General features: G+C 58.8%; 60 protein-coding genes and 1 pseudogene (2 of these 61 running past the window's edge). 32 read left to right on the top strand and 29 right to left on the bottom strand.

Annotated elements, in window-relative coordinates; genetic code table 11:
* Window positions 1–1,145, bottom strand: the 5' portion of a protein-coding gene (trpB, locus tag ACZRMH_RS02155; protein ID WP_464011943.1) for a tryptophan synthase subunit beta. The gene continues 91 nt to the left of window position 1, outside the view; only the first 1,145 of its 1,236 coding nucleotides appear in the window; it begins with the start codon at window positions 1,143–1,145; the stop codon falls past the left edge of the window.
* 113 nt (window positions 1,146–1,258) lie between these two features.
* Here trpB and ACZRMH_RS02150 point away from each other — a divergent pair, with 113 nt between their 5' ends.
* A complete protein-coding gene (locus ACZRMH_RS02150; protein WP_464011942.1) occupies window positions 1,259–2,155 on the top strand; it encodes a LysR family transcriptional regulator in 897 nt (298 codons plus the stop codon).
* On the opposite strand, the gene ACZRMH_RS02145 is transcribed toward ACZRMH_RS02150, so the two are convergent.
* A complete protein-coding gene (locus ACZRMH_RS02145) occupies window positions 2,152–2,478 on the bottom strand; it encodes an ElaB/YgaM/YqjD family protein (protein ID WP_464011941.1) in 327 nt (108 codons plus the stop codon). The genes ACZRMH_RS02150 and ACZRMH_RS02145 overlap by 4 nt on opposite strands.
* Before the next feature lie 155 nt (window positions 2,479–2,633).
* Between ACZRMH_RS02145 and ACZRMH_RS02140 the strand changes: the two genes are divergently transcribed.
* Window positions 2,634–2,849 (top strand): dodecin, encoded by a 216-nt coding sequence (locus tag ACZRMH_RS02140; protein WP_464011940.1) that lies wholly within the window; start codon window positions 2,634–2,636, stop codon window positions 2,847–2,849.
* A gap of 120 nt (window positions 2,850–2,969) precedes the next feature.
* Window positions 2,970–3,194 carry a DUF1161 domain-containing protein gene (locus ACZRMH_RS02135; RefSeq protein ID WP_464011939.1) on the top strand — a complete coding sequence of 75 codons (225 nt, stop codon included), beginning with the start codon at window positions 2,970–2,972 and terminating at the stop codon, window positions 3,192–3,194.
* Window positions 3,195–3,325: 131 nt separating this feature from the next.
* Here ACZRMH_RS02135 and ACZRMH_RS02130 read toward each other — a convergent pair whose 3' ends face one another.
* A complete protein-coding gene (locus ACZRMH_RS02130; protein WP_464011938.1) occupies window positions 3,326–4,330 on the bottom strand; it encodes an LLM class flavin-dependent oxidoreductase in 1,005 nt (334 codons plus the stop codon).
* 215 nt (window positions 4,331–4,545) lie between these two features.
* Here ACZRMH_RS02130 and ACZRMH_RS02125 point away from each other — a divergent pair, with 215 nt between their 5' ends.
* Both ACZRMH_RS02125 and ACZRMH_RS02120 read left to right on the top strand, forming a co-directional pair.
* Window positions 4,546–4,977, top strand: coding sequence for an OsmC family protein (locus ACZRMH_RS02125; protein WP_094999634.1), 432 nt, complete (start codon window positions 4,546–4,548; stop codon window positions 4,975–4,977).
* 146 nt (window positions 4,978–5,123) lie between these two features.
* Window positions 5,124–5,369 carry a DUF1161 domain-containing protein gene (locus tag ACZRMH_RS02120; RefSeq protein ID WP_464011937.1) on the top strand — a complete coding sequence of 82 codons (246 nt, stop codon included), beginning with the start codon at window positions 5,124–5,126 and terminating at the stop codon, window positions 5,367–5,369.
* Here the strand turns inward: ACZRMH_RS02120 and ACZRMH_RS02115 are convergent.
* On the bottom strand, window positions 5,361–5,777 hold the full coding sequence (locus ACZRMH_RS02115) for a PA0061/PA0062 family lipoprotein (RefSeq protein ID WP_464011936.1): 417 nt from the start codon (window positions 5,775–5,777) through the stop codon (window positions 5,361–5,363). The two genes, ACZRMH_RS02120 and ACZRMH_RS02115, sit on opposite strands and share 9 nt — an antisense overlap.
* 257 nt (window positions 5,778–6,034) lie before the next feature.
* Between ACZRMH_RS02115 and ACZRMH_RS02110 the strand changes: the two genes are divergently transcribed.
* Window positions 6,035–7,090 carry an aminopeptidase gene (locus ACZRMH_RS02110; protein ID WP_464011935.1) on the top strand — a complete coding sequence of 352 codons (1,056 nt, stop codon included), beginning with the start codon at window positions 6,035–6,037 and terminating at the stop codon, window positions 7,088–7,090.
* Here ACZRMH_RS02110 and ACZRMH_RS02105 read toward each other — a convergent pair.
* Window positions 7,077–7,712, bottom strand: coding sequence for a dual specificity protein phosphatase family protein (locus tag ACZRMH_RS02105; RefSeq protein ID WP_464011934.1), 636 nt, complete (start codon window positions 7,710–7,712; stop codon window positions 7,077–7,079). The two genes, ACZRMH_RS02110 and ACZRMH_RS02105, sit on opposite strands and share 14 nt — an antisense overlap.
* A 466-nt stretch (window positions 7,713–8,178) precedes the next feature.
* On the opposite strand from ACZRMH_RS02105, the gene ACZRMH_RS02100 reads away from it, so the two are divergent.
* From ACZRMH_RS02100 to ACZRMH_RS02090, 3 genes are read left to right on the top strand one after another with little or no spacing between them, the layout of a single operon-like run.
* Window positions 8,179–8,916, top strand: a complete 738-nt coding sequence (locus tag ACZRMH_RS02100; protein WP_464011933.1) for a gluconate 2-dehydrogenase subunit 3 family protein — start codon at window positions 8,179–8,181, stop codon at window positions 8,914–8,916.
* Between the two features lie 2 nt (window positions 8,917–8,918).
* Complete coding sequence (locus tag ACZRMH_RS02095; RefSeq protein ID WP_464011932.1) at window positions 8,919–10,703, top strand: GMC family oxidoreductase; 1,785 nt, start codon at window positions 8,919–8,921, stop codon at window positions 10,701–10,703.
* Between the two features lie 12 nt (window positions 10,704–10,715).
* The gene (locus ACZRMH_RS02090; protein ID WP_464011931.1) at window positions 10,716–11,972 is read left to right on the top strand and encodes a c-type cytochrome; all 1,257 of its coding nucleotides are present in this window, start codon (window positions 10,716–10,718) and stop codon (window positions 11,970–11,972) included.
* A gap of 118 nt (window positions 11,973–12,090) precedes the next feature.
* Here ACZRMH_RS02090 and ACZRMH_RS02085 read toward each other — a convergent pair whose 3' ends face one another.
* Window positions 12,091–12,732: a transporter substrate-binding domain-containing protein gene (locus ACZRMH_RS02085; RefSeq protein WP_464011930.1), complete on the bottom strand. Its 642-nt coding sequence runs from the start codon at window positions 12,730–12,732 to the stop codon at window positions 12,091–12,093.
* A 140-nt stretch (window positions 12,733–12,872) separates the two neighbouring features.
* Between ACZRMH_RS02085 and ACZRMH_RS02080 the strand changes: the two genes are divergently transcribed.
* The gene (locus tag ACZRMH_RS02080; protein ID WP_037032682.1) at window positions 12,873–13,310 is read left to right on the top strand and encodes a DUF4399 domain-containing protein; all 438 of its coding nucleotides are present in this window, start codon (window positions 12,873–12,875) and stop codon (window positions 13,308–13,310) included.
* 58 nt (window positions 13,311–13,368) lie between these two features.
* Here ACZRMH_RS02080 and serA read toward each other — a convergent pair whose 3' ends face one another.
* Window positions 13,369–14,598 (bottom strand): phosphoglycerate dehydrogenase, encoded by a 1,230-nt coding sequence (gene serA / locus ACZRMH_RS02075; RefSeq protein ID WP_271350796.1) that lies wholly within the window; start codon window positions 14,596–14,598, stop codon window positions 13,369–13,371.
* Between the two features lie 206 nt (window positions 14,599–14,804).
* On the opposite strand from serA, the gene ACZRMH_RS02070 reads away from it, so the two are divergent.
* The 7 genes from ACZRMH_RS02070 (at window position 14,805) to ACZRMH_RS02040 (ending at window position 21,655) form a co-directional block, all read left to right on the top strand.
* A complete protein-coding gene (locus ACZRMH_RS02070) occupies window positions 14,805–16,199 on the top strand; it encodes an FAD-binding oxidoreductase (RefSeq protein WP_464011929.1) in 1,395 nt (464 codons plus the stop codon).
* 32 nt (window positions 16,200–16,231) lie between these two features.
* Window positions 16,232–16,897, top strand: coding sequence for a fumarylacetoacetate hydrolase family protein (locus tag ACZRMH_RS02065; RefSeq protein ID WP_464011928.1), 666 nt, complete (start codon window positions 16,232–16,234; stop codon window positions 16,895–16,897).
* Between the two features lie 144 nt (window positions 16,898–17,041).
* Entirely contained in the window at window positions 17,042–18,082 is a 1,041-nt protein-coding gene (locus ACZRMH_RS02060; RefSeq protein ID WP_464011927.1) for a DUF5924 family protein, read from the top strand.
* A gap of 79 nt (window positions 18,083–18,161) precedes the next feature.
* Window positions 18,162–19,292, top strand: a complete 1,131-nt coding sequence (locus ACZRMH_RS02055; protein WP_464011926.1) for an MlaE family lipid ABC transporter permease subunit — start codon at window positions 18,162–18,164, stop codon at window positions 19,290–19,292.
* Between the two features lie 8 nt (window positions 19,293–19,300).
* Window positions 19,301–20,092 carry an ABC transporter ATP-binding protein gene (locus tag ACZRMH_RS02050; RefSeq protein ID WP_464011956.1) on the top strand — a complete coding sequence of 264 codons (792 nt, stop codon included), beginning with the start codon at window positions 19,301–19,303 and terminating at the stop codon, window positions 20,090–20,092.
* A 1-nt stretch (window position 20,093) separates the two neighbouring features.
* Window positions 20,094–21,032: an MlaD family protein gene (locus ACZRMH_RS02045; RefSeq protein WP_464011925.1), complete on the top strand. Its 939-nt coding sequence runs from the start codon at window positions 20,094–20,096 to the stop codon at window positions 21,030–21,032.
* A complete protein-coding gene (locus ACZRMH_RS02040; protein WP_464011924.1) occupies window positions 21,029–21,655 on the top strand; it encodes an ABC-type transport auxiliary lipoprotein family protein in 627 nt (208 codons plus the stop codon). The genes ACZRMH_RS02045 and ACZRMH_RS02040 overlap by 4 nt, the downstream gene beginning before the upstream one ends.
* A gap of 172 nt (window positions 21,656–21,827) precedes the next feature.
* Here ACZRMH_RS02040 and ACZRMH_RS02035 read toward each other — a convergent pair whose 3' ends face one another.
* The 4 genes from ACZRMH_RS02035 to ACZRMH_RS02020 form a co-directional block, all read right to left on the bottom strand.
* A complete protein-coding gene (locus ACZRMH_RS02035) occupies window positions 21,828–22,568 on the bottom strand; it encodes an SDR family oxidoreductase (protein WP_464011923.1) in 741 nt (246 codons plus the stop codon).
* A 267-nt stretch (window positions 22,569–22,835) separates the two neighbouring features.
* Complete coding sequence (locus ACZRMH_RS02030) at window positions 22,836–25,898, bottom strand: efflux RND transporter permease subunit (protein ID WP_464011922.1); 3,063 nt, start codon at window positions 25,896–25,898, stop codon at window positions 22,836–22,838.
* Window positions 25,895–26,962: an efflux RND transporter periplasmic adaptor subunit gene (locus tag ACZRMH_RS02025; RefSeq protein ID WP_464011921.1), complete on the bottom strand. Its 1,068-nt coding sequence runs from the start codon at window positions 26,960–26,962 to the stop codon at window positions 25,895–25,897. The genes ACZRMH_RS02030 and ACZRMH_RS02025 overlap by 4 nt, the downstream gene beginning before the upstream one ends.
* Window positions 26,959–28,050, bottom strand: coding sequence for an efflux RND transporter periplasmic adaptor subunit (locus tag ACZRMH_RS02020; RefSeq protein WP_464011920.1), 1,092 nt, complete (start codon window positions 28,048–28,050; stop codon window positions 26,959–26,961). The genes ACZRMH_RS02025 and ACZRMH_RS02020 overlap by 4 nt, the downstream gene beginning before the upstream one ends.
* A 214-nt stretch (window positions 28,051–28,264) precedes the next feature.
* Here ACZRMH_RS02020 and ACZRMH_RS02015 point away from each other — a divergent pair, with 214 nt between their 5' ends.
* Window positions 28,265–29,428, top strand: coding sequence for an AAA family ATPase (locus tag ACZRMH_RS02015; protein WP_464011919.1), 1,164 nt, complete (start codon window positions 28,265–28,267; stop codon window positions 29,426–29,428).
* A 51-nt stretch (window positions 29,429–29,479) separates the two neighbouring features.
* Here ACZRMH_RS02015 and ACZRMH_RS02010 read toward each other — a convergent pair whose 3' ends face one another.
* The 3 genes from ACZRMH_RS02010 to ACZRMH_RS02000 all read right to left on the bottom strand — a co-directional run bounded on the left by ACZRMH_RS02010 (window position 29,480) and on the right by ACZRMH_RS02000 (window position 31,936).
* Window positions 29,480–30,262, bottom strand: coding sequence for a MetQ/NlpA family ABC transporter substrate-binding protein (locus tag ACZRMH_RS02010; protein WP_464011918.1), 783 nt, complete (start codon window positions 30,260–30,262; stop codon window positions 29,480–29,482).
* 146 nt (window positions 30,263–30,408) lie between these two features.
* A complete protein-coding gene (locus ACZRMH_RS02005) occupies window positions 30,409–31,305 on the bottom strand; it encodes a sigma 54-interacting transcriptional regulator (RefSeq protein ID WP_464011917.1) in 897 nt (298 codons plus the stop codon).
* Between the two features lie 49 nt (window positions 31,306–31,354).
* Window positions 31,355–31,936 carry an alpha/beta hydrolase gene (locus ACZRMH_RS02000; RefSeq protein ID WP_464011916.1) on the bottom strand — a complete coding sequence of 194 codons (582 nt, stop codon included), beginning with the start codon at window positions 31,934–31,936 and terminating at the stop codon, window positions 31,355–31,357.
* Between the two features lie 121 nt (window positions 31,937–32,057).
* On the opposite strand from ACZRMH_RS02000, the gene ACZRMH_RS01995 reads away from it, so the two are divergent.
* Window positions 32,058–32,537 (top strand): Mpo1 family 2-hydroxy fatty acid dioxygenase, encoded by a 480-nt coding sequence (locus tag ACZRMH_RS01995; protein WP_464011915.1) that lies wholly within the window; start codon window positions 32,058–32,060, stop codon window positions 32,535–32,537.
* Between the two features lie 145 nt (window positions 32,538–32,682).
* Here ACZRMH_RS01995 and ACZRMH_RS01990 read toward each other — a convergent pair whose 3' ends face one another.
* Both ACZRMH_RS01990 and ACZRMH_RS01985 read right to left on the bottom strand, forming a co-directional pair.
* On the bottom strand, window positions 32,683–33,330 hold the full coding sequence (locus ACZRMH_RS01990; protein WP_464011914.1) for an HAD family hydrolase: 648 nt from the start codon (window positions 33,328–33,330) through the stop codon (window positions 32,683–32,685).
* 22 nt (window positions 33,331–33,352) lie between these two features.
* The gene (locus ACZRMH_RS01985; RefSeq protein ID WP_464011913.1) at window positions 33,353–33,901 is read right to left on the bottom strand and encodes a gamma carbonic anhydrase family protein; all 549 of its coding nucleotides are present in this window, start codon (window positions 33,899–33,901) and stop codon (window positions 33,353–33,355) included.
* 102 nt (window positions 33,902–34,003) lie between these two features.
* On the opposite strand from ACZRMH_RS01985, the gene prlC reads away from it, so the two are divergent.
* Both prlC and ACZRMH_RS01975 read left to right on the top strand, forming a co-directional pair.
* A complete protein-coding gene (gene prlC / locus ACZRMH_RS01980) occupies window positions 34,004–36,055 on the top strand; it encodes an oligopeptidase A (RefSeq protein WP_464011912.1) in 2,052 nt (683 codons plus the stop codon).
* Window positions 36,052–36,330, top strand: a complete 279-nt coding sequence (locus ACZRMH_RS01975) for a YheV family putative zinc ribbon protein (protein ID WP_095027602.1) — start codon at window positions 36,052–36,054, stop codon at window positions 36,328–36,330. Before prlC ends, ACZRMH_RS01975 begins: the two co-directional genes overlap by 4 nt.
* A 132-nt stretch (window positions 36,331–36,462) precedes the next feature.
* Here the strand turns inward: ACZRMH_RS01975 and ACZRMH_RS01970 are convergent, their stop codons facing one another.
* The 5 genes from ACZRMH_RS01970 to oscA form a co-directional block, all read right to left on the bottom strand.
* Complete coding sequence (locus tag ACZRMH_RS01970; protein WP_464011911.1) at window positions 36,463–37,443, bottom strand: sulfate/molybdate ABC transporter ATP-binding protein; 981 nt, start codon at window positions 37,441–37,443, stop codon at window positions 36,463–36,465.
* Between the two features lie 3 nt (window positions 37,444–37,446).
* The gene (gene cysW / locus ACZRMH_RS01965; RefSeq protein WP_464011910.1) at window positions 37,447–38,319 is read right to left on the bottom strand and encodes a sulfate ABC transporter permease subunit CysW; all 873 of its coding nucleotides are present in this window, start codon (window positions 38,317–38,319) and stop codon (window positions 37,447–37,449) included.
* A gap of 13 nt (window positions 38,320–38,332) precedes the next feature.
* The gene (gene cysT, locus ACZRMH_RS01960; protein WP_133075024.1) at window positions 38,333–39,151 is read right to left on the bottom strand and encodes a sulfate ABC transporter permease subunit CysT; all 819 of its coding nucleotides are present in this window, start codon (window positions 39,149–39,151) and stop codon (window positions 38,333–38,335) included.
* A 90-nt stretch (window positions 39,152–39,241) separates the two neighbouring features.
* Window positions 39,242–40,252: a sulfate ABC transporter substrate-binding protein gene (locus ACZRMH_RS01955; protein WP_464011909.1), complete on the bottom strand. Its 1,011-nt coding sequence runs from the start codon at window positions 40,250–40,252 to the stop codon at window positions 39,242–39,244.
* Window positions 40,253–40,317: 65 nt separating this feature from the next.
* Entirely contained in the window at window positions 40,318–40,500 is a 183-nt protein-coding gene (gene oscA / locus ACZRMH_RS01950; protein WP_464011908.1) for a sulfur starvation response protein OscA, read from the bottom strand.
* Between the two features lie 369 nt (window positions 40,501–40,869).
* On the opposite strand from oscA, the gene ACZRMH_RS01945 reads away from it, so the two are divergent.
* The gene (locus ACZRMH_RS01945; protein WP_094999754.1) at window positions 40,870–41,118 is read left to right on the top strand and encodes a TIGR02647 family protein; all 249 of its coding nucleotides are present in this window, start codon (window positions 40,870–40,872) and stop codon (window positions 41,116–41,118) included.
* A 36-nt stretch (window positions 41,119–41,154) separates the two neighbouring features.
* A pseudogene (locus ACZRMH_RS01940) lies at window positions 41,155–42,396 on the top strand (class I adenylate cyclase); the annotation flags it as partial.
* 23 nt (window positions 42,397–42,419) lie between these two features.
* Here ACZRMH_RS01940 and rnk read toward each other — a convergent pair.
* From rnk to cyaY, 3 genes are all read right to left on the bottom strand, one after another.
* Window positions 42,420–42,833 (bottom strand): nucleoside diphosphate kinase regulator, encoded by a 414-nt coding sequence (rnk, locus tag ACZRMH_RS01935; protein WP_019828269.1) that lies wholly within the window; start codon window positions 42,831–42,833, stop codon window positions 42,420–42,422.
* A gap of 287 nt (window positions 42,834–43,120) precedes the next feature.
* Entirely contained in the window at window positions 43,121–43,333 is a 213-nt protein-coding gene (locus ACZRMH_RS01930) for a DUF1289 domain-containing protein (RefSeq protein ID WP_464011955.1), read from the bottom strand.
* Window positions 43,330–43,662 (bottom strand): iron donor protein CyaY, encoded by a 333-nt coding sequence (cyaY, locus tag ACZRMH_RS01925; protein ID WP_464011907.1) that lies wholly within the window; start codon window positions 43,660–43,662, stop codon window positions 43,330–43,332. The genes ACZRMH_RS01930 and cyaY overlap by 4 nt, the downstream gene beginning before the upstream one ends.
* A gap of 203 nt (window positions 43,663–43,865) precedes the next feature.
* Here cyaY and lptM point away from each other — a divergent pair, with 203 nt between their 5' ends.
* The 6 genes from lptM to ACZRMH_RS01895 are packed head-to-tail and all read left to right on the top strand — an operon-like array spanning window position 43,866 to window position 48,429.
* Window positions 43,866–44,021 carry an LPS translocon maturation chaperone LptM gene (lptM, locus tag ACZRMH_RS01920; protein ID WP_016782657.1) on the top strand — a complete coding sequence of 52 codons (156 nt, stop codon included), beginning with the start codon at window positions 43,866–43,868 and terminating at the stop codon, window positions 44,019–44,021.
* 9 nt (window positions 44,022–44,030) lie between these two features.
* Complete coding sequence (gene lysA / locus ACZRMH_RS01915) at window positions 44,031–45,278, top strand: diaminopimelate decarboxylase (protein WP_464011906.1); 1,248 nt, start codon at window positions 44,031–44,033, stop codon at window positions 45,276–45,278.
* A 4-nt stretch (window positions 45,279–45,282) separates the two neighbouring features.
* Window positions 45,283–46,113, top strand: a complete 831-nt coding sequence (gene dapF / locus ACZRMH_RS01910) for a diaminopimelate epimerase (RefSeq protein WP_464011905.1) — start codon at window positions 45,283–45,285, stop codon at window positions 46,111–46,113.
* Window positions 46,114–46,126: 13 nt separating this feature from the next.
* Window positions 46,127–46,843, top strand: coding sequence for a DUF484 family protein (locus tag ACZRMH_RS01905; RefSeq protein ID WP_464011904.1), 717 nt, complete (start codon window positions 46,127–46,129; stop codon window positions 46,841–46,843).
* A complete protein-coding gene (xerC, locus tag ACZRMH_RS01900) occupies window positions 46,844–47,740 on the top strand; it encodes a tyrosine recombinase XerC (protein ID WP_464011903.1) in 897 nt (298 codons plus the stop codon).
* Entirely contained in the window at window positions 47,737–48,429 is a 693-nt protein-coding gene (locus ACZRMH_RS01895; RefSeq protein ID WP_464011902.1) for an HAD family hydrolase, read from the top strand. Before xerC ends, ACZRMH_RS01895 begins: the two co-directional genes overlap by 4 nt.
* A gap of 219 nt (window positions 48,430–48,648) precedes the next feature.
* Here the strand turns inward: ACZRMH_RS01895 and sutA are convergent, their stop codons facing one another.
* The 3 genes from sutA to glnK all read right to left on the bottom strand — a co-directional run bounded on the left by sutA (window position 48,649) and on the right by glnK (window position 51,167).
* Window positions 48,649–48,975 (bottom strand): transcriptional regulator SutA, encoded by a 327-nt coding sequence (sutA, locus tag ACZRMH_RS01890; protein WP_464011901.1) that lies wholly within the window; start codon window positions 48,973–48,975, stop codon window positions 48,649–48,651.
* 482 nt (window positions 48,976–49,457) lie between these two features.
* The gene (locus tag ACZRMH_RS01885) at window positions 49,458–50,795 is read right to left on the bottom strand and encodes an ammonium transporter (protein ID WP_464011900.1); all 1,338 of its coding nucleotides are present in this window, start codon (window positions 50,793–50,795) and stop codon (window positions 49,458–49,460) included.
* 33 nt (window positions 50,796–50,828) lie between these two features.
* A complete protein-coding gene (gene glnK / locus ACZRMH_RS01880; protein ID WP_002555808.1) occupies window positions 50,829–51,167 on the bottom strand; it encodes a P-II family nitrogen regulator in 339 nt (112 codons plus the stop codon).
* 416 nt (window positions 51,168–51,583) lie between these two features.
* Here glnK and ACZRMH_RS01875 point away from each other — a divergent pair, with 416 nt between their 5' ends.
* A complete protein-coding gene (locus ACZRMH_RS01875) occupies window positions 51,584–51,844 on the top strand; it encodes an accessory factor UbiK family protein (protein WP_095003968.1) in 261 nt (86 codons plus the stop codon).
* A gap of 46 nt (window positions 51,845–51,890) precedes the next feature.
* Window positions 51,891–52,319 carry a bleomycin resistance protein gene (locus ACZRMH_RS01870; RefSeq protein WP_464011899.1) on the top strand — a complete coding sequence of 143 codons (429 nt, stop codon included), beginning with the start codon at window positions 51,891–51,893 and terminating at the stop codon, window positions 52,317–52,319.
* Between the two features lies 1 nt (window position 52,320).
* Here ACZRMH_RS01870 and ACZRMH_RS01865 read toward each other — a convergent pair whose 3' ends face one another.
* Entirely contained in the window at window positions 52,321–52,626 is a 306-nt protein-coding gene (locus ACZRMH_RS01865) for a HigA family addiction module antitoxin (protein WP_464011898.1), read from the bottom strand.
* Between the two features lie 7 nt (window positions 52,627–52,633).
* Window positions 52,634–52,912 carry a type II toxin-antitoxin system RelE/ParE family toxin gene (locus ACZRMH_RS01860; RefSeq protein ID WP_464011897.1) on the bottom strand — a complete coding sequence of 93 codons (279 nt, stop codon included), beginning with the start codon at window positions 52,910–52,912 and terminating at the stop codon, window positions 52,634–52,636.
* A gap of 175 nt (window positions 52,913–53,087) precedes the next feature.
* Between ACZRMH_RS01860 and ACZRMH_RS01855 the strand changes: the two genes are divergently transcribed.
* On the top strand, window positions 53,088–54,073 hold the 5' portion of the coding sequence (locus ACZRMH_RS01855; RefSeq protein ID WP_464011896.1) for a YifB family Mg chelatase-like AAA ATPase. Its footprint extends 508 nt past the window's final position; only the first 986 of its 1,494 coding nucleotides appear in the window; it begins with the start codon at window positions 53,088–53,090; its stop codon lies off the right edge, out of view.

Here is a 54,073-nt window from a genome sequence, read left to right as displayed (position 1 = left end):
TTGACCACCATCAGGTGATCGGCCGGCAAGGTAGGGGCGCGCTTGAACACTTCGGCCAGCGCGTGGGCGCTTTCCAGGGCCGGGATGATGCCTTCAAGGCGGCAGCATTTGTGGAAGGCATCGAGGGCTTCGTCATCGGTCACAGAGGTGTATTCGACGCGGCCGATATCGTGCAACCAGGCGTGTTCCGGGCCAATGCCGGGGTAGTCCAGGCCCGCTGAGATCGAGTGGGCGTCGATGATCTGACCATCGTCGTCCTGCAGCAGGAAGGTGCGGTTGCCGTGCAGCACGCCGGGCTCACCGCCGTTGAGGCTGGCCGCGTGCTTGCCGGTTTCGATGCCGTAACCCGCAGCTTCCACGCCAATGATTTCGATGCTGGTGTCATCCAGGAACGGGTGGAACAGGCCCATGGCGTTGGAACCACCACCGATGCACGCCACCAGGCTGTCCGGCAGACGGCCTTCCTGGGCTTGCATCTGGTCGCGGGTTTCCTTGCCGATCACGGCCTGGAAGTCGCGCACCATCGCCGGATACGGGTGCGGGCCAGCCACGGTACCGATCAGGTAGAAGGTGCTGTCGACGTTGGTCACCCAGTCGCGCAGGGCTTCGTTCATCGCGTCTTTCAGGGTACCGGTGCCAGCAACTACCGGGATCACTTCAGCGCCCAGCAGCTTCATGCGGAACACGTTGGCCTGCTGGCGCTCGATATCGGTGGTGCCCATGTAGATTACGCACTGCAGGCCAAAGCGGGCCGCCACGGTGGCCGTGGCCACGCCGTGCATGCCGGCGCCGGTTTCGGCGATGATGCGTTTTTTGCCCATGCGCCGAGCCAGCAGGATCTGGCCGATGCAGTTGTTGATCTTGTGCGCGCCGGTGTGGTTCAGCTCTTCGCGCTTGAGGTAGATCTTGGCGCCGCCACAGAACTCGGTGAGCCGCTCGGCGAAGTACAGCGGGCTTGGACGGCCCACGTAGTCGCGCTGGAAGTAGGCCAGTTCCTTAATGAACTCAGGGTCTTTTTTGGCCAGCTCGTACTCGCGATCCAGATCAAGGATCAGCGGCATCAGGGTTTCGGCCACGTAACGGCCGCCGAATGAGCCGAACAGGCCATTGGCATCAGGGCCGGTACGCAAGGTGGATTGAGTCATGTGACGCTCCAGATAAAAAGTTGCGAAGGTCGATGGGCCTGACTTTACCCGCGACAGGCCGGGATGAAAACCGATAAGATCGCCGTAACCTGTCAGGAAAACTCACAGATATCATGAGCCGCGACCTCCCCCCCCTCAATGCCTTGCGTGCCTTTGAAGCCGCCGCCCGTCTGGGCAGTGTCAGCCAGGCGGCCGAGCAGTTGCACGTTACCCATGGTGCCGTTAGTCGCCAGATCAAAGTGCTGGAAGAGCATCTGGGGGTGAGCCTGTTCGTTAAGGAGGGGCGCGGCCTAAAGCTCACCGATGCCGGAATCCGCCTGCGCGATGCCAGCAGCGAAGCCTTCGACCGCTTGCGAAATCTATGCGCTGAGCTCACGCAAAGCCAGGTCAACGCACCTTTTGTGCTCGGCTGTTCGGGCAGTTTGCTGGCGCGCTGGTTTATTCCGCGCTTGGGGCGCTTGAATGCCGATTTGCCGGACTTGCGCCTGCACCTGTCAGCCGGTGAAGGCGACCTCGACCCGCGTCGCCCAGGGCTGGACGCCTTGCTGGTGTTTGCCGAGCCGCCGTGGCCTGCGGATATGCAGGTGTATGAGTTGGCCAGCGAGCGTATAGGTCCGGTGGTCAGCCCGCGTTATGCCCACTTTGAGCAGTTGCGCAACGCCCCTGCCAGTGCCTTGCTCGACGAGCCGTTACTGCACACCACATCGCGCCCCCAGGCCTGGCCAAGCTGGGCACAGCAGAACGCAATCGAAGCGAAGGATTTGAACTACGGGCAGGGGTTTGAGCACTTGTATTATTTGCTTGAAGCCGCAGTTGCCGGGCTGGGTGTGGCAATTGCCCCCGAGCCATTGGTGGCTCAAGACCTGCAGGCAGGACGCCTGGCTGCGCCCTGGGGCTTCAACGAAACCCCGGCGCAGCTGACGTTATGGTTGCCCAAGCGCGCCGCAGACGGGCGCGCCGGGCAACTGGCGCAATGGCTCAAGGCTGAGCTTGCGCGCAGCGCAGGTTAATTGCCGCGCTTGCACATCAGGAAGGCTGCCAGCAGGCCCAGTGCGCCGATGGCAACGCCAGCGGTGGCATACGGATGCTCTTGCGCGTATTCGCGGGTAGCGATAGCGGTTTCGCGGGTTTTGTCCTTCACTTCTTCGTAGGCATCGCTGAGCAGGTGACGCGAATGCTTGAGCGCGTTCTCGGCGTTGTTTTTAAGAATGCCAAGGGTCTTTTTGGACTCGTCAGAAGCGTCGTGCTTGAGGCTTTCCAGAGACTTGAGCAGGCTCTCGATCTCTGCTTCCATGCTTTGCAATGAGGCTTTACGTAAAGAGTTGCTAGCCATTAGGGCTCTCCTGCATTGATGAGTGAGGGTGCTTGTTAAGTCGGACTACAGGGGTTTCAGAAAGTGCAGTTGGCCTGAACTTTTCTTCTCAAATTGCCTACAAAGTATTTAGCACAATCGCTGCTAGGCTTTGATTTACGACAAAGGAGAACGTTATGTCTGACCATCACACCTACAAGAAAGTTGAACTGGTAGGCTCGTCCCCGAGCAGCATAGAAGACGCCATCAGTAATGCACTGGCCGAAGCCAACAAAAGCATCAAGCACATGGAATGGTTTGAGGTGGTCGACACCCGTGGCCACATCAAGGACGGCAAGGTGGCGCACTATCAGGTGACGCTCAAAGTCGGCTTCCGGATTGCCAGCAGTTGATTTGAGGCAAGGCTTTTGCCCCGTGGACTGGCCGTTTGCCATAAAGTCCGCTACACAGTCTGGGTGCAATGCGGCATGTGCGCATTGCACCCTTTTTGTTTTGACCGGGGAATGTGACCGATGAAAAAGCTTTTATTGGCTGTAGGTTTGCTGAGTCTGGCAGGAACGGCGTTCGCAGCGGGCAAGCCGTGCGAAGAATTGAAAAGCGAAATTGCGGCGAAGATTGAAGCCAATGGCGCCACGCATTATTCGCTGACCGCTGTGGACAAGGGCGCTGAGGCTGACGGCAAGGTAGTGGGTACCTGCGAAGGCGGGACCAAGGAAATCGTCTACAAGCGCGGGTAATTGGCTGTGATGTAATTCTTGTGGGAGCGAGCTTGCTCGCGATTCAGGCGGCGCGGTGTTTCAGTTGCGCCGCGTCGATGCCATCGCGAGCAAGTCGAGTCGTCGCACCGCCGCTCCCACATTTGTCTGTATCAGTGTTGTTTCATCACCTGCGACAGCAATTCATACGAGTGAATGCGGTCTGCATGCTCATACAAATCACAGGTGAAGATCAGTTCGTCCGCCTGGGTTTGCTCAATCAATACATCCAGTTTGGCGCGGATCTTCTGCGGGCTGCCGACCATGGCCAGGCCCAGGAAGCTCATCACCGCTTCTTTTTCGTGTGGCAGCCACAGGCCGTCCATCGTCTCCACCGGTGGGCGCTGCACCAGGCTTTGCCCGCGCATCAGCGCCAGAATTCGCTGCTGCACCGAGGTTGCCAGATATTCGGCCTGCTCATCGGTATCCGCCGCAACCAGCGGGATGCCTAGCATCACGTAGGGTTTGTCGAGGGTCGCTGAAGGCTTGAAGTGATTGCGGTAGACGCGAATCGCTTCATGCATCAAACGCGGTGCGAAATGCGAGGCAAAGGCGTAAGGCAAACCCAGCTCACCGGCCAGTTGCGCACTGAACAGGCTCGAACCCAGTAGCCAGACAGGGACATGGGTGCCCGTGCCCGGCATGGCGATGATCCGTTGATCCGGGGTGCGCGGGCCCAGGTAACGCATCAGCTCGGCGACATCCTGCGGGAAGTCGTCGGCGCTGCCCGAGCGCTCGCGGCGCAGGGCGCGGGCGGTCATCTGGTCGGAGCCCGGCGCACGGCCAAGACCCAGATCAATACGTCCCGGGTACAGGCTCTCGAGGGTGCCGAACTGCTCGGCGATCACCAGCGGTGCATGGTTGGGCAGCATCACCCCGCCCGAACCCACACGAATGGTCGAGGTGCCACCGGCCAGATAGCCGATCAACACCGAGGTCGCCGAACTGGCGATACCGTCCATATTGTGGTGTTCCGCTACCCAGAAACGGTTGTAGCCGAACTTTTCCACGTGCTGTGCCAGATCCAGCGAATTGCGCAACGACTGGGCTGCGCTGCCATTTTCGCGCACAGGTACCAGATCGAGGGTCGAGAATTTGATGTCAGACAGTCGTTTCATCAGCCGGCTACTCCAGGTGGGATGCAGGTCAAGGTGCTCGCAAAACCTGCCAGTGCTTACAGCAATATGGGCATATACCCGAGTTTCAATGGCAGACCGGGAATTGAGCTACTAAAAAAGACGATTGGTCCGATAGGGTGAACTTTGTAGAGCCGACTACCCTCACACATTCAGTCAGGGCGTGAAGTCTTCGCGCCGTTCTTCAGGAGGCACGCATGAGTATCAAAAAGAAAGCATCGGCTCATTGGGCAGGCGACCTTAAAACCGGCATCGGCTCCATCTCCACTGAAACCGGGGTACTGCGCGAAGCGCCGTATGGCTTCAAGGCGAGGTTCGAAGGCGGCAAGGGCACCAACCCCGAAGAGCTGATTGGCGCAGCCCATGCCGGTTGCTTCTCGATGGCCTTGTCGATGATTCTCGGTGATGCCGGCCTCAAGGCTGACAGTATCGACACCACCGCTGAAGTAACCCTGGATCAGGTGGATGGCGGCTTTGCCATTACGGCCGTGCATCTGGTGCTCAAGGCCAAGGTGCCCGGTGCAACCCAGGCGCAATTCGATGAACTGACCACCAAAGCCAAAGAAGGCTGCCCGGTGTCCAAGGTGCTGAACGCCAAAATCACCCTCGACGCTACGCTGGTGAGCTGACCACCTCCCTGTACCCCGTTTGCCACAAGCGGGGTACAGTGATGCCCGGCTGCGACAGATCAGTCTTGTGCTGCGCCAAATGTGATCGAATGATCGCCGCTCGCGTCAGATCATGACTTTGCGTTCTGCCTCAAGGGAGTCTCACCATGAAACGTTTTGCTTTAGCTGTAGTTTGCTGTGCCATGGCCACCTCGGCTCTGGCGGAACCCAAGCCGTGCGAAGAACTGAAAGCCGAAATCGAAGCCAAGATCCAGGCCAACAATGTGTCGTCGTACACACTCGAAATCGTGAGCAATGAAGAAGTTCATGACGAGAGCATGGTGGTGGGTTCGTGCGAGTACGGCACCAAGAAAATCATCTACCAGAACAACGACCGCCAGCCATCACGGTAAGCAGTTGACCAGCCTTTCCTCTGCCACCACCTTGCCCGATGCGTCGTACAGCCGGGCGTAGGCGTTGAAGCCCAGCGATCGGGCTTGCAGCCGATAACGCTGGCCTGCCTGAAAGTTATCGTAGTCAACGGTGACGTAGCACAGGCGTTCCTGCGGATCGCTAAACATGCCCATGCCGCCGACAAACACCTCGAAATCAAAGCGCACCATCAACTCATGGCTGCCCGGCGTGACTTGAAAATAGCGCCCGTCGGTCATGCGCTTGTTGTCCAGGCGCTCGGCCATGACCAGTTTGCCGGTTTGAGTTTCAAGGGCGACCCAGGCCATTTTCGGGTCCTGCTGGGGTAATGGCGTGCTGGCACAAGCGGTCAGCAGGCCGGCGGTCAGCAACAGCAAAAACGTGCGCATGGTGATTTCCACAGGGGTGTGAAGCACTAGCATAGCGTCTGTAGCTACTTTGTTACGCAGCTACACAAATCCGCGTAGCAGCTGCCGAGGAACGAAGGCTGCGTTCGAGGCGTAGCCTCGTAAGTCCGGTAAACGCAGTAGTTCTGAATTACCGTATTGAATATTTTTACGACTGCTGCGCAGCCGGACGCAGCCTCGTTCCTTCGGCAGCTGCCACATGGGGTAATCTTGCTCCACTCGCCCATCGGGATTGCTCTATGACGCCGCGTTTTCGCTGCCTGCTCGCCATTGCCCTGATACCGCTGCTCAATGGCTGTTCCAGTGCTGCGTATTACGCCCAATTGGCCGACGGCCAATGGCAATTGCTCAAGGCTCGCGAGCCGGTGGCCAAGGTAATTGCCGATCCGCAGCAGCCCACTGCCCTGCGTCAGCATCTGGCCAATGCCCAGGCTGCCCGCACCTTTGCCAGCGAGCATCTGCACCTGCCGGACAACCAGAGCTATCGCCTGTACGCAGACCTCAAGCGGCCCTATGTGGTGTGGAATGTATTTGCCACCCCGGAATTCTCGGTCAGCCCCGTGACCCATTGCTTTCCTGTAGCCGGGTGCGTGGCCTACCGGGGCTATTACTCCCAGGGCGCGGCTCGAGGTGAAGCAGCCCTGCAGCGCCAGCAAGGAAAGGACGTTTTTGTCAGCGGGGTCGAGGCTTATTCAACGCTGGGCTGGTTTGATGACCCGATCCTGAGCAGCATGCTCACCTGGGGTGACGAGCGCCTTGCTACCCTGATTTTTCACGAACTGGCCCATCAGCGTGTTTATGTGAGGAACGACACCGAGTTCAATGAATCGTTTGCCAGCTTTGTCGAGCGCGAGGGCACCCGCCAATGGCGTGACCACCAAGGGTTGCCGCCCTCAGGCCGCGAAGGCGTGCAGCAGCGCGAGCAATTTATCGAACTGGTACTCCATACCCGCAAACGCCTGCAAGCGCTCTACGAACAGCCGTTGCCTGCCGACCAGATGCGGCAGCGCAAAGAACAGGAATTTGAGCGAATGCGCAGCCAGTACCGTCAGCTACGTGCTCAGCAATGGGCAGGCAATAACCGCTTTGACGGGTGGATTAATGCGCCGATGAACAACGCCAAGCTGCTGCCCTTCGGTCTGTATGACCAGTGGGTACCCGCCTTTGCCGCGCTGTTTGAATCCGTTGGCGGCGACTGGCCGACGTTTTACCTTGCGGTTGAACAGTTGGGCAAACTGCCCCGCGAGCAGCGCAAGGCTGCCCTGGAACGATGGGCGTCGGCTAAGCGGACTTGAGCCAGCCCCTGATTGCGCAGGCGGCAAACGGGCTGGTGCTGCAGGCACCGCTGCTCAGGGCTTCACGCAACTTGGGAATATCGGCCTTCAGCATGTACTTCGCGCCATCCTTGTGGTGTGAGTTTTCGCCAAAGCCTCCTTGGGTCATTTCATTCAGGGCGTCTTCTTTGCTCCAGTCCTGCACCACCACGCGGTACATCGCCGCCATCAGCCCCGTACGGTCCGAGCCGTGTTTGCAGTGCATCAATACCGGACCTTTGCTTTGTGCCGTTTGAATGGCGCGCAGTGTGGCCAGCACATCGGCGTCGTCCACATGATTGGTGCGGTAAGGCAACTGGATCTGGGCAACGCCCGGGGTTTTGAGCCAGATGTCATCGCCTTGCGGTAAAAAGTTGATCACGGTGGTGATCTGCAGCTTTTCCAGCAACGGCTGCGCGGCACTGTCCGGCAAGGCACTGCGGTACAGGGTCGGGGACATTTGATGCAGGTTGTACTGCGTCGCAACGGGTTGAGCCCATTGGGTGGGGCGAGCCGGGGTTGTTTCGTCGGCCTGGGCCTGGGGCAGTGCAACAGTTGTCAGTAATGTCAGGCACAGGGCAGGGAAAAACCGGGCTTTTGGCATGTCTGTTTGACCACTTCAGCAGGGATTATCAGGAGGTGGCGGCAGATTGAGTGATTTGTGATCAAAACCCTGTGAGGCATTTGTAAAAATTTCGTGAAGGCGCAGAGGGCAGGTGCGGCAAAATTACGCATGAAACGATTCACCTGGGCGCGCGGCCTGTTAGTATTTGTAACCAAATTTTGCATGCGTGCTCTTTTTCCTTCGGTCGACTTCGACCCGTATCGCTGCCAAAACGAAAAGCTGCCCATGAGCGCAATGTTGTTCACTTAAGCGATTTCTAACTCTGTGGGAGCGGGCTTGCTCGCGATGGTCGTAAACGATGACGCGTATTTACTGAGTAAATGCGTCGCTCTGAAGACCATCGCGGGCAAGCCCGCTCCCACAATTGAGTAGCATTGCTCTTAAGTGAACAGCATTGGCCCATGAGCGGCTGTAATCCGTGACTGCCTGATGAGGTGCCCCCCGCATGTCTGAGCAAGACAACCCCCGGCGTGAGTTTTTGCGCAAAACCCTGACCTTGATTCCAGTGGTCACCGTCGCCAGCACCGGCCTGGGTGGCACTGTGATGATGGCCACGCCTGCGGCTGCCGCGCCGGAACCTGCCAAGCGCACGCCGACTCCCGCCACGGTGTATGAACCCACCTACTTCACGGCTGAAGAGTGGGCGTTTGTAAACGCCGCCGTTGCGCGCCTGATCCCGGCCGACGAACAAGGCCCCGGCGCTCTGGAAGCTGGCGTGCCGGAATATATCGACCGGCAGATGAACACCCCCTACGCCAGCGGCGCGCTGTGGTTTATGCAAGGTCCGTTCAATGCCGACGCAGCGCCGGAAATGGGCTGGCAGAGCAAGCTGGTGCCAAAACAGATCTATCGTCTGGGCATCGCTGCCACGGAGGAGCTCTGCAAAAAGACCTATAACTCAACATTTGCTGGGCTAGACAGCGCTACCCGAGACGAAGTGCTCAAACAACTGGAAGCGGGCACGCCTAAATTCGAGAGTGTCCCGGCCAAGATGTTTTTCAGCTTTTTGCTGCAAAACACCAAGGAAGGCTTCTTTTGCGACCCGATCCACGGTGGCAACAAAGGCATGGTCGGCTGGACCATGATCGGCTTCCCCGGCGCCCGCGCCGATTTTATGGATTGGGTTGAACGCAACGAGCAGTACCCCTTCCCGGCAGTTTCTATCCGCGGCGAGAGGGCTTGAGCATGTCGACCGTTATGAAAAAAGTTGATGCAGTAATCGTCGGTTTCGGCTGGACCGGCGCGATCATGGCCAAAGAGCTGACAGAAGCGGGCCTGAATGTGGTGGCCCTTGAACGTGGCCCCATGCAGGACACCTACCCGGACGGTAACTATCCCCAGGTGATCGACGAACTGACCTACAGCGTGCGCAAAAAGCTGTTTCAGGACGTCTCCAAAGAAACCGTCACCATTCGCCATAGCATCAAGGATGTGGCTCTGCCGAACCGTCAGTTGGGCGTGTTCTTGCCGGGCAACGGAGTCGGTGGCGCGGGCTTGCACTGGTCGGGCGTGCATTTTCGGGTCGACCCGATGGAACTGCGCATGCGCAGCCATTACGAAGAGCGCTACGGCAAAAACTTTATCCCCGAGGGCATGACCATTCAGGACTTCGGCGTCAGCTACGAAGAGCTGGAGCCATTCTTCGATTACGCCGAAAAAGTCTTCGGCACGTCGGGGCAAGCCTGGACCGTAAATGGCAAGCTGGTAGGCGAAGGCAAGGGCGGCAACCCCTATGCACCGGATCGCTCCGATAACTTCCCGCTGGTGTCCCAGAAGAACACCTACTCCGCACAGCTGTTTCAGAAAGCGGCCAATGATGTGGGCTATAAGCCCTACAACCTGCCATCGGCCAATACCTCGGGGCCTTACACCAACCCCTACGGCGCGCAGATGGGGCCGTGCAACTTCTGCGGTTTCTGCAGCGGTTATGTCTGCTACATGTATTCCAAGGCATCGCCAAACGTCAACATCCTGCCAGCGCTCAAGCCGCTGCCCAACTTTGAGCTGCGCCCTGACGCCCATGTAATCCGGGTCAACCTGGACAGCAGCAAAAGCAAGGCCACCGGCGTGACCTACATCGATGCACTGGGCCGCGAAATCGAGCAACCGGCCGATCTGGTGATCCTGGGCGCGTTCCAACTGCATAACGTGCGCTTGATGCTGTTGTCGGGGATTGGCAAGCCCTACGACCCGGTTACCAACGAAGGCGTGGTGGGCCGTAACTTCGCCTATCAGAACATGGGCACCATCAAGGCTTACTTCGATAAAGACGTGCACACCAACAATTTTATCGGCGCGGGCGGCAATGGCGTGGCGATTGACGATTTCAACGCGGACAACTTCGACCACGGGCCGCACGGCTTTGTCGGCGGTTCGCCGATGTGGGTCAACCAGGCAGGCAGCCGACCGATTGCCGGTACCTCGAATCCGCCGGGCACTCCGGCCTGGGGCAGTGCCTGGAAGCGTGCCACCGCCGATTACTACACCCACCAGGTGTCGATGGACTCCCACGGTGCGCATCAGTCCTACCGTTGCAACTACCTCGATCTGGACCCGGTGTATCGCGATGCCTACGGCCAGCCATTGCTGCGCATGACGTTCGACTGGCAAGAAAACGACATCAAAATGAACCGTTTCATGATGGAGAAAATGGGCAAGATCGCTGACGCGATGAACCCCAAAGCCATTGCCCGCATCGGCAAGCAAGTGGGCGATCACTTCAACACGGCCTCCTACCAGACCACTCACCTCAACGGTGGCGCGATCATGGGCACCAACCCGAAAACCAGTGCCCTCAACCGCTACCTGCAGAGCTGGGACGTGCACAACGTGTTTGTACCGGGCGCATCGGCCTTCCCACAAGGTTTGGGATACAACCCCACAGGTCTGGTGGCTGCGTTGACCTACTGGTCGGCCCGGGCGATCCGCGAGCAGTACCTGAAAAACCCCGGCCCACTGGTTCAGGCATAAGGAGTGATGACCATGAAAGCATTTGTTATCGCTACTTTGACCCTGTTTACCAGCTTCGCTGCGGTGGCCGCAGACAGCGACCCGCAGGCACAGGTCAAGCAAGGTGAATACCTGGCTCGCGCCGGTGACTGCGTGGCGTGCCACACCGCCAAGGACGGCAAGCCGTTCGCTGGTGGCCTGGCAATGGAAACTCCGATCGGTACTATTTACTCGACCAATATCACCCCAGGTAAAGGCGGCATTGGTAGCTACAGCTTTGAAGACTTCGACAAGGCTGTGCGCCACGGCGTTACGCAAAACGGCAGCACCCTGTATCCGGCCATGCCCTACCCGTCCTATGCACGGGTTAACCAGGACGATATGCAGGCGTTGTATGCCTACTTTATGAAAGGTGTGGAGCCCGTCGAGCAGGCGAATCAGGAGGCTGATATTCCGTGGCCGCTGAGCATGCGCTGGCCGTTGGCAATCTGGCGCTGGCTGTTTGCCCCGGCGGTTGCAGACTTCAAGCCGCAAGCCGGTCAGGATGCGGTGGTCAGCCGTGGAGCGTATTTGGTCGAAGGTCTTGGCCACTGCGGCGCGTGCCACACGCCACGGGCCCTGACCATGCAAGAGAAGGCCCTGAGTGCCAGCGACAGCCCGGCGTTTCTGTCAGGCAGCGCACCGCTGGAAGGCTGGATTGCGAAGAACCTGCGTGGCGACCACAAGGACGGCCTGGGCAGTTGGAGCGAAGAGCAACTGGTGCAGTTCCTCAAGACCGGGCGCAGTGATCGCAGTGCGGTGTTTGGCGGCATGAGCGATGTGGTCGTACACAGCATGCAGTACATGTCCGAGTCTGATCTGACTGCTATCGCACGCTACTTGAAGTCTTTGCCTGCAGTCGATGCTGCAGATGCCCCGCATCAGTACGACCCGGCAGTGGCTGATGCCCTGTGGAACGGTGATGACAGCAAGCGCGGGGCGGCGGTGTATATCGACAACTGCGCGGCCTGCCATCGTACTGACGGTCACGGCTATACCCGGGTGTTCCCGGCCTTGGCGGGTAACCCGGTGCTGCAGTCGGCCGACCCGACGTCGCTGATTCATATCGTGCTCAAGGGCGGGACGTTGCCTGCGACGCATACGGCGCCATCGACCTTCACCATGCCGGCTTTTGACTGGCGCTTGTCAGATCAGGAAGTGGCTGATGTGGTCAATTTCATCCGCACCAGTTGGGGCAACCAGGCGAGTGAAGTGAAGGCCGGTGATGTGAAGGGTTTGCGCACGGAGTAAGTGTCGCGCTGGCCCTGCCCCTCACCCCAGCCCTCTCCCCAAGGAGAGGGAGCCGATCGCACGCGGCCTTCAGAGCACCATAAAACCAGTCCCCTCTCCCTCAGGGAGAGGGTTAGGTTCAGGGCGTTTTTGTATCCCCGCCAAACCACTTCTGTGACAACGCCTCCAGTCGCCCATCGGCCTTGATCCGCTGCAGCGCCTTGTCCAGGCTGGCCTGGAACGCCGGGTTGCCCTTCTGGAAGGGAATCGCCAGCGCCACCTCTTCATCCGAAACCGGCGGCTTTTGCGCCACGGTCACCAGCGGCTGGCGTTCGACAAACTGGCTGCCCTGAGCTACGCCTAAGTACTGACCCTGAAGGGTCGCAAGGGTGTTGGCCGGGCGCGGTTTTTCTTGCCGGGCGATGGTCTGTGCCGAGGTGTGGCTGTAAGGTTCGCTGAAGTCGAAACGTTCCTGCAGTTCGGGGGTCAAAGCGATGTGGTTGATGGCAACATCATATTTTCCGCTCTCAACGCCTGGCAGCAGGTCATCGCTGTCGGTCACCAGAATGGAAGGGTGTACCTCCAGTTCCTTGGCCAGCAGTTCGCCCAGCTCTACGTCAAAACCGGTCAGGCGCCCGTCCTGCTTGAAGCTGAACGGTGGTATGTCGGCCTCCAGGGCAATGCGCAATTCGCCACGGTCGTTTACATCGTCGATCAGTTCGGCTTGAGCAAAAGGGCTCGCCAAAGGCAGTAACAGCATCAGGCCTGGCAGGAAACGCATGGACACTCCTTGGAATTTGTTGCAAGCGATTCGCAACTAGCGTGCGCTTTGCTTTATGTTGGTCAGTTGCGGCGTTGGACAGCAGATTGGATCAAAGTTGTCTCACACTGAAGAATTTTGCAAAAAAACCGGAGAAATAAATGAAAGCTTTACTGTCTCGTGTTGCGTTGGCTTCTGTGTTGATGGGCGCTTCGGTCATGGCCACTGCGGCTGGCCTGGAATCGGAACCGGCACCAAAAGGCGCCAAAGTATTTATCGTCGAGCCTAAAGACGGTGCAACGGTTGATCAAACATTCACCGTCAAATTCGGTATTGAAGGCATGCCTCTGGCACCTATCACCGAAGCGACCCCGCACGCCGGCCACCACCACCTGCTGATCGACGTTGACCAACTGCCAGCCGAGAACGCACCGATCCCTGCCGACGCCAACCATATCCACTTCGGCAAGGCCCAGACCGAAACCCAGGTGACCCTGCCACCAGGCAAGCACACCTTGCAGCTGGTACTGGGCAACCAGGTTCATGTGCCGTTCAAGCCAAGCATTGTGTCGAAGAAAATCACGGTTGATGTGAAATAAGCTTTTTCGACGCATAAAAAAGGGAGACCCGAGGGTCTCCCTTTTTATTGAAGCGCGTTTAGAACAGTACGCGGCAACGGATGGTGCCGTTGATGGTCTGCAGCTTCTCTTGCGCCAGGTCCGAAGACTCGGCGTCGACGTCGATCACTACATAACCCACTTTTTCGTTGGTTTGCAGGAACTGGCCGGAGATGTTGATCCCGTTTTCGGCGAAGATCTTGTTGATCTCGCTCATCACACCCGGAATGTTCTCGTGGATGTGCAACAGGCGGTGCTTGCCAGGGTGAGCCGGCAGGGCCACTTCCGGGAAGTTCACGGACGATACCGAAGTACCGTTGTCGCTGTACTTGACCAGCTTCTCTGCCACTTCCAGGCCGATGTTGGCTTGCGCTTCAGCGGTGGAACCACCGATATGCGGGGTCAGGATCACGTTGTCCAGGCCACGCAGCGGGCTTTCGAACACGTCGTCGTTGGAGCGCGGCTCAACCGGGAACACGTCGATGGCGGCGCCGATCAGGTGCTTGTCCTTGATCGCGTCAGCGAGGGCGTCCAGCTCTACCACGGTGCCACGAGCGGCGTTGATCAGAATCCCGCCTTTCTTGATGGCGCGGATTTCTTTCTCGCCGATCATCCACTGGGTGGCAGCGGTTTCAGGTACGTGCAAGGTCACGATGTCGGACATGCCCAACAGTTCGTGCAGGTTGCCCACCTGGGTCGCGTTGCCCAATGGCAGCTTGGTCACGGTGTCGTAGAAGAACACCTGCATGCCCAGGCCTTCAGCCAGTACCGACAACTGGGTGCCGATCGAACCGTAGCCGACGATACCCAGCTTTTTGCCGCGGATTTCGAAGGAGTTGGCCGCGCTTTTGATCCAGCCACCACGGTGGCAGGAAGCGTTTTTCTCAGGGATGCCACGCAACAACAGGATCGCTTCAGCCAGCACCAACTCGGCCACCGAACGGGTGTTGGAGTAAGGAGCGTTGAAAACAGCGATACCGCGTTCGCGAGCAGCGTTGAGGTCGACCTGGTTGGTGCCGATGCAGAAACAACCAACAGCGACCAATTTCTTGGCGCAGTCGAACACTTCTTCGGTCAGCTGGGTACGAGAACGGATGCCGATAAAGTGGGCATCAGCGATCTTTTCCTTCAGCTGGGCTTCAGGCAAGGAACTGGTGATGTACTCGATGCTGGTGTAACCGGCAGATTTGAGCACTTCAACAGCGGATTGGTGGACGCCTTCCAAAAGAAGGAACTTGATCTTGCTCTTATCGAGAGAAGTCTTGCTCATCTGCGTAAACCTGTGTCCCAGAGAAAAAATGGCAGGGAATGGACAGCGAGAGCTGACCTGGCCGGCGTGAAGACCGGCACCGAGAATCGTCCTGTGGCTCGATTCTGCGGGGGGGTCGTATGCTAGCATAAGCGCCCCGCTAAACACCCATTCCTGCGACGTGAAGCGTTCTCAGGATGACCATGAATTGTTCGAGAGTTCTGTTGATGACCCATCCTGCCTTGATTGATGAGCTAAAGACCCTGGTAGAGCCTGGCAAGGTCCTGACCGACGCCGACTCCCTCAATGCTTACGGCAAGGACTGGACCAAGCATTTTGCCCCGGCCCCGCTGGCCATTGTGTTCCCCAAGACCACCGAACAGGTGCAGGCCATCGTGCTGTGGGCCAACGCCCATAACGTCGCGCTGGTGCCGTCGGGCGGCCGTACCGGTTTGTCCGCCGCTGCCGTGGCCGCCAATGGCGAAGTGGTTGTGTCGTTCGACTACATGAATCAAGTGCTGGACATCAACCTGACCGACCGCACCGTGGTCTGCCAGCCGGGTGTGGTCACCGAGCACCTGCAGAACCTGGCCGAAGAAAACGGCCTGTACTACCCGGTGGACTTCGCTTCCGCTGGTTCCAGCCAGATTGGCGGCAATATCGGTACCAATGCCGGCGGGATCAAGGTGATTCGCTACGGCATGACCCGTAACTGGGTGGCGGGCATGAAGGTGGTGACCGGCAAGGGCGATGTGCTGGAACTGAACAAGGACCTGATCAAGAACGCCACTGGCTACGACATGCGTCAGTTGTTTATCGGCGCCGAAGGCACCCTGGGTTTTGTGGTGGAAGCCACCATGCGCCTGGACCGTTCGCCGAAAAACCTGACGGCGATGGTGCTGGGCACGGCCGATTTCGATTCGATCATGCCGGTGCTGCACGCCTTCCAGAACAAGCTGGACCTGACCGCGTTCGAGTTCTTCTCCGACAAGGCGCTGGCCAAGGTCATGGACCGTGGCGATGTGCCTTCGCCGTTCGAGACCGATTGCCCGTTCTACGCGCTGCTGGAGTTTGAAGCGACCACTGAAGAAGTGGCCAACGCGGCACTGGAAACCTTCGAACATTGTATGGAAGAAGGCTGGGTACTCGACGGTGTGATGAGCCAGAGCGAAACCCAGTTGCAGAACCTGTGGAAACTGCGTGAGTACATCTCCGAGACTATTTCCCACTGGACTCCGTACAAAAACGACATTTCCGTCACTGTGTCGAAAGTTCCGGCATTCTTGAAGGAAATTGACGCGATCGTCGGCGAACACTACCCGGATTTCGAAATTGTCTGGTTCGGCCATATTGGCGACGGCAATCTGCACCTGAACATCCTCAAGCCGGAAAACCTGAGCAAAGACGAGTTCTTCGCCAAATGCGCGACCGTGAACAAGTGGGTATTTGAAACCGTTGAGAAGTACAACGGTTCGATCTCTGCCGAGCACGGCGTGGGCATGACCAAGCGCGATTACCTGACCTACAGCCGCTCGCCGGTCGAGATCGAGTACATGAAAGCGCTCAAGGCCGTGTTTGATCCGAAAGGCATCATGAACCCCGGCAAGATTTTTGCGGTTTAAACGTCATCAGCATCCAACAGCGGAGTCGGTCCATGAGCTATCAGCACCAGTATGTCGACGGTACCCGGATTCACTTTCCCATTGGTAAAGTGGTGTGCATCGGCCGTAACTATGCCGAGCACGCCAAAGAACTCGATAACCCGATCCCGACTGAACCACTGCTTTTCATCAAGCCCGGTAGTTGTGTAGTGCCACTGGAAGGCGGTTTTGCCATTCCGACCGAGCGTGGCTCGGTGCATTACGAAGCCGAAATCTCGGTGCTGATCGGCAAGCCCCTGTCGAACAACCCGAGTCGTGAGGAAGTGCTGGACGCGATTTCCGGTTTTGCTCCCGGGCTGGACCTGACCCTGCGCGACAAGCAGACCGAGCTCAAGAGCAAGGGTTTGCCGTGGGAAATCGCCAAGTCGTTCGATGGTGGCTGTGTACTGGCCCCGTTTGTACAGAGCAGCACCTTTGCTGACCTGGCCGATATCGGCATTCGCCTGACCATCAATGACGAAGTGCGTCAGGACGGCAACAGCGCCCTGATGCTCAACCCGATTGTGCCGATGATCCAGCACATGGCTTCGTGTTTCTCGCTGCAAGCCGGTGACGTGATCATGACCGGCACCCCGGTGGGCGTAGGCCCGCTGAATGTGGGGGATGAGCTGGTACTGGAGTTGACCGGTGTGAGCCGCTTCGAGAGCAGCGTGCGTTAAATCAAAAACCGTAAGCAAGCAGCTGCCTCGTTCCTTCGGCAGCTGCTTGTATCTCGACTACTGCTTGCGCAAACGCCCCAGACGTATCCTGTCTAAAACGCTATTCTGTCGAGGTTTTTCCCTTTACAGAATGTGAACCGCCAAATGCCAGACTGGAACCACTACGTACAGCGCGTCCTTGAATTGATGAAGCGCTATCCAGGGCTGATCGCGGCGTTTGGTTTTTGCTCGGGTGTGGGCAGTTTTATCCTGGTGGACCGTCAGCAAGGCATGGCCCGCTGGATTGCCGTGATCCTGCTGGTGAGCTGGATCTGGCTGATGCTGGAAAACACCTTCACCCAGCTGTTCAGCCGGGTGTTCAAGCGCGAAATTCCTGAACCGCTGCTGCGTTATGCAACCCAGATGATCCATCAGGAGAGTTTCTTTTTCGTTCTGCCGTTTTTCTTTATCACCACTACCTGGAACAGCGGTCAGCTTGTGTTTACCGGGCTTCTGGGGATGTGTGCGCTGATCGCCATCATCGACCCGCTGTACTACAAATGGTTGGCACCCCGGCGCTGGCTGTTTCTGGCATTGCACACCCTCGCTCTGTTTGCGGCGATGCTGACGGCACTGCCGATCATCCTCAACCTGACCACCTCCGAGAGCTACAAGCTGGCGCTGGGCACCGCCATGCTGCTTTCCATCCCCAGCCTGGCCGTGAGCCTGCCGCTGAAAACCTGGCGCGGCTGGCTGGTGTTGCCTCTGATTGTCCTGACCCTGGGCGGCACCGGCTGGCTGCTACGCTCCTGGGTGCCACCGGCTACGCTGTGGATGACAGAAGTGGCTGTCACCACCCAGCTGCAGGACCGGACGCCGGGTGAGAGCATCAAGCACATCAGCGTTAGCGAACTGCGTAGCCGTGGGCTGTACGCCTATACCTCGATCAACGCCCCGCGAGGCTTGAACGAGCGGATTTACCATGTGTGGCAACTCAACGGCCAGGAAGTCGACCGCATTGCCCTAGATATTCATGGCGGGCGCAAAGAGGGTTATCGTGCCTGGACCCACAAGCAGAACTTTCCGCCCGATCCGGTGGGCCGCTGGCAAGTCCGGGTATTGACCGAAGATGGCCAGTTGATCGGGGTTTTGCGCTTTCGGGTTAACCTGGATCAATCTGCGCCTGCTGTTGTTAAGGCAAACTGAAACACTTTTGCAGGATTGTGCTATTACATAAGGTCTGCGTTTAAACGTACTGAGCTGGGAGCTTAAGACTATTACGGCCATGGCGGGCAATGCCCAACTAGACACTTCCAGTAATCCGGCGCGGCTGTTGATCAGCGGCGACTGGACGCTTGCCCATTACACCCTTCTCAAACAGCAGATCGAGCAACTGGTCGGCAAATATGACGCCCAGACCGCCATCAACCTGGACGATGTGTCCAGCATCGATACGGCCGGGGCTTCACTGCTGGTGGAACTGCTGGGTGCCGAGCGCGTCAGCCAGCTGACCGACACCGCGCAAAAACTCCCCGCCGCCGACCGTGCCTTGCTACAAACGGTCTACTCCTCGATGCGCGATTTCTGTGTGCCGGTCAAAGCCGAAGAACAGAACATCGGCATCCTGCTGCTCAGCCGCATCGGCAGTGCGGTCTACAAACTGTGGCAAGACACCCTGCAACTGCTGGGCTTTATCGGGCTGATTCTGCAGACCCTGGCGCGCAACCTGTTGCGCCCCAAGCAATGGCGCATCACCCCGGTGGTGGCGCATATCGAGCAGATCGGCCTCAACGCCGCGCCGATCGTGGTGTTGCTGACCTTTATGGTGGGCGCCGTCGTGGCGTTTCTCGGGGCCACGGTGTTGGCCAACTTTGGTGCGGGAATCTTTACCGTCGACCTGGTGGCGTTTTCCTTCCTGCGTGAATTCGGTGTGTTGCTGACCGCGATCCTCCTGGCGGGTCGCACTGCCAGTGCCTTTACGGCGCAAATCGGCTCCATGAAAGCCAACGAAGAGATCGATGCGATCCGCACCCTGGGCCTCGACCCCATGGACCTGCTGGTGCTGCCACGGGTCCTGGCCTTGTTGATATCCCTGCCGCTGCTGACATTCATGGCCATGATGGCGGGCATCCTCGGCGGCGCTGTGGTGTGCGTAGTGTCGCTGGGCATTTCGCCGGACATGTTTATTTCCCTGCTGCACTCCGACATTGGCGTACAGCACTTTTTGGTGGGCATGGTCAAAGCGCCATTTTTCGCCTTTCTGATCGCCGCGGTGGGCTGCCTTGAGGGCTTTAAAGTCAGCGGCAGCGCCGAATCGGTCGGCGCCCACACTACGTCCAGCGTGGTGCAATCGATCTTTATCGTGATCGTCCTCGACGCCGTGGCCGCGTTGTTCTTTATGGAGATGGGCTGGTGAGTGGTCCTATGCGCAAGCCCGGCGAGGCGGTGATCGAGGTGCGGGATCTGTGCAACCGCTTTGGTAGCCAGGCCGTGCATGAACACCTCGACCTCGATGTGTACAAGGGTGAGATCCTCGGTGTGGTCGGCGGCTCCGGCACCGGTAAATCCGTGTTGCTGCGCAGTATTGTCGGTCTGCGTCGACCCACTGAAGGGCAAGTACGGGTGTTTGGCCAGGACTTGATGAGCCTGGATGAACACCAGCGTTCAATGGTTGAGCGACGCTTTGGTGTGCTGTTTCAGAAGGGCGCGCTGTTTTCTTCGCTGACGGTAACGGAAAACATCGCCCTGCCCCTGATCGAGCACGCCGGGCTGAGCCGCCCCGATGCCGAGCACCTGGCGCTGGTCAAGCTGGCGCTGGCCGGTCTGCCACTGTCGGCGGCCGACAAGTACCCCTCCTCGCTGTCAGGCGGGATGGTCAAGCGCGCTGCGCTGGCCCGGGCACTGGCGCTGGACCCGGACATCCTGTTTCTCGACGAACCCACCGCCGGGCTCGATCCGATTGGCGCGGCGGCCTTCGACCAACTGATTTTGACCCTGCGCGATGCGCTGGGTTTAAGCGTGTTTCTCGTTACCCACGACCTCGACACGTTGTACACCATCACTGACCGGGTGGCGGTGCTGTCGCAAAAGCGGGTGCTGGTAGCGGCGCCCATCACTGAGGTCGAAGACTACGACGACCCGTGGATTCATGAGTATTTCCATGGCCCCCGTGGCCGCGCCGCATACGAAGCGGCAACCCAGCTTAAGGAGCAATGACATGGAAACCCGTGCCCATCATGTATTGATCGGCCTGTTCAGCGTCCTGGTTGTCGTCGGGGGCATGCTGTTTGGCCTGTGGCTGGCCAAGGCGAGCATGGACAGCACGTTCAAGGATTACGAAGTGGTGTTCAACGAAGCCGTCAGTGGCCTGTCCAAAGGCAGCTCGGTGCAATACAACGGCATCAAGGTCGGTGACGTGATCGAGTTGCGCCTGGACGACAAGGACCCGCGTCGTGTGCTGGCGCGCATTCGCCTGGCTGCCAACACGCCGGTCAAAGTAGACACCAAGGCCAAGCTGGCGCTGACCGGGGTAACCGGTACGTCGATCATCCAGCTCAGTGGCGGCGACCCGAACAGCCCGCCACTCAAGGGCAAGGACGGCAAGTTGCCGGAGATCGTGGCGGCACCTTCGCCGATTGCGCGCCTGCTGACGGATGGCAGCGACGTGATTTCCAACGTCAATATGCTGCTGCACAACGCCAACGCGTTGTTCTCGGAAGATAACGTTAACCGTGTCAGCAAGACCCTGGATAACCTTGAGCAAACCACCACGGCCATTGCCGGTCAGCGTGGTGATATCAGCCAGACCCTGAAACAGCTGGCTCTGGTCGGCAAACAGGCCAGCGTTACGCTTGAGCAAACCAACGTGCTGATGCGCAACGCCAACGGCCTGCTGAGCACCGAGGGCAAGCAGATGTTCAACAGTGCCGAGCAGGCCATGAACTCGTTGCAGCAGAGCACGGCCACCATCAACAAGCTGATCAACAACAATGAGGAATCGCTTAACAGCGGCCTGCAGGGGCTGAATCAACTCGGCCCTGCGGTCAACGAGCTGCGCGAAACCCTCGGCACATTGCGCTCGATCTCGCGGCGCCTGGAATCCAACCCAAGCGGTTACTTGCTGGGCCGCGAGCAGAACAAGGAATTCACCCCATGAAGCGCACCTATCGCCTGGCCGGTTCCCTCGTCATTGCGGCCAGCTTGAGCCTGCTTAGCGCCTGCTCGATCCTGCCCAAGCCCGAGATCGTCGACGTGTACCGGTTGCCGGCTGCGCAAGCACCCGTGACCGCCAGCCAGAGTGCGCCAGTGAAGTGGTCGTTGCGTCTGGAAAAGCCAATGACCACTGGCGCGCTGAACACCCAGAACATCGTGGTGGTGCCTGAGGGCAACCTGATCAGCAACTACAAGGGTGCCCGCTGGAGCGATACAGCCCCGGTGCTGCTGCGCAACCGTCTGCTTGAGGCGTTCTTGCAGGATGGGCGGATTCAGGGCTTGAGTACCGATGACAGCAACTTGCAGTCCGACTACGAGCTGGGTGGGGAATTGTTGGCGTTCCAGACGCACTACAACGGTAAAAACCCTGAAGTGCTGATCCAGTACAACGCTCGCCTGGTGCGTAGCAGCGACCAGCGGGTGATGGCTTCCAGACGTTTTGAAGCGCGCCAGCCGTTGAGCAATCCCATGGTGCCGGGTGTGGTTGAGGGCTTCGGCCAGGCCAGTGACGTCCTGATGCCGCAAGTGGTGCAGTGGGTGATGCAGCAGGGGCAGGCGCAGCGTTAAAAGCCAAGAGCCCCTCACCCTAACCCTCTCCCGGAGAGAGAGGGAACTGACCGAGTTGGTACCGGATTCAGCTCCGGTCTTTCAGACTGCAGAGATTCTTAAATATCCCCCAATCGGCTCCCTCTCCCTCCGGGAGAGGGTTGGGGTGAGGGCGCTTCTGCTTTTGCTTTGCCTACACCAACCCCCCATTCGCCCGCAAAACCTGCCCGTTGACCCAACCCGCCGCCGGGCTCACCAGAAACGAGATGATATTGGCGATGTCTTCGGGCTGACCCAGGCGCTCCAGTGGCGGCATCTTGGAGAAGGTCTGGATCTGCTCCTCGGTCTTGCCGTGCAAAAACAGCTCCGTCGCCACCGGCCCAGGGGCTACCGCATTGACCGTGATCTGCCGCCCCCGCAGTTCTTTGGCAAACACCTGGGTCAACGATTCAACTGCCGCTTTACTGGCGATATACACCGCGTAACCCGGCAGGTTCATGCCCACCGTACTGCTCGAAAAATTGACGATACGCCCGCCGCCGTTCAACCGGGTGGCCGCTTCGCGCAGGGTATTGAACGTGCCCTTGGTGTTGATATTGAAGGTCTGCTCGTACAGCTCGTCGCTGTGCTGGGCCAGTGGCAGCACCTTGAGTACCCCTGCATTGTTGATCAACACATCGACCTTGCCCAATTGCCGCTCGGCCTCGTCGAACAGCCGTTTCACATCGGCGGCATTGGCTACATCGGCCTGCACGGCAATCGCTTCATGACCGTCCTCGCGCAGTTGTGCTACCAGCTGCGTGGCTTCGCCAGCGCTGCTGGCGTAGTTGATGACCACGGCAAACCCCTCTGCGGCCAGCTGTTTGGCAATAACGGCACCGATGCCGCGTGAGGCGCCGGTGACGATGGCGACTTTGGGTTGTGAAGAACTCATGACAACACTCCGTATTGGATTAGGCGTGGGGCTAGGTTCACATGTACGTTTAAGCAGATAAAGACCGCTGGTTTGATACCGGAATTCGGATTTTCACAATAATCTTTGTTGTAACAGTGACCTCATGTGGGAGCGGGCTTGCTCGCGATGCAGGCGCCGCTGTGCTTCAGCAACACCGCGCTGATGCCATCGCAGGCAAGCCAGGTCCCACAGGTTTTGCACTGCTCACAAAATTCGGACCTTGCCGGGATCATTATGTGGGAGCGATCAAACATGAGCCGGCGGCGACTCTTTGTTCTCCTTGATCTTGTACGAAGCCACATACAACGCTGGCAGGAACAGTAGCGTGAGCAAGGTAGCCGACAGGATGCCGCCAATCATGGCGTAGGCCATCGGCCCCCAGAATACGTCCCGGGCAATCGGGATCATGCCCAGGCTGGCGGCCGCAGCCGTCAGCAAGATCGGTCGACGCCGGTGCTGGGTGGCCTGCATCACCGCGTGCCACGGGTCGAAACCGTCGCGCTCGTACTGGTCGATCTGGGTCACCAGAATCACCGAGTTGCGCACGATGATGCCGATCAGCGCCAGAATCCCCAGTATCGCCACAAAGCCCATCGGCGTGCCGGTCGGCACCAGTGCCAGCACCACGCCGATCAGCCCCAGCGGCGCAACGCTCACCACCAGGAACATCTTGTGCACGCTTTGCAGCTGGATCATCAGGAACGTTGCCATCAAGAACAGCATCAACGGCACCACCTTGGCGATCGGGCCCTGAGCCTTGGCGCTTTGCTCCACTGTACCGCCGGTCTGCACGTTGTAGCCTTCAGGCAGGCTTGCAGCGAACTTGTCGACTTCAGGCTTGAGTACCTTGACCAGATCGGTCGGCTGCATCGAGCCACGCACCGAGGCCTTGAGGGTCAGCGTGGGGATCCGGTCACGGCTCCAGATCAGCGGTTGCTCCAGCTCGTAGCGCACTGTGGCAAAGGCCAGCAGCGGGATCGAGGTGCCACTGGGGGTGGTGATTTGCAGGTTGAGCAGGGTTTCCGGAGTGCCGCGCTCACTGCTGTTGGCCCGCCCGACGATATTGATCAAGTAGATATTGTCTTTGACCTGGCTGACCGCCGCGCCGCTGACGATGCTGTTCATCACATGGGCCACGTCTTCGGATGACAGGCCGAACTGGCGGGCCTTGTCCTGCGCAATGTCGATGCGCAGAACCTTGCCGGGCTCGTTCCAGTTGAAGATGGTTTCGCCGACATTGGGGTTAGCGTCGAGCACCGAGGCCAGGTCGATCGAGTACTTGCGCACCAGGTCGATATTTTTGCCGCTGACCCGATACTGCAACGGCTGCCCCACCGGCGGCCCAAGCTCCAGGGTATGGACAAAACTGCCGACCCCCACAAACTCTTCGCGCAGGCGCTTGTTGAGGCGTTCGATCAAGGCATCGCGGCTCTCCAGGCCTTTGCTGACGATCACCAGCTGGGCGTAGAAGGGGTTTTGCAGTTGCTGATCCAGCGGCAGGTAGAAACGTATCGCCCCCTCGCCTACATAGGTACTCCAGCGCACGATATCCGCATCGTCCTTGAGCGATGCTTCAAAGCGTTGGGCGACCTTGAGGGTTTCCTGAATCGACGCGTTTTGCGGCAGGTTCAGGTCCACCAGGATTTCGGGGCGATCCGAGGCCGGGAAAAACTGGTTCTGCACCAGGCCCATGCCAAACACTGACAGCACAAACATCAGCACCGTGGCACCAATGGTTGTCCAGCGATGGCGCATGCACCACATCAGGGCCGTGTCGAAGCCTTGGGCCAGGCGACCGGGTTTTTCGGACTTGGGTTTGATCTTGGTGCTGAGGATATGCACGCCCAGCACCGGCGCGAACAACACCGCCACCACCCACGACACCAGCATCGCCACGGCAATCACCGCAAACAGGGTGAAGGTGTACTCCCCTGCGGAGCTGTTGTTCAGCCCGATGGGAACAAAACCGGCCACCGTCACCAGGGTGCCGGTGAGCATCGGGAAGGCCGTGGAGTGGTAGGCGAAGGTGGCCGCCTGCTCCTTGGTTTCCCCAAGTTCCAGCCGCGTGATCATCATCTCCACGGTGATCATCGCATCATCCACCAACAGGCCCAGGGCGATGATCAGCGCGCCTAGGGATACCCGCTGCATGGCAATGCCGGTGAATTCCATAAACACGAACACCAGCGCCAGCACCAGCGGGATCGAGATCGCCACCACCAGACCGGCGCGCAGGCCCAGGCTGATAAAACTCACCGCCAGTACGATTACCACCGCCTCAAACAGCGCGCTGGTAAAGCCGCTGACGGCCTCTTCAACCACTTGCGCCTGGTCGGAGACCATGTGCACGCCCACACCCACCGGCAACTGCGCGGTGAGGTCGTCGATACGTTGCTGCAGCTCTTTACCGAACTCCTGGATATTGCCGCCGTCGATCATGGCAATGGCCAGGCCGATGGCAGGCTTGCCGTTGTAATGGAACATGGGCGCTGCCGGATCAACGTAGCCACGACTGATGTCAGCGATGTCGGCCAGTCGGTAAAAGCGGTCGTTGACCCGCAGGTTCACCGCCTGCAGGTCTTCCACACTGTGGAACTGCCCCGAGGTGCGTACCGACATGCGTTCTGGCCCGGCTTCGATCACCCCGGCCGGGGTTACGGCATTCTGCTCTTGCAGGCTTTCAAGGATCTGCTGCTGATCAAGGCCCAGCGCTGCCAGTTTGCGGGTCGAGAAGTCCAGGTAGAAGGTTTCCTCCTGCTCGCCGATGGTCATTATCTTGCCGCGATTGGGTACATCGCGAATACCTGTGCGCACCTGTTCCACATAGTCGCGCAGCTGGCGCATGGTGAAACCGTCGCCGGTAAAGGCGAAAATGGTGCCGTATACATCACCGAACTCATCGTCGAACCCTGGGCCTTGAATGCCCTGGGGGAAATCGCCGCGAATATCGCCGATTTTCTTGCGCACCTCGTACCAGATCTGGGGGATGGCATCGGCCTTGGTGGTGTCCTTGAGAAACACGAATACCGTGGATTCGCCGGGGCGGGTATAGCTTTGCACGTAGTCGAGGGCATCCAGCTCCTCGAGCTTTTTCTCGATACGGTCAGTGATTTGCAGTCGTGTTTCATCGACCGTGGCACCAGGCCATTTGCTCTGGATTACCATGGTTTTGATGGCGAAAGACGGGTCTTCTGCACGGCCCAGATTGATATAGGAAAAAATCCCGGCAACCACCGCGACAAACATCAGGTACCAGACAAATGACTGATGCTTGAGGGCCCACTCGGACAGGTTGAACTTCCCATTCATTGCGAGCTTTCCTTATCGAGTCTGACTTTCTGTCCGGAGGTAAGGCTGTGCACGCCTGCGCTGACCACCAGGTCGCCGGTTTTAATGCCGCCAGATACCACTACGTTGCGTGCATCACGCCGCAGAACCGTGATGTCCCTCGGGCTGACGGTACTGCTGGTCTTGTCGATGATCCATACGCGGTTCTGCCCGTCGGTTTCCTGCACGGCGGTCAGCGGTAGCTGGAAGTGCTCGGCCGTAGGGCTGCTGACAGTCACGCTGACCGAGCTGCCGAGACGAAAGGCCGCGGGCGTCTGGTCCAGCGTCAGGCGGGTACGGCGAGTGCGGGTGGCACTGTCGGCCTGCGGGGCAATTTCGCGGACATGGGCAAGGGTGCGGATATTCGGATCGAGCTGTCCGGCGACAATGAACTTGATGTCTTTGGGCAGCGCTTCGGCCAGCGGGCCCGGCAGGTCGATCACGGCTTCCTTGATTTCAGGGCGAGCCAGAGTGACCACTTCCTGTCCGACGCTGACCACTTGCCCGGCCTCGGCATGCCATTGGGTGATCACCGCGTCATGGTCGGCGCGCAGGTTGCAGTAGTTGAGCTGGTCCTGGGCCTGGCTGACCGCGGCCCGGGCCTGCTGCATGGAGGCCTGGGTGGTCTTGAGGTCGGCCTGGGCAGTGTCCAGTTGCGCCTGTGCGCCCACACCCCGGTCGAACAGTTCTTGCTGGCGGCGGGCATTGGCCTGCGCGTTGATCAACTGCGCCTGCACCTTGGCCAGATCGCCCTGGGCCGAACGCAGCTGGTTTTGCTGATCGGTAGGGTCGAGGTTGGCGAGAATGTCGCCCTGCTTCACCACTGCCCCGACATCGTAATAACGGCGCACGATGCGCCCCGGTACCCGAAAGCCCAACGTGCTCTCGTAACGCGCTTCGATATTACCGGCAAAGCGCCCCAGGTCTTGCGCCAGTTCAGGTTTGGCCACCACATACAGCGCCGGCCGCACAGGCTCGGGCGGCGGCGGTTCAGAGCAGGCCACCAGCATGGCGGCGGCCAGGGGCATCATCCATAAACGCTTCATAGCTGGACTCCCTCGGCCGGAGCAGTGGCGATTTCAACCTTCATGCCGGGGTGTAGCAACTGTCCGCCTGCGACCACTACCTTTTCTCCATCCTTGAGTCCCTCGCTGACGATCACGCTGCCAGTCAGGTAGCGTCCCACCTTGACCCGTTGCAGGCGTACGTTGCTTTGTTCGTCGGCGATCCACACGGCGGGTTCGCTGATGTCCTTGGTCAGGGCCGACCAAGGCAGTTCAATACTGCGGCTGGGGGGCGGGGTCAGGTTGACGCTGACAATCGAGCCCAGGTCCATGCCCTTGGGCAGTGCATCCAGCTGCACCTTGATTTGCAGCGTGCCGCTTTGCGCCGCCACGGTGGGGGTGATTTCGCGGATCTGGCCATTGACCTTGATTGTCGGATCGCTCAGCAGCGTGACCTGCACGGTAGGGTCTTTGGGCGGTTCGATAAACAGCGATTCATACACGTTAAACACCGCGTCGCGGGCACCGTCGCGGGCCAGGGTGAAAATCGGCATGGTGGCCTGCACCACTTGCCCCACTTCGGCCTGGCGCGCAGTGATGACTCCGGGCGCTTCAGCTTCAAGGTTGCTGTAGCTCAGTTGTTCGCGGGCGTTGGCCAACTGCGCCTGGGCGGCCACCAGAGCACTTTTGGCGCTCAACTGGGCAGCGTTGGCAGCGTCGTATTCGCTTTGGCTGGTATAGCCTTTAGGCAGCAATTTTTGCTGGCGAATAAATGCAGCACGGGTTTGCACCACTTGCGCTTGCTGCGCGTTGACACTGGCCTGGGCGGTTTCGACCTGGATTTTCAGGTCTTTGGGGTCAAGGCGGGCCAGCACTTGATTGGCCTGAATATGGTCACCCACATCGACCTTGCGCTCGATAATCTTGCCGCCCACCCGAAATGACAGCTGAGTTTCGACCCGGGCCTGAATATCGCCGCTGAGCTGGATAGGCGGGGCGAATTCACGCGTGCTCACCTGCTGTATATAGACCCGGGGGGCCAACGGCTCCTTGGGACCCTCTTTGCCGCATGCGGTAAGAAGTGCCAACAGGCTCAAGCCCAAAATGCCCGTGTTCAGTGGACCAGCCATGCAAGCTCCTTTGCGCGATGCTGTTTAACAGTCGAATACGGGTGATAGCGTAGAACAGGGTTTCCAGTCTGTGGGACTCTATATGCAATCTGTCTGGTAGTCGCTGCCGAAGGCTGCGAAGGTTGCGCAGCAACCCGTTTTCTTGAATACCTTGCAAAACCCTTCGCAGCCTGCGGCAGCGACTACAAATACCGATCCCACAACGAGGTCATCCATGCTCACCACCCTGGCGGTGGCCAACTACCGCTCCATCAACCAGTTGGTGGTGCCGTTGGCCCGACTGAACCTGATCACCGGCCCCAATGGCAGTGGCAAATCCAACCTTTATCGTGCCCTGCGCCTGCTCGCCGAAACCGCCCAAGGGGGCGTGGTCAATGCTCTGGCCCGTGAAGGCGGCCTGAGTTCAACATTTTGGGCCGGGCCTGAGGTGATCTCCCGACGCATGAAACTGGGCGAAGTCGATGTCAATGCCAGTGTCCTTCAAGGTGCCAAGCGTCTGCGTCTGGGCTTTGCCGGGGAGGATTTCAGTTACGCCATCGCCCTCGGCTTGCCGATACCCGGGCGCACGCGGTTCAACCTCGACCCGCAGATCAAGCACGAAAGTATCTGGGCAGGGCCTTTTTACCGGACGGCCAGCGAGCTGGTGGAGCGCAAAGGCCCTATGGTCCGTGCTCGTGAGGGCCGTAACTGGCAGGTGCTGGCACAGCACACGCCGCTGTTCGACAGCCTGTTCGATCAGGTTGGCAGCTTGCAGGCATCGCCCGAAGTCTTGCAGTTGCGCGAGTCCATCCGTGGCTGGCGCTTTTACGATCACTTTCGCACTGACCCCGAGGCCCCGGTGCGCCAACCGCAGTTGGGCACCCGCACGCCGGTGCTGCATCACGATGGCCGTGACCTGGCGGCGGCACTGCAAACCATCATCGAGGTCGGTAACCCCGAAGCCTTGCATGCCGCGATAGGCGATGCATTCCCCGGCGCGCGGTTGAGAATCGAGTGCGTGCCCGGCGGGCATTTTCATATCGAGTTTTATCAGGAGGGATTGCTGAGGCCACTGTCGGCGGCCGAGTTGTCGGACGGCACCTTGCGTTATCTGTTGCTGGTGGCTGCCCTGCTCACCCCGCGCCCACCGAGCATGATGGTGCTCAACGAACCCGAAACCAGCCTGCACCCTGACTTGTTGCCTGCCCTGGCGCGGCTGATTATCAGTGCCTCACAGCACTCACAGCTGTGGGTTGTATCCCATGCCCGTCGCCTGATAGCGGCCTTGCAGCAAGACCCGGAGTGCAACTGCATCGTGCTGGAAAAAAACCTTGGCCAGACTGAAGTGGTGGGCCAACGGGTGCTGGATCAGCCCGCCTGGTATTGGCCCGACAAATAAAAACGCCGACGCTTTAAAAACCGTCGGCGTTTGCAGTGATGCGGGCGTGGTTTAGAACGCTGGCAGTACTGCGCCTTTGTATTTTTCAGCAATAAAGGCTTTTACTTCAGGGCTGGTCAGGGCCTTGGCCAGTTTCTGGATGGCCGCACTGTCCTTGTTGTCAGGGCGAGCAACCAGGAAGTTTACGTACGGCGAATCGGCACCTTCGATGATCAGCGCGTCGGTGGCCGGGTTCAGGCCGGCTTCCAGCGCGTAGTTGGTGTTGATCATGTCCAGGTCAACCTGGTCCAGCACGCGGGGCAGCAGTGCCGACTCAAGTTCCTTGAACTTGAAGTTGTGCGGGTTCTTGGCGATGTCTTTCGGGGTGGAAACAGCGTTGGTCGGGTCTTTAAGTTCGATCAGGCCGGCCTTTTGCAGCAGGATCAGAGCACGGCCACTGTTGCTGCCTTCGTTAGGGATGGCGATGGTTGCGCCGTCTTTAAGCTCGGACAGGTTTTTTACTTTTTTCGAGTAACCACCAAAGGGTTCAACGTGAACACCGATCACGGTGGTCAGGTTGGTACCTTTACCTTTGTTGAAGCTTTCCAGGTACGGCAGGGTCTGGAAGTAGTTGGCGTCCAGGTGTTTCTCGGCCACTTGCACGTTGGGCTGCACATAGTCGGTGAAGACTTTGATTTCCAGATCCACGCCTTCTTTGGCGAGGGTCGGTTTGATCAGTTCAAGGATTTCGGCGTGAGGCACCGGTGTTGCAGCAACCACCAATTTTTCGCCAGCCTGTGCCAGGCCTGCAGTCAAAGCAGCCGCCAATGCGGTAAACAACAGAACCTTTTTCATGCGATACCCTTATGTGTGTGACCGTTCGAATGACGGTTTTCCTGGAAGACGAAGCGGACAATACCGAGATTCTTTATTCCCGAACAATAATATTTATTCAGCTTCTTATGCCATTTTGTTCACTTGAGTTTTTGCGTGGCCCAGGGTCAATCAAGAAGCTGTTTAATCGCCACCAACTCCTGCGCTGTCGCCCCCTGTATAAACCGCTCGATCTGGCCCAGGGCATCGGGCAGGTTTAAATGCTCGGGCTGGATCTCTTCACCGGTGCTCACCAGCAGCGCAAAATGAATTACGTTTTCCAGCTCCCGGGTGTTGCCCGGCCAGCTGTAGCGCTCAAGCACCCGTTGCGCGCTGTCGCTGATAAACGGCACTGGCAGGTTCAGGCGCTGGCTGTAAATGCCCAGAAAATATTCGGCCAGCGACAGGATGTCCCCAGGCCGTTCGCGCAATGCAGGTAATTCCAGCCGTCCTTCGCTGAGGTAGTGATACAGCCGCTCATGGAATTTACCGGCCTTCACCGCCTGCGCCAGATCGATGCTGGTGGCAGCCACCAGGCGCACATCCACCGGGCTCGGTTGATGAGCGCCGACGCGGGTGACTTCGTGGGTTTCCAGCGCGGCCAGCAGCTTGATCTGAATCGCCAGCGGCAAGTCACCGATTTCGTCCAGGTACAGGGTGCCGCCATTGGCTGAGCCAAACCACCCGGCGCGACTGCTGGCCGAGCTGCTGTGGGCGCCGGCAGCGTAGCCGAACAGTTCGGCGTCGGCGTAAGTGGGGCTGATGGCGCCGCAGTTGACCGATACAAACAGTCCGCTGCGGTCGCTGGCGCGGTGAATATGCCGGGCCAGCAGCTCCTTGCCGCTGCCGGTTTCACCACGGATCAGCACGGGCAAGGCACGGGGCGCCAACAATTCCAGATCGTTGCGTAGTTGGCGCGAGCGCGGGTCGACAAACACCAGCGCCTTGGCGCGAATGCTCAGTGGGCTTTTTTCCGCGTCGGGAAAGGTCAGCAATGGCTGACCGAAGGTTTCATGCAGGCTCATGGCAGGCTCCCGCCCGCCGCCGGAGGGTGGGCGCGGGCGTTACAAAAATTCAGGCGCGGCGCAGGGCGCCATGTTCGATGCGGGTTTGCAGGCGGTACAAAAAGGCGAAGCCTTGTTCCCAGCGCTGGTGGCCGGACTTGACGTTGATATGCCCGGCGCCACTGATAATGCCGACCTCGGCACCCCATTGGCGGGCGAACTCCATGGCCCGTGGCGCACTGACCGCGCCATCGTTGTCCGAGCTGACAATCTGGGTCGGGAACGGTAATGGCCGGTTCGGGATGGGGGCAAAGTTGCGCAAGGCAGGCGCACAGGCCGGGCGTTCGACATCTGCCGGGGCCACTAGCAGCGCGCCGCGCACTTGGCGCAACAGGCTTTCTGGCGCACGCTCGGCCCAATGGGCTACGGTAATGCAACCCAGGCTGTGGGCGATCAGAATCACCGGTGTGCTGTCGGCGGCAATGGCTTCGGCCAGGGCGGCGATCCAGTCCTCGCGGCGCGGCGTCAGCCAGTCAGACTGCTCCACCCGAGTACTGTTCGGTAAGCTGTTTTGCCAGTGGGTTTGCCAATGATCGTCGGACGAACCTTGCCAGCCCGGCACTATCAAATAGCGAATCGAATCGTTGCCCATGGGTGTGCGCCTCCAGCGGTATGTGTGTTACCGAGTCAGTATAGGGACGGTTTTTAGATTCGCTAAGGAATAAGAAGCTATTTGTTTATAACTAAAAAGTAATCCTTGAGGGTTCTGCACCATGAAAAGCCTGATCGACCACCTGAGCCAATACGCCGCTTATCACCGTGACCGGCGCAATATCGTTACCCACTTTATTGGCATCCCGCTGATCGTGATTGCCGTCGCGGTGCTGCTGTCGCGACCTCAGTGGGCGGGGATTTCACCGGCGGTGCTGGTGATGCTGGCGAGTGCGGTTTTTTATGTGCGTCTTGAACTGCGGCTGGGGGTATTGATGACGCTGCTGCTGGGGTTAGCTGTGTGGCTGGGGCATTCGCTGGCGATGCTGAGTACCGGGGCATGGCTGGGTTGGGGCGTGGGTTTGTTTGTGGTGGGCTGGGTTTTCCAGTTTGTCGGGCACTACTACGAGGGGCGCAAACCGGCGTTTATCGATGATGTGACTGGTTTGATTATCGGGCCGCTGTTTGTGCTGGTGGAGCTGGGTTTTTTGCTGGGCTGGCGCGAGGATTTGCGCCGGGAGATTGAAGCGCGGCTGGCTTAGATTACTGTGGGAATAACTGTCTTTAGGCTGGCCATGAACGTGTGGGAGCGGGCTAGCTCGCGATATAGGCGATGCGGTCTGTCAGGCAAACCGCAGTGATGCTATCGCGAGCAAGCCCGCTCCCACAGGGGACATATGTGTCAGATCAATTTTTGAACGCCTGATGCAGCTCAGCCAAAGTCTCAAAATGGTACTTGGGCGCAAACGAGTTCAGTTCTTCAAAGCTGCCAAAACCATAACCCACGGCCGCTGCGTCCATGCCGTTGTCGCGGGCACCGATCAGGTCGTGTTTGCGGTCACCGATCATCAGGGTTTGCGCCGGGTCCAGCCCCTGTTCGCTCACCAGATGGGCGATCAGCTCGACCTTGTTGGTGCGGGTGCCGTCCAGTTCGCTGCCGTAGATCACTTTGAAATGTTTGGCGAAATCAAAGTGGCGGGCAATCTCACGGGCATAGATATGCGGCTTTGAAGTGGCAATAAACAATTGGCGACCCTGTGCCACCAGCTCTTCGAGCAGCGGCGCCACGCCTTCGAACACTTCGTTCTCATACAGACCAGTCACGGCAAAACGCTCGCGGTAGAAACCCATCGCTTCCCAGGCTTTTGCCTCGTCAAAGCCATAGGTGGCCATAAACTGCTGCAGCAATGGCGGGCCGATAAAGTGCTCGAGTTTGGTCAGGTCAGGCTCATCAATACCCAGTTTGCCCAGGCCGAACTGGATCGAACGGGTAATGCCTTCCCGTGGGTCGGTCAGGGTACCGTCGAGATCGAACAATACGTTTTGATAATGCATGCAAGGCTCCAAAATGGGGGGCTTAAACGGGCTGGTCGTAGCCTTCGGCCAGATGCTGGTCTTTGAGTTTTACGTAGTTGCCGGCGCTGTAGGTGAAGAAGGCTTTTTCTTTTTCGGTCAATTCGCGCACCTGTTTGGCCGGGCTGCCGACATACAGAAAGCCGCTGGCCAGACGCTTTCCTGGCGGCACCAGGCTGCCTGCGCCGACGATCACGTCATCTTCAATCACCGCACCGTCCATCACGATGCTGCCCATGCCGATCAGAATGCGGCTGCCCACAGTGCAGCCATGCAGCATGACTTTGTGGGCGATGGTCACATCGTCGCCGATAAGCAGCGGGAAACCCTCGGGGTTGAACGGCCCGGCGTGGGTGATATGCAGCACGCAGCCGTCCTGCACACTGGTGCGCGCACCAATACGGATGCGGTGCATGTCGCCGCGAATCACGGTCAGTGGCCAGATCGAACTGTCGGCACCGATCTCCACGTCGCCGATCACAACTGCCGAGCGATCGACAAAGGCGCGCGCGCCCAGGGTCGGTGTGTGCTGCTGGAATGGACGAATGGACACAAATAGCTTCCTTCTTTAGCCGTAATAGGGCGTTGCAATGCTGCGGTCTGCGGCGATTGTAATTAAGATGGCTCAATGTTTCTTCCAGCCAAGGTGCCAAACGTGAGCGAGAACAACCCTCTTTTGCAGCCCTACGACCTGCCGCCGTTCTCGGCGATCCGTCCTGAGCACGTACAGCCGGCCATCGAGCAGATCCTCGCCGACAACCGCGCCGGCATTCAAGCCATCCTCAAGGACCAGGGCCAGAACCCGACATGGGCTGGCCTGGTATTGGCGATGGATGAGCTGAACGATCGACTGGGCGCGGCCTGGAGCCCGGTCAGCCACCTTAATGCGGTGTGCAACAGCGCAGAATTGCGTGAGGCCTACGAGGCCTGCCTGCCTGCGTTGAGCGCTTACTCCACCGAGATGGGCCAGAACCGCGAGTTGTTCCAGGCCTTCGAAGCCCTGGCCCACAGCCCGCAGGTGGCTGATTTCGATCAGGCACAAAAAACCATTCTCGAGCACTCGCTGCGTGACTTCCGTTTATCGGGTATCGACCTGCCTGAAGCTGAGCAAAAGCGTTATGCCGAAGTGCAGAGCAAGCTTTCCGAGCTGGGCAGCAAGTTCTCCAACCAGTTGCTGGACGCCACCCAGGCCTGGACCAAGCACATCACCGACGAAGCCGCACTGGCGGGCCTGACCGATTCGGCCAAGGCGCAAATGGCGGCGGCTGCACAGGCCAAGGATCTGGACGGTTGGCTGATCAGCCTGGAATTCCCGAGCTACTTCCCGGTAATGACCTACGCCGAAGACCGCGCCCTGCGCGAAGAAGTCTACGCCGCTTACTGCACCCGCGCCTCGGACCAGGGCCCGAATGCGGGCAAGTTCGACAACGGCCCGGTGATGGAAGAAATCCTCGACCTGCGCCAGGAGCTTGCGAAACTCTTGGGTTTTGCCAGCTTCGCTGAACTGAGCCTGGCCACCAAAATGGCCGAGACGCCGGATCAGGTACTGACCTTCCTGCGCGATCTGGCCAAGCGCAGCAAGCCGTTTGCTGCCCGTGATCTGGAGCAGCTGCAAGCCTACGCCGCCGAGCAAGGCACCGCAGAACTGAAAAGCTGGGACACAGGCTTCTTCGGCGAAAAACTGCGTGAGCAGCGTTACAGCGTGTCGCAAGAGGCACTGCGCGCTTACTTCCCGATCGACAAGGTACTGGGCGGCCTGTTCGCCATCGTACAGAAGCTGTACGGGATCGAAATTGCCGAAATCAAAGGTTTCGACACTTGGCACGCGGATGTTCGCCTGTTTGAAATCAAGGAAAACGGCCAGCACATCGGCCGCTTCTTCTTTGACCTCTATGCCCGCGCCAACAAGCGTGGCGGTGCCTGGATGGACGGTGCCCGTGACCGTCGCCGCACTGCGGCCGGCAACCTGCAAAGCCCGGTGGCCAACCTGGTGTGCAACTTCACCCCGGCGGTTGCAGGCAAACCTGCGCTGCTGACCCACGATGAAGTGACCACCCTGTTCCACGAATTCGGCCACGGTTTGCATCATATGCTCACCGAGATCGAACACGCGGGGGTGTCGGGTATCAACGGTGTGGCCTGGGATGCGGTCGAGTTGCCGAGCCAGTTTATGGAAAACTGGTGCTGGGAGCCTGAAGGCCTGGCGCTGATTTCCAGCCATTACGAAACCGGCGAAGCACTGCCTAAAGACCTGCTGGACAAGATGCTCGCGGCGAAGAACTTCCAGTCCGGGCTGATGATGATCCGCCAGCTGGAGTTTTCGCTGTTCGACTTCGAACTGCACGCCACCCACGGTGACGGTCGCAGTGTGGCGCAGGTGCTCGACGGCATCCGCGACGAGGTATCAGTGATGCGACCACCGGCTTACAACCGCTTCCCTAACAGCTTTGCGCATATTTTCGCGGGCGGTTACGCGGCGGGTTACTACAGCTACAAGTGGGCTGAAGTGTTGTCGGCCGATGCGTTCTCGCGCTTTGAAGAAGAAGGCGTGTTCAACCCGCACACCGGCAAGGCCTTCCGCCAGGCGATCCTGGCCCGTGGTGGGTCGAAGGCGCCGATGGAATTGTTCAAGGACTTCCGTGGCCGTGAGCCGTCGATTGACGCCCTGTTGCGTCACAGCGGCCTGAGCGAGGACTCGGCAGCATGAGTGATGCACCTGTAAACGTGACCAAAAAACGCTTTATCGCCGGGGCAGTCTGCCCGGCGTGCAGCGAGCCCGACAAGCTGATGATGTGGAACGAAGACGAGGTGCCGCACCGCGAATGTGTGGCCTGTGGTTATTCGGATACGTTGAATGAACAGGGTTTGTCGGTGCCCAAGGAATTGGGTACGCGGGTCAATACTTCAGCGCTGAAAAAAGCACCGGACCCCAAGGTGCAGGCGGTGCAGTTTTTTCCCAATCCGAAGCTGAAAAAGCCTTAGATCAAAAGCCCCTCACCCCGACCCTCTCCCGGAGGGAGAGGGTCGGGGTGAGGGGCGCACTTCAAACTGCTTTTGCTTTTAGTCCCCTCTCCCTCAGGGAGAGGGTTAGGGTGAGGGGCTTTTGAAGTGACCTTAAGCCTTCTGCCACACCTTCGGCTTGAAGAACAACGTCTCACCCCGCGCCAGATCGGTCAGGCTGTCATGGTCCTTGACCACTTCTACTTCGATCAGCTCGCTTTGCCCTTCAACCTTCAAAGTCACCCGGGTGGTCGCACCCAACGGGCGAATATCGCGCACCTGCGCGGCATGGTGGTCTTCAAGCTCATGACGCGACAACGACACTTCATGCGGACGGAACAGCACATGCTGGTCTTCGCCGATATGCAGGCGGTTGGAGTCACCGAGGAAGTGATAGACAAAATCGCTGGCCGGGTTTTCGTAGACTTCACCCGGTGAACCGATCTGCTCGATCACGCCCTTGTTCATCACCACGATACGATCGGCCACTTCCATGGCTTCTTCCTGGTCGTGGGTCACGAAGACCGACGTCAGGTTGATGTCTTCGTGCAGACGCGCCAACCAGCGACGCAGCTCCTTACGCACCTTGGCATCCAGTGCGCCGAATGGTTCGTCCAGCAGCAACACCTTTGGCTCTACCGCCAATGCACGGGCCAGGGCGATACGCTGACGCTGACCACCCGAAAGTTGCTCAGGATAGCGATCCGACAACCAGTCCAGTTGCACCATGTTCAGCAATTCGTGGACTTTTTCGGCAATGCGGGTTTCGCTCGGGCGTTCCTTTTTCGGCTTCATGCGCAGGCCGAAAGCGACGTTGTCGAACACCGTCATATGGCGGAACAAGGCGTAATGCTGGAACACAAAACCGACGTTGCGATCACGCACATCGTGACCGGAGACGTCTTCGCCGTGAAACACGATACTGCCCTGGTCCGGGGTTTCCAGGCCGGCAATGATGCGCAGCAAGGTGGTTTTGCCGCAACCCGATGGACCCAGCAGGGCCACCAGTTCGCCGCTTTGAATATCCAGGTTGATGCTGTTCAGCGCCTTGAAGGCATTGAAGTTCTTGCTGACATTACGGACTTCGATCGACATGGTTTATTCCTCCGCGGCGCTGGCGCGCAGGCGGTTAATACGGGATTCGCTCCACTGCTTGAGCAGCAGGATAAAGAGCGCCAGGATCAGCAACAGAGTGGCCACGGCGAAGGCGGCAACGTGGTTGTATTCGTTGTAGAGGATCTCGACGTGCAGCGGCAGGGTGTTGGTCACCCCGCGAATGTGCCCGGAAACCACCGACACCGCACCGAACTCACCCATCGCCCGCGCGGTACACAGCACCACGCCGTAAATCAGGCCCCATTTGATATTGGGTACGGTGACGTGCCAGAACATCTGCCAGCCATTGGCGCCCAGCAGGCGTGCGGCTTCTTCTTCCTGGGTGCCCTGCTCCTGCATCAGCGGGATCAGTTCACGGGCTACAAAGGGCACGGTGACGAAGATGGTGGCCAGCACGATGCCCGGCAGGGCGAAGACGATCTGGATATCGTGATCCTGCAACCACGGCCCAAAAAAGCCCTGGGCGCCGAACATCAGCACATAGACCAGACCGGCGATCACCGGCGATACCGAGAACGGCAGGTCGATCAGCGTCACCAGGATGCTCTTGCCGCGAAAGTTGTACTTGCTCACACACCAGGCTGCGCTGACGCCGAACACCACGTTGAGCGGTACCGAGATCACCACCGCAATGATGGTCAGCTTGAGGGCCGACAAGGCGTCGGGCTCAAGGATGGCGTCGAAGAAGGTGCCGACACCCATCTTCAAGCCTTGCGACACTACGATCAGCAGTGGCAGCAATAGGAACAGGGTAAAAAACAACCAGCCGAAGCCAATCAGCAGGCGCCGCGACAGCGGGCTGCCACGGCGGGCGGCGTTGGCTACGGATGAGGCGCTTTGGGTTGAACTGGACATGGTCAGGCCTCCTTCACGGTTTTTCGATGCGGCGCTGAATCAAGTTGATGATCAGCAGCAAAATGAAGGAAACCACCAGCATCATCACGCCAATGGCGGTGGCGCCGGTGTAGTCGTATTGGTCCAGCTTGACCATGATCAGCAGCGGCAGGATTTCGGTTTTGAACGGCATGTTGCCGGCGATAAAAATCACCGACCCGTACTCGCCGACGCCACGGGCAAAGGCCAGGGCAAAACCGGTCAGCCAGGCAGGCAGCAGGGCCGGCACCAGAATGTAGCGAAACACTTGCAGCGGCTTGGCACCCAGGCAGGCGGCAGCTTCTTCGATTTCACGGGGGATATCGGCCAGTACCGGTTGCACCGTGCGCACCACAAACGGCAGGGTGACGAAGGTCAGTGCCAGGGTGATACCCATCGGGGTGTAGGCAATTTTAAAACCCAGGTCGGTAGCGAATTGGCCGATCCAGCCATTGGGCGCGTACAGCGCGGTCAGGGCGATACCGGCCACGGCGGTCGGCAGGGCAAACGGCAGGTCGATCATCGCGTCGATAACCTTGCGCCCCGGGAAGGTGTAACGCACCAGTACCCAGGCCAGTACAGTACCGATGATGCCGTTGATAATCGCGGCGACAAAAGCGGTGCCAAAGCTCAATTGCAGGGCTGCCAGCACCCGGGGGGCGGTGATGATGGCCCAGAACTGGTCCCAGGTCAGTTGCGCGGCGTGCACGAACATCGCCGCCAGTGGAATAAGCACGATGAGGCTGAGGTACACCAAGGTGTAGCCCAGCGTCAGCCCGAAGCCGGGTATGACGGGGGAGATACGACGTGACATAAGAGTCCTTGGTTAACGCACGAAGCCCGCAACTCGATTGCGGGCTCTATGTTCTAGCTTTCCGCGAGGCTTCAAGCCCCGCCCCACAGGTTATTGCGCCTGGTAGATCTGGTCGAACACGCCGCCGTCATTAAAAAATTTCGGCTGCGCAGTCTTCCAGCCACCGAAGTCTTTGTCGATAGTCACCAACTCCAGTTTCGGAAACTGCTGCGCGTATTTGGCAGCCACTGCCGGGTCACGCGGGCGGTAGAAGTTTTTGGCCGCAATTTCCTGACCGGCCGGGCTGTACAGGTGCTCCAGGTAGGCTTTGGCGATTTCGCTATTGCCCTTTTTCTCGGCGTTTTTGTCGACTACTGCCACTGGCGGCTCAGCCAGGATCGACAGTGAAGGTACGACGATATCGAACTTGTCACCGCCGCCGTCTTCTTTCAGCGCCAGGAACGCTTCGTTTTCCCACGCCAGCAACACATCACCCTGACCGTTGTTGACGAAGGTAATGGTCGAACCGCGTGCGCCGGTGTCCAGCACGGGGACGTGTTTAAACAGGGTTTTTACATACTCCTTGGCTTTTTCCTCGTCACCGCCGTTGGCTTTAAGACCGTAGGCGTAGGCCGCGAGGAAGTTCCAGCGTGCGCCGCCGCTGGTTTTAGGGTTAGGAGTAATTACCGATACGCCGTCTTTGGTCAGATCAGCCCAGTCCTTGATACCTTTGGGGTTGCCCTTGCGCACCAGGAACACGATGGTCGAGGTATACGGGGTGCTGGCTTCTGGCAGACGGGTTTGCCAGTTTTCCGGCAGGGTTTTGCCCAGCTTGGCAATTTCGTCAATGTCCCCGGCCAGGGCCAGAGTGACAACGTCAGCACGCAGGCCATCAATCACGCCGCGAGCCTGTTTGCCCGAACCGCCGTGGGACTGCTGGATTTTGACGTTGTCGCCAGGGTGGCTGGCTTTCCAGAAGTTGGTGAACTCAGTGTTGTAATCCTGGTACAGCTCACGGGTCGGATCGTAGGAAACGTTCAGTAGTTCGTAATCTTTGGCTACTGCGGAGCCAGCAAAAATGGCACTGGCCAGCGCGGCCAAAGCGTAACGGCGTAGGGACATAGGTGAGGCTCCAAAGCATTTTTTAATTTTTATTGAGCGCACTCAGGTGAATGCGCTTGAACGGTTCAGGCGTTTTTTTGACCCGGGTTTTGCAGGCGGAATTTCTCTTTGCGTTCGATCTGCACCACTTGCGCGTTGTGCACAGTGATTTCAACAGCACCAAAGCGCAGGTCTCGCAGCGCGCTCTGGATTTCCCGCAGGATGGTTGCTTCGTCCTGGCCGTCAACGCTACGCAGAGATGCGCTCATGGTGCTGCTCCTGAAAATATGGGGTGCCGACAGGGTTGCTGGCGTAGGGCAATAGTAGTGAGGCGCAGATATTCTTAAAAATACTATTTAAGAATGTTTATATAACTGAAAAATCATATTGATCTTGGCTTGCTGTGGGAGCGGGCTTGCTCGCGATACAGGCGGTCGGCCAGTTAAAGCGCGGTGATGCAATCGCGAGCAAGCCCGCTGCCACAAAATTACCCGGCATCGAGGTGGTCTCGGACTACACTCCAACTGCCTTATAACGACAGGATCTTTTACAAAGGTGGGAACTGTTGCTGGACAGTCAGCACAAGTGAGATCACCTTAGAGCGGCTGTCGTCTTTTCCTGCATAGTCTGGAGTCTTTATGTCGTTTACCCCTGAGTTGGTTGCCGAACTGGAAGTCCTTGCACTGTTTGACTTGGAAAGTACCCTTGAGGGCCTGAAGATTCACCAACATGCCGCGCCAGAAAAAGTCGCCGCGGCGCAGCGTCTGTTTGAGAAAAAGCTGATTGATCAGCCCGATGGCGGCTACCTGACAAGCCTGGGGCGTGATGCTGCCGAAAGTGTCCAAGTACTGTTGTCGATTCTTGTTGAATCCAAAGAAGTTGCCTGACGCCACGCCGCGCCCACGGGATCTGAGCGATTAATGATTCCGCGGGCACACTTATCTGCACCCGCACTTAACGAGGGAACCGGGCGACAGGTTCTCCAACAGCTGCGTGGGCGCTTTTTGAGTGTCAATCAGGGCCGCCTGGCTCGTGCGATGGAGGGGCTGGCGCCACGCCAGCAAGCGCTACTGAACCTGTTGGCGCTGTTCTTTCATATCAATCACCCGCTCTTGCCCGGCTATGTGTCGGCCTGCACCCCGGCCGGGGTGTCGGGCTATGAACCTGATGCCACTACCCTCGCCGCCGCCGGCCATCTAATTCGCGACTTTTCCTGCAGCATGGGCAACTCCTGCCCTTTACAACCGATCCATGGGCTTTTTCTGATGGGCAGCCTCGGCACATTGGCGCAGACCGATCAAAGTGATATGGACGTGTGGATTTGCCTCGCTCCGGACTTGAGTGATGCCGCAGTATCGGCCTTGCGCAAAAAATGTCGGCGCCTGGAAGCCTGGGCGACGAGTCAGGGCTGTGAAGCACACTTCTTTTTAATCGATGCTCAGTTGCGCAACGACGAGGGTGATGAGCCACGGCAGCGGTTGTTGCTCGATGAGTTTTATCGCACTGCCATCTGGCTTGCCGGGCGCACACCGCTGTGGTGGTGGGTGCCGGTGCATGAGGAGGCGCGGTACGCCGAATTCGCCGGCGGGCTATTGGACGTGCGCGCCGTTGGCCGCAACGAAACCATTGATCTTGGCCATCTGGCCCATATTGCCCCCGGTGAATTTTTGGGCGCCGGGCTGTGGCAGCTGTTCAAGGGCATTGAGTCGCCCTACAAGTCGCTGCTCAAGCTGTTGCTGATCGAGGTGTACGCCAGCGAGCATCCGCAGGTGAACTGCCTGAGTCTGGATTTCAAACAGAGCGTGTACGCCAACCAGCTGGACCTGGATGAGCTGGACCCCTACGTGGTGGTTTACCGCCGTATTGAGCGCTACCTCAAGGGCCGCGCAGAGTTGCAGCGACTGGAACTGGTGCGCCGCAGCCTGTACCTGAAGGTCGGCCACAAGTTGAGTAATGGCGATACAGGCATGCAGTGGCAGCGGCGGTTACTCAAGCGCCTGACCCGTGAATGGGGCTGGGATGAGCAGCACCTGGCAATGCTCGACAATCGCTCGCAGTGGCAGGCGCAGCAGATCAGTCATGAGCGTCGGGCTCTGGCCCGGGAGCTGAGCGTCAGCTACCGGTCTTTGCGGCAGTTTGCCTGTGACGAACAAACACCTGCACTGTGACATGACTGAGCTGGAAGGTCTTAAGCGCTGAAATCGCTTGCAGCTTTTGGCTGGTATTCCACTTCAAGCAGTTCCAGCTTGAGGGTTTTGCCGCCCGGCGCGGGCCAGTTGATGTGCTGGCCGACTTGCAGACCCAGCAGCGCGCTGCCCACAGGGGCGAGAATCGAAATCTTGCCTTCGTCGGCGTTGGCGTCTTTCGGGTATACCAACGTCAGGCGGTAGTCCTTGCCACTGCTTTCTTCGCGGCAGTGCACACGCGAGTTCATGGTCACAACGCCAGCAGGCACTTCTTCGTGGCCGACGATGGTTTCGGCGCGATCGAGTTCGGCTTGCAGTGCCTCAATACCAGGAGTCGTTTCTGGCAAGCTGTCGATCAATTGCTCCAGACGCTGTACGTCCAGGCGGGTGAGGATGAGTGGGGTTGGTGTGCTCATGACCTGGCAGACTCCTTTTTTCTGCACGAAAAAGCAAAACCCCGCCGGAATATGGCGGGGTTTTGACGAACCTCGTTAGTGCGAGGCGAACCCGGACACTACCACAGCAAAATAAATACACAAGCCGTGTGGGCATTGCACTGTAAGCCAGGCAATTTGTCTGGATCAGATTTAACAGGTAGATCCACATACTGTGGGAGCGGGCTTGCCCGCGATGGTATCGCCGCGGTTTATCAGATACACCGAGTCGCCTGCATCGCTGGCAGACAGCTCCCACAAGGGGTTTATCAGATTTGGCGTTGCCGGGCCTGTTCGCAAATCACCCGGCGCCGCTGGTCGTCTGCCGAGCGCCACTCGCGAATATCTTCGACGTGGCGAAAACAGCCCAGGCAGACTTTGTGTTCATCCAGCCGGCAGGTGCTGATGCATGGGGACGGCACTGCCGGGCTGACGTTGCTGTAGAGCGGTTTTGCAGGTTTAGCAGGAGCGGTCACTGTCAGATCTCTTCAAATTCCAGCTCGGCGCCCGCGTGTTCCAGGGTAAGGCGCTGAACCATCTCGCTAAGCAGTTCGTCGGATTTATCGCACTTCCACGAGCTGCGCTTTTCATCGTAGTCGAAGTGATAGCCACCGTTGGGTGCTGCCAGCCAGAGCTGCAGCACGGGTGCCTGACGGCTGAAGATCAGGGCTTTGCCATTCTCGAACTTGATCGTCAGGATGCCGGCGGAATTCTCTACATCCACATCCAGATCAGAGTCGTCAAAGATGTCTTCCAGATTTTCCTGGGTGGCATCGACCAGATCGTGAAAACGGGCTTCAGTCAAACTCATGGTGGAACCTCGTAATATCTAGTCATGCTCGGAGCTCGCAAGATACGGGCGCTCCAGGCCGATTGCAAACCCCATGACGGCCATTGGCCAAGCACCACTGATCATCCACACAGGGCGTTACGCTCGGCCGCTCTGCTGCATAGGCAAGCTGGTGGGTGCTCGGTATACTCGGGCGCAATTAATGCTTTTCAAAGGATTTCGCCATGAAGCGCCTGATCTCTTCTATTGCTGCGCTCGTCGCGGTCGCCTGCCTTGTTTCTGCCTGTGGTCAAAAAGGACCGCTGTATCTGCCCGATGACAGCAAATCCCCTGAAGACCAAGCGAAGTCGTCGCAAACGCAATCGCACAAGCACCAATAAGGGAACACCATGGACGCTTTTAATTACCGGGACGGCGAACTGTTTGCCGAAGGTGTTGCGCTGACGGCCATTGCCGAGCGTTTTGGCACGCCGACTTATGTGTATTCCCGGGCGCACATCGAGGCGCAATACAACGCTTTCGCCGATGCCCTGAACGGCATGCCGCATCTGGTGTGCTTCGCGGTCAAGGCCAACTCCAACCTGGGCGTGCTCAATGTCCTGGCCCGTATTGGCGCCGGTTTTGACATTGTGTCGCGTGGCGAGCTGGAACGTGTGCTGGCCGCTGGCGGCACAGCTGACAAGATCGTGTTCTCCGGTGTCGGCAAGACCCGCGATGACATGCGTCGCGCTCTGGAAGTGGGTGTGCATTGCTTTAACGTCGAGTCCACTGAGGAACTTGAGCGCCTGCAGGTTGTGGCCGCCGAAATGGGCGTTCGCGCGCCGATCTCGCTGCGGGTCAACCCGGACGTGGATGCGGGCACTCACCCGTACATCTCCACCGGCCTGAAAGAAAACAAGTTCGGTATCGCCATCGCTGACGCCGAAGATGTCTACATCCGTGCTGCGCAGTTGCCCAACCTGGAAGTGGTCGGCGTCGATTGCCATATCGGCTCGCAACTGACCACCCTCGAACCCTTTATCGATGCCCTCGACCGCCTGCTGGCACTGGTCGACCGCCTGAGCGATTGCGGCATCTACCTGCGCCATATCGACCTCGGCGGTGGCCTGGGCGTACGTTATCGTGATGAAGAACCACCACTGGCTGGTGATTACATCAAGGCCGTGCGCGAGCGCCTCGACGGCCGTGATCTGGCACTGGTGTTCGAGCCGGGCCGTTTTATCGTGGCCAACGCCGGCGTGCTGCTGACTCAGGTCGAGTACCTCAAGCACACCGAACACAAAGATTTCGCCATCGTCGATGCGGCGATGAACGACCTGATTCGCCCGGCGCTGTACCAGGCCTGGATGGACGTGACCGCGGTACGCCCGCGTGACACCGAAGCCCGCGCCTACGATATCGTCGGCCCGATCTGCGAAACCGGCGACTTCCTGGCCAAGGACCGTCAACTGGCCCTGGCCGAAGGCGACTTGCTGGCGGTGCATTCGGCCGGAGCCTATGGCTTTGTCATGAGCTCGAACTACAACACCCGTGGCCGCGCCGCCGAAGTACTGGTGGATGGCGATCAGGCGTTTGAAGTGCGTCGTCGCGAGACCGTAGCCGAGTTGTTTGCTGGCGAAAGCCTGCTGCCGGAGTAAACCCATGTTGCTGCGTTTTACCAAAATGCACGGCCTGGGCAATGATTTCATGGTTCTCGACCTGGTCAGCCAGCACGCGCACATCCTGCCCAAGCACGCCAAGCAATGGGGTGACCGGCACACGGGTGTCGGCTTTGATCAATTATTGATCGTTGAGGCGCCGAGCAATCCGGAGGTGGATTTCCGTTACCGGATCTTCAACTCCGACGGCTCCGAAGTTGAGCAATGCGGTAATGGGGCGCGCTGCTTTGCGCGCTTTGTGCTCGACAAGCGTTTGACCACCAAGCGTCAGATCAAGGTTGAAACCAAAAGCGGCATTATCGAGCTGAATGTGCGCAGTGACGGGCAGATCAGTGTCGATATGGGCCCTCCGCGCCTGGTGCCGGCCGACATCCCGTTTGTGGCTGACGCGCAAGCGCTGAGCTATGAGGTGGATGTTGACGGGCAGACTGTCGAGCTGGCCGCAGTGTCGATGGGCAACCCCCATGCTGTGCTGCGCGTCGACGATATCAATGCCGCGCCGGTGCATGAGCTGGGCCCCAAAATTGAACATCACCCGCGCTTTCCGGCGCGGGTCAATGTCGGTTTTCTGCACGTAGTCGATCGTCAGCGCGGGCAACTGCGGGTCTGGGAACGTGGCGCCGGGGAAACCCAGGCCTGCGGCACTGGGGCTTGTGCAGCGGCCGTGGCGGCCATCAGCCAGGGCTGGATGGACTCACCGCTGATCCTCGATCTGCCCGGTGGCCGTTTGTCCATCGAATGGGCAGGCCCGGGCCACTCCGTGATCATGACCGGCCCGGCGATGCGTGTTTACGAAGGACAAGTCCGTTTATGAGCGAGTGCAAACGATGACCGACAAGACGCAGCCTTCCGAACTCGATCTACCTGTGGATAACTCGCAAGCAGCCAGTGTTGTGGCGTATTTGCAGGAACACCCGGATTTTTTCGGTGAGCGTGAAGAGCTGCTGCTCTCGTTGCGCATTCCACACCAGCGTGGTGACACCATCTCTCTGGTGGAGCGCCAGCTGGAGCTGTTGCGTGGTCGCAATATCGAGATGCGTCATCGTTTGTCGCAGTTGATGGACGTGGCCCGCGATAACGACCGCCTGTTCGAAAAAACCCGTCGTCTGAACCTCGCCCTGATGGACGCCACCAGTCTCGATGAACTGGTAATTGCCGTTGAGGACAGCCTGCGTCAGGACTTTCAGGTTCCATTTGTCAGCCTGGTGCTATTTGGCGACAACCCGATGCCGGTTGGCCGCTGGGTCAGCAGCGCCGATGCGCAGCGCGCCTTGGGTGGCTTGTTGACTGAAGGTAAAACCGTCAGCGGCAGCCTGCGCGAGCATGAGCTGGACTTTTTGTTTGGCGAAGAGCAGCGCAAGCAGATCGGTTCAACTGCCGTGGTAGCGCTCAATCATCTGGGTTTGCATGGCGTGCTGGCGATTGCCAGTCGCGATCCGCAGCACTATAAAAGTTCGGTGGGCACGCTGTTCCTCGGCTATATCGCCGAAGTACTGGGCCGGGTGCTGCCGCGCTTCACCAGCGCCCTGCGCTCGGTACGTTAAATGGAACGGCAGCTGGACGCTTACTGCATTCACCTGCGCAGTGAGCGCCAGGTGTCGCCCCATACGCTGGAGGCCTACCGCCGCGACCTGAACAAGGTACTGGCGTTTTGCGCCAAGGAATCGATCCCCAGCTGGGCTGCACTGGATATCCAGCGCATGCGCCAACTGGTATCGCGCCTGCATCAGCAAGGCCAGTCCTCGCGCAGCATTGCCCGGCTGCTGTCGGCGGTGCGCGGGCTTTATCACTATCTCAATCGCGAAGGCCTGTGCGACCACGACCCGGCAAACGGTCTGGCCCCGCCCAAAGGCGAACGCCGCCTGCCCAAAACCCTGGATACCGATCGCGCCCTGCAATTGCTGGAGGGCGGTGTCGAGGACGATTTTCTGGCCCAGCGCGACCAGGCCATCCTTGAGCTGTTCTACTCGTCGGGGCTGCGTTTGTCGGAGCTGACCGGGCTTAACCTGGAGCAACTGGACCTGGCTGATGGATTGGTCGAAGTACTCGGCAAGGGCAGCAAGACTCGCGTCTTGCCCGTCGGCAAGAAGGCCCGGGAGGCGCTAGAGGCCTGGTTGCCGCTACGGGCGCTGGCCAACCCGCAGGACGACGCCGTATTTGTCAGCCAGCGCGGCACGCGCCTGGGGCCACGTGCCATCCAGATACGGGTCAAGGCCGCCGGTGAGCGCGAGCTGGGGCAAAACCTGCATCCGCATATGCTGCGCCATTCGTTTGCCAGCCACTTGCTGGAATCCTCCCAGGATTTGCGCGCAGTGCAGGAATTGCTCGGGCATGCGGACATCAAAACCACGCAAATCTATACTCACCTGGATTTCCAGCATCTGGCATCGGTTTACGACAGCGCCCACCCACGGGCCAAACGCAGTAAGGACAGTGAATGACGATTGAGCTGATTACCTTCGACCTCGACGACACCCTGTGGGACACCGCGCCGGTGATCGTCAGCGCCGAAGCCGTGTTGCGCAATTGGCTGACGGAAAACGCACCAAAACTGGGCGTCGTTGAAGTCGGGCATTTTCAGGCGATTCGCGAGCGGGTGTTGAGTGAAGAACCGCAACTCAAGCACCGGATCAGCGCGCTACGGCGCAGGATTCTATTTGATGCGTTGCACGGTGCCGGTTACGCGAATGCTGACGCATTGGCGGACGATGCTTTTGAAGTATTTATTGAGGCGCGACATGCGCTGGACGTATTCCCGCAGGCCGAGCCGACCCTGATTGCCCTGGCGCGTGAATACGCTCTGGGCGTGGTCACCAATGGCAACGCTGATGTGCGTCGCATCGGTTTGGGGCATCACTTCAAGTTTGTGTTGTGCGCCGAAGATATCGGTATCGCCAAGCCGGATGCGCGCCTGTTTCACGAAGCCCTGCTGCGCGGTGGCGTAGCGGCAGGTGCGGCGGTGCATGTGGGTGATCACCCTGGTGATGATATTGCCGGGGCGCAATTGGCGGGCATGCGTGCGGTATGGTTCAACCCGGGCGGTAAACACTGGGACGGCGACAAGGCACCAGATGCCGAGATTGGCTGCTTGAGCGAGCTACCGCTGGTGTTGAAACACTTGAACAGGTAGTCGCTGACAAGGTACGAAGGCTGCGATCGGCGGCGTAGCCGTCGTAAAACCTGCACTCTCGGTTGGCCAGGCACATCGGGGCATCTGATCTACGACGGCTGCGCCGCCGATCGCAGCCGTCGTTCCTCGGCAGCGACTACAGAGGTTGCAACCTTTCCTTGCACCCACAAAAAAACCCGCAGCGACGGCGGGTTTTTTCTTCAAGCAAACAACAAGCCCTTAGATAGGACGGCTGCCGTACTTGTTGTCAGGCTTCTTGGGTGGGTCTGCCACCACATTGGCCTCAACTTCCTGCACCTTGCCACCCTTGGACAAAAACTCTTCCATGGCGCGGGCCAGAGCATCACGCTCCTTGTTTTTAGCTTCTACGCTCGGCAGGTCATCAACCGATACGGCTGCCTTTGACTTGCCTTTGGCCGCAGGGGCCGGCGCATCATCGCCACCGTCGTCGTCTGCCACGTCATCAGCAGCAGTTTCCAAGCCTTCCTCGGTGTCGTCTTCATCACCTACTTCGAGGTCATCATTTTCCAGATCGTCGTCGCTCATGTTCTACCCCATGACATACGTACAGCAGATTAGTTATAGACCAGCTGCGGCAACTGTCGACCACCGCTGGTGAAAAAGTAGCCTTGGGCAAACCGCGGCTTACGCCTCTTTACCGTTATAAGGTGCAGAGGACTTGGCGCACACCACCACCAACATGGCCTGCGCCTGAATAAACACCTTGCCAGGCGCCCGCTGCCAGATATTGCGCAGCACGGATCACGGGCCTTGAAAGCGTCGGGAGATCATCCTCGCCTTCGTCGTACTCGAGCATTGTTTCCTGCCCTCGGCGCGCATTCTAGCGTGCTGATGAAAAAAGCAAAGCGGCTAATAGTCGAGTTGTGTCACAAGCACGTGTTACATAAACAAGCGTAGAACTTATCTGCCCTTCCAGCCTGTAAGGCAAATCATTTCCGCGCCGGGAATATCGCTTTATTGCCGACCAAAAAAAACCCGGCACGCCGGGTTTTTTATAGGGGGTCGATTTACAGGTTGTAGCCACGCTCGTTGTGCTGAGCCAGGTCAAGGCCCACGGCCTCTTCCTCTTCATTCACACGCAGACCCATTACGGCATCCAGAACCTTGAGGATGATGTAGGTCACGATGGCGGTGTAGACCACGGTAAAGGCGACGCCTTTGAACTGAATCCAGACTTGCGCCGAGATATCGGTCACAGCACCGAAGCCGCCCAGTGCCGGGGCTGCAAATACACCGGTGAGGATCGCGCCGACGATACCGCCGATGCCGTGAACGCCGAACGCATCCAGTGAGTCGTCATAGCCCAGTTTGCGCTTGAGGCTGGTGGCGCAGAAGAAGCAGATCACGCCAGCCGACAGGCCGATCACCACCGAGCCCATCGGGCCTACGGTGCCAGCGGCCGGGGTAATGGCCACCAGACCGGCTACCACGCCCGAGGCGATGCCCAGTGCGCTTGGCTTGCCGTGGGTGATCCATTCGGCAAACATCCAGCCCAGTGCTGCAGCAGCGGTGGCGATCTGGGTCACCAGCATCGCCATGCCGGCAGTGCCGTTGGCGGCAGCTGCGGAGCCTGCGTTAAAGCCGAACCAGCCGATCCACAGCATGGCCGCGCCGATCAGGGTGTAGCCCAGGTTGTGTGGAGCCATCGGGGTGGTCGGGTAGCCTTTACGCTTACCCAGCACGATGCACGCTACCAGACCGGCGATACCGGCGTTGATATGCACCACGGTGCCGCCTGCGAAGTCGAGTACGCCCCAGTCCCACAGCAGGCCGCCGTTACCGCTCCACACCATGTGCGCAATCGGCGCATAGACCAGAGTGAACCACACGCCCATGAAAATCAGCATGGCCGAGAACTTCATGCGTTCAGCAAAGGCACCGACGATCAGCGCCGGGGTGATGATGGCGAAGGTCATCTGGAAGGTGATGAATACGGCTTCCGGGAACAGCGCGGTGGATGAGGTCAGGCTTTCAGGCCTTACACCCGCCAGGAAAGCTTTGCCGAACCCGCCGATAAACGAATTGAAGTTGGTGACGCCCTGCTCCATGCCCGTGGTGTCGAACGTGATGCTGTAGCCATAAATGACCCACAGAATGCTGATCAGACCGGTAATGGCGAAGCACTGCATCATCACGGAAAGAATGTTTTTGGAGCGCACCATGCCGCCGTAGAACAGCGCCAGGCCGGGAATGGTCATAAACAGCACCAAAGCTGTGGCAGTCAGCATCCAGGCGGTGTCGCCGGAGTTGAGGACTGGAGCAGCCACTTCGTCTGCTGCCATGGCCAGGCCAGGCATTACGACAGACAACAGGGCTCCGAGCCCTGCGATTTTACGCAGAGTCATAGTGTTTTCTCCTGGGGCGTTGGGTTTGGCGGCTTAGATTGCGTCGGTATCGGTTTCGCCGGTACGGATGCGAATAGCCTGTTCCAGATTGACCACGAAAATCTTGCCGTCACCAATCTTGCCGGTGTTGGCAGCCTTGGTTATCGCTTCGATAACCCGATCAAGATCCTTGTCGTCAATGGCGACATCAATCTTCACCTTTGGCAGAAAATCGACCACATATTCCGCACCGCGATACAGCTCGGTGTGACCTTTCTGCCGGCCGAAGCCTTTGACCTCAGTAACGGTAATGCCTTGTACGCCGATCTCAGACAGCGACTCGCGCACGTCATCCAACTTGAACGGCTTGATAATGGCGGTGACTAGCTTCATGAAACTTCTCCCGAATTGGTGGACTTGCCCCAGGAAAACAAACCCGGCTCAAGTCTAAGCGCAGTGTCTGGCTTTGTAACGCATCGTCAGCCTTCTTCAGGCTGTACAACGTGTGTAAATCGCTGGTGACGAAAACACTCCTTGAACCACCTGCCGCACTGCCTTCGTCACAGCTACTGCATCAGTGCATGAGTCATAGTGGTCTTAGCAGAAACCTTGCCATGTCTGGAAAAATCAATAATTACAGCGATTTAGCGGACGTTGATGGCTTTTTGCCTGATTTGCCGGGGCATTTGTGCTCGAAGATGGTGCGCGACAGGCGTGGGTGATGCGCGAAAAATGTGCAGAAAGCCATCGGCATTTAGCCCCGAGACCCCGTGATACACTCGCCACCATCAGTTTTAAGGACCTTATCCATGCTCGCGCCCAAAGATTTTCTCGACGCCCTTGGCGGCCATGCTTCACGTTTGTTCAGTGGCGAAACCGCGCTGCCGCGCAACGAAATCGAAAGCCAGTTCAAAGCCTTGCTGCAAAGCGGTTTCAGCAAACTGGACCTGGTCAGCCGCGAAGAGTTCGACAGCCAGATGGTGGTCCTGGCCCGTACCCGCGCCCGCCTTGAAAGCCTGGAAGCCAAAGTGGCCGAACTGGAAGCCAGGTTGTTGCCGCCAAGCGAGTAACGCTCAAAGGCGGTGCATTCACCTATCTGAACAAGGACGTTTTTGTATGCTGGTGATGAACCCGCTGGTGCCCGAGATGATCGTCTCGGATCTTTCACGCAGTCTGCACTTTTACTGTGAAGTGCTCGGTTTCAGGATCGAGTATCAACGGCCCGAGCATCTTTTTGCGTTTCTGTCGTTCCATGGCAGCCAGTTGATGCTGGAGCAGGATGACCTTGAAGAGTCCTCCTGGCGGGTCGGGCCGCTGGAGCCGCCATTGGGTCGGGGTATGAACCTGTCGATCAAATGCCCGGATGCCCAAGGCCTGATCGAGCGCCTTGCAACCGCTGGGCACACTCTGCGCAAACCCCTGGAAGAGCGCTGGTACCGTAGCAACGATGTGCTGTTTGGCGAGCGCAACTTTTTGCTGCTCGACCCCGATGGTTACTTGTTGCGTTTTGCCGAGGATCTGGGGACCAAAGCGTTGGAGCTGTGAGTCAGGCGCAGTGGTGAAGGGGGGCCACCTGCTCGCGAATCGCTGCACCGCGTTCGATTTCCGCCTTGCGCAGGTCGTAAGTGGTTTGCAGGTTCAGCCAGAACTCTGGCGTGGTCGCCAGGCAAATTGACAGCCGCAATGCCATATCGGCACTGACGCCACGGCGCTGCCGCACGATATCGTTTACCGTCGGCGTCGACACGCCGAGCGCTCGGGCCAAAGCCGCGGACGAGAGGTTCAGGGGCTCAAGGTATTCTTCCTTGAGGATTTCACCCGGATGAACCGGACGCATGCCGTTCTTGATCATGATGACCTCAGTGGTAATCGACGATTTCTACAGCTTCAGGGCCTTTTTCACCCCAGATAAAGCAGATTCGCCATTGTCCGTTGATACGAATGCTGTGCTGGCCTTTGCGTGTTCCGCTGAGAGCTTCCAGGCGGTTGCCGGGGGGTGAGCCTAAATCTGTCAGCACGCTTGCCGCGTCGAGCATGGTTAATTTTCGCTCAATTACATTGAGAATGTCTGACCATAAGCGCGTCTTGCCGCTTCGATACAGATGTTCTGTGCGGTTACATTTAAAGCTCATTATCATAATTAATGCATAACGTTATTGGTTAATAATAGGGTCTTAAGGTTTATTTGCAACCCCACTTTGGCAGCTCACATGCCGTGTTCCCATGCCCGTTAACATCCCGTATCCATTCCATGCCTGCCCTTGGCTGCTGATTCGCGCACCATGGTTTTTTTGCAAACTCAAGGAATGAGTGATGGCTCTGGCGATTGTTTACAGCCGTGCCCAGGTGGGAGTCGAAGCCCCTGCCGTTACGGTCGAAGCGCATCTGGCCAATGGCTTGCCAGCGTTGACCCTGGTCGGTTTGCCCGAAACAGCGGTGAAGGAAAGTAAAGACCGGGTGCGCAGCGCAATCATCAATTCCGGGCTGGATTTTCCGGCCCGGCGGATCACCCTTAACCTCGCGCCTGCCGACCTACCCAAGGACGGCGGGCGTTTTGATGTGGCCATTGCCCTGGGCATTTTGGCGGCCAGCGGGCAACTCCCGGCTGTGGTGCTGGAGCAAGTGGAGTGTTTGGGCGAACTGGCGTTATCGGGGGCAATCAGGTCAGTGCAGGGCGTATTGCCTGCAGCCCTGGCGGCACGGGCAGCGGGCCGGGCGCTGGTGGTGCCGCTGGCCAATGCCGAGGAAGCCAGCCTTGCCTGCGGGCTGACGGTGATCGCGGCTGAGCACCTGTTGCAGGTGGTGGCCCATTTCGCCGGTCGCGCAGTGATTGAGCCGTATGTCCCCAGCGGCTTGCTGCATATCAGCAAACCTTATCCCGACCTGAGCGATGTCCAGGGGCAGCTTTCGGCCAAGCGGGCGTTATTGGTCGCGGCTGCGGGCAGTCACAATTTGCTGTTTACCGGGCCGCCCGGCACCGGCAAAACCCTGCTGGCCAGCCGCCTGCCCGGTTTGTTGCCGCCGCTCAATGAGCAGGAAGCGCTGGAAGTCGCGGCCATACAGTCGGTGGCCAGCCATGTGCCGCTCAACAACTGGCCGCAGCGACCGTTTCGCCAACCCCACCACTCGGCTTCCGGCCCGGCATTGGTGGGCGGTGGCTCCAAACCCCAGCCCGGTGAAATTACCCTGGCCCATCACGGCGTTTTGTTTCTCGATGAGCTTCCCGAGTTCGACCGTAAGGTTCTGGAAGTCTTGCGAGAGCCCATGGAGTCCGGCTTTATCGTGATCGCGCGGGCGAG

It is taken from the genome of Pseudomonas sp. B414 (assembly GCF_055408445.1).
The sequence above is the reverse complement of the archived record's forward strand: the minus strand, read 5'-3'. Positions and strand labels throughout refer to the sequence as shown.

Coding starts and splice junctions, on each gene's coding strand:
- ACZRMH_RS02135 (WP_464011939.1), top strand. CDS start 2,970: ATGAAAAAGCTTTTATTGGCTGTAGGTTTGCTGAGTCTGGCAGGAACG.
- ACZRMH_RS02045 (WP_464011925.1), top strand. CDS start 20,094: ATGGAAACCCGTGCCCATCATGTATTGATCGGCCTGTTCAGCGTCCTG.
- lysA (WP_464011906.1), top strand. CDS start 44,031: ATGGACGCTTTTAATTACCGGGACGGCGAACTGTTTGCCGAAGGTGTT.
- ACZRMH_RS02060 (WP_464011927.1), top strand. CDS start 17,042: ATGCCAGACTGGAACCACTACGTACAGCGCGTCCTTGAATTGATGAAG.
- sutA (WP_464011901.1), bottom strand. CDS start 48,975: ATGAGCGACGACGATCTGGAAAATGATGACCTCGAAGTAGGTGATGAA.
- ACZRMH_RS02010 (WP_464011918.1), bottom strand. CDS start 30,262: ATGAAAAAGGTTCTGTTGTTTACCGCATTGGCGGCTGCTTTGACTGCA.
- ACZRMH_RS01975 (WP_095027602.1), top strand. CDS start 36,052: ATGAGTGATGCACCTGTAAACGTGACCAAAAAACGCTTTATCGCCGGG.
- oscA (WP_464011908.1), bottom strand. CDS start 40,500: ATGAGCGCATCTCTGCGTAGCGTTGACGGCCAGGACGAAGCAACCATC.
- ACZRMH_RS02145 (WP_464011941.1), bottom strand. CDS start 2,478: ATGGCTAGCAACTCTTTACGTAAAGCCTCATTGCAAAGCATGGAAGCA.
- ACZRMH_RS01895 (WP_464011902.1), top strand. CDS start 47,737: ATGACGATTGAGCTGATTACCTTCGACCTCGACGACACCCTGTGGGAC.
- ACZRMH_RS01945 (WP_094999754.1), top strand. CDS start 40,870: ATGTCGTTTACCCCTGAGTTGGTTGCCGAACTGGAAGTCCTTGCACTG.
- ACZRMH_RS01875 (WP_095003968.1), top strand. CDS start 51,584: ATGCTCGCGCCCAAAGATTTTCTCGACGCCCTTGGCGGCCATGCTTCA.
- ACZRMH_RS01995 (WP_464011915.1), top strand. CDS start 32,058: ATGAAAAGCCTGATCGACCACCTGAGCCAATACGCCGCTTATCACCGT.
- ACZRMH_RS02095 (WP_464011932.1), top strand. CDS start 8,919: ATGTCGACCGTTATGAAAAAAGTTGATGCAGTAATCGTCGGTTTCGGC.
- ACZRMH_RS02025 (WP_464011921.1), bottom strand. CDS start 26,962: ATGAAGCGTTTATGGATGATGCCCCTGGCCGCCGCCATGCTGGTGGCC.
- ACZRMH_RS02125 (WP_094999634.1), top strand. CDS start 4,546: ATGAGTATCAAAAAGAAAGCATCGGCTCATTGGGCAGGCGACCTTAAA.
- ACZRMH_RS01860 (WP_464011897.1), bottom strand. CDS start 52,912: ATGATAATGAGCTTTAAATGTAACCGCACAGAACATCTGTATCGAAGC.
- ACZRMH_RS02110 (WP_464011935.1), top strand. CDS start 6,035: ATGACGCCGCGTTTTCGCTGCCTGCTCGCCATTGCCCTGATACCGCTG.
- lptM (WP_016782657.1), top strand. CDS start 43,866: ATGAAGCGCCTGATCTCTTCTATTGCTGCGCTCGTCGCGGTCGCCTGC.
- ACZRMH_RS02080 (WP_037032682.1), top strand. CDS start 12,873: ATGAAAGCTTTACTGTCTCGTGTTGCGTTGGCTTCTGTGTTGATGGGC.
- ACZRMH_RS02100 (WP_464011933.1), top strand. CDS start 8,179: ATGTCTGAGCAAGACAACCCCCGGCGTGAGTTTTTGCGCAAAACCCTG.
- ACZRMH_RS02055 (WP_464011926.1), top strand. CDS start 18,162: ATGGCGGGCAATGCCCAACTAGACACTTCCAGTAATCCGGCGCGGCTG.
- ACZRMH_RS02115 (WP_464011936.1), bottom strand. CDS start 5,777: ATGCGCACGTTTTTGCTGTTGCTGACCGCCGGCCTGCTGACCGCTTGT.
- xerC (WP_464011903.1), top strand. CDS start 46,844: ATGGAACGGCAGCTGGACGCTTACTGCATTCACCTGCGCAGTGAGCGC.
- ACZRMH_RS01990 (WP_464011914.1), bottom strand. CDS start 33,330: ATGCATTATCAAAACGTATTGTTCGATCTCGACGGTACCCTGACCGAC.
- ACZRMH_RS01905 (WP_464011904.1), top strand. CDS start 46,127: ATGACCGACAAGACGCAGCCTTCCGAACTCGATCTACCTGTGGATAAC.
- ACZRMH_RS02020 (WP_464011920.1), bottom strand. CDS start 28,050: ATGGCTGGTCCACTGAACACGGGCATTTTGGGCTTGAGCCTGTTGGCA.
- ACZRMH_RS02090 (WP_464011931.1), top strand. CDS start 10,716: ATGAAAGCATTTGTTATCGCTACTTTGACCCTGTTTACCAGCTTCGCT.
- ACZRMH_RS02015 (WP_464011919.1), top strand. CDS start 28,265: ATGCTCACCACCCTGGCGGTGGCCAACTACCGCTCCATCAACCAGTTG.
- cysT (WP_133075024.1), bottom strand. CDS start 39,151: ATGTCACGTCGTATCTCCCCCGTCATACCCGGCTTCGGGCTGACGCTG.
- ACZRMH_RS02070 (WP_464011929.1), top strand. CDS start 14,805: ATGACCCATCCTGCCTTGATTGATGAGCTAAAGACCCTGGTAGAGCCT.
- ACZRMH_RS01970 (WP_464011911.1), bottom strand. CDS start 37,443: ATGTCGATCGAAGTCCGTAATGTCAGCAAGAACTTCAATGCCTTCAAG.
- cyaY (WP_464011907.1), bottom strand. CDS start 43,662: ATGAGTTTGACTGAAGCCCGTTTTCACGATCTGGTCGATGCCACCCAG.
- ACZRMH_RS02130 (WP_464011938.1), bottom strand. CDS start 4,330: ATGAAACGACTGTCTGACATCAAATTCTCGACCCTCGATCTGGTACCT.
- ACZRMH_RS02085 (WP_464011930.1), bottom strand. CDS start 12,732: ATGCGTTTCCTGCCAGGCCTGATGCTGTTACTGCCTTTGGCGAGCCCT.
- ACZRMH_RS02000 (WP_464011916.1), bottom strand. CDS start 31,936: ATGGGCAACGATTCGATTCGCTATTTGATAGTGCCGGGCTGGCAAGGT.
- ACZRMH_RS01885 (WP_464011900.1), bottom strand. CDS start 50,795: ATGACTCTGCGTAAAATCGCAGGGCTCGGAGCCCTGTTGTCTGTCGTA.
- ACZRMH_RS02035 (WP_464011923.1), bottom strand. CDS start 22,568: ATGAGTTCTTCACAACCCAAAGTCGCCATCGTCACCGGCGCCTCACGC.
- serA (WP_271350796.1), bottom strand. CDS start 14,598: ATGAGCAAGACTTCTCTCGATAAGAGCAAGATCAAGTTCCTTCTTTTG.
- ACZRMH_RS02065 (WP_464011928.1), top strand. CDS start 16,232: ATGAGCTATCAGCACCAGTATGTCGACGGTACCCGGATTCACTTTCCC.
- ACZRMH_RS02120 (WP_464011937.1), top strand. CDS start 5,124: ATGAAACGTTTTGCTTTAGCTGTAGTTTGCTGTGCCATGGCCACCTCG.
- ACZRMH_RS02140 (WP_464011940.1), top strand. CDS start 2,634: ATGTCTGACCATCACACCTACAAGAAAGTTGAACTGGTAGGCTCGTCC.
- ACZRMH_RS01955 (WP_464011909.1), bottom strand. CDS start 40,252: ATGTCCCTACGCCGTTACGCTTTGGCCGCGCTGGCCAGTGCCATTTTT.
- ACZRMH_RS02105 (WP_464011934.1), bottom strand. CDS start 7,712: ATGCCAAAAGCCCGGTTTTTCCCTGCCCTGTGCCTGACATTACTGACA.
- ACZRMH_RS02005 (WP_464011917.1), bottom strand. CDS start 31,305: ATGAGCCTGCATGAAACCTTCGGTCAGCCATTGCTGACCTTTCCCGAC.
- ACZRMH_RS02040 (WP_464011924.1), top strand. CDS start 21,029: ATGAAGCGCACCTATCGCCTGGCCGGTTCCCTCGTCATTGCGGCCAGC.
- rnk (WP_019828269.1), bottom strand. CDS start 42,833: ATGAGCACACCAACCCCACTCATCCTCACCCGCCTGGACGTACAGCGT.
- ACZRMH_RS02050 (WP_464011956.1), top strand. CDS start 19,301: ATGCGCAAGCCCGGCGAGGCGGTGATCGAGGTGCGGGATCTGTGCAAC.
- glnK (WP_002555808.1), bottom strand. CDS start 51,167: ATGAAGCTAGTCACCGCCATTATCAAGCCGTTCAAGTTGGATGACGTG.
- ACZRMH_RS02150 (WP_464011942.1), top strand. CDS start 1,259: ATGAGCCGCGACCTCCCCCCCCTCAATGCCTTGCGTGCCTTTGAAGCC.
- ACZRMH_RS01865 (WP_464011898.1), bottom strand. CDS start 52,626: ATGATCAAGAACGGCATGCGTCCGGTTCATCCGGGTGAAATCCTCAAG.
- ACZRMH_RS02030 (WP_464011922.1), bottom strand. CDS start 25,898: ATGAATGGGAAGTTCAACCTGTCCGAGTGGGCCCTCAAGCATCAGTCA.
- dapF (WP_464011905.1), top strand. CDS start 45,283: ATGTTGCTGCGTTTTACCAAAATGCACGGCCTGGGCAATGATTTCATG.
- ACZRMH_RS01870 (WP_464011899.1), top strand. CDS start 51,891: ATGCTGGTGATGAACCCGCTGGTGCCCGAGATGATCGTCTCGGATCTT.
- cysW (WP_464011910.1), bottom strand. CDS start 38,319: ATGTCCAGTTCAACCCAAAGCGCCTCATCCGTAGCCAACGCCGCCCGC.